Genomic DNA, 56,827 nt, shown 5'->3' with positions numbered 1-56,827 from the left:
CTGGAAGCTGCCCCCGTCCGTCGGCCGGTAGCGGTACGCGACCCTGGGCGCCGCGCCGTTGAGGGTGAGCTTCGCGCTCTGCACGGCCGGCCCGGTGTAGGTGTTGTCGCTGCTGTAGACCTCGCCGGGGCCGAGGGGCTGGAGCACGTCGGCGGTGGCCGGGGAGACGGGCGCGGTGACGGCGGCGCCCCGGGAGTCGGTGAACGCGCCGGTGGCCGGGGCGTACTTCAGGTACGACAGCTCGTGCCGGAACGCCGAGGACGGGAAGCGGCTCCACTGGAAGAGCAGGTGTACGTTCCCGGCCGTGTCGAACTGCAGGTCGTCCGGGTAGACGGCGCGGTCCGCCGCGCCGGCGAAGACCGCGGCCCTGCTCCACCGCGACTGGGCGTCGTGCCACCGGTAGAGCCTGCCGGTGCGGCGGTCCGCCTCGTCGATCCGGGCGATCAGCCACACGTCGCCGTCGGGGGCCGTGGCCACCACCGGATACGTGACTCCGGCGCCCTGGTCGGGCAGGTCGGCGGAGTGGTCGACGGGGGCGGAGCCGGTGGTGTCCGAGCGGAAGTACCGCCAGGGGTTGTTGTGCATCGAGGCGAAGACGTGGAACCTGCCGCTGCCGTCCCGGGCGATCGACGGCTGGTTGTGGCCGGGGTCGTCCGTGAACTCGGCCTGCGCGCCTCCCTGCATGACCGGGATGCGGGTCCACTGCCCCGCCGGGTCGCGGCGGGCGATCGCGACCCTGTGCGTGCCCGCGGAGGAGCCCGGCTCGTCGAAGGCGAAGTACGTGTACTCGCCGGCGCCGCGGTAGGTGGCGACCGGTGTCCACCAGGCGGCCTGGTTGGAGGAGTCCATCGGATACGGCACCAGGACCGGGGCGGTGGGGGATGCGGGGGCGGCCTGCACGCGGGCGGCGGGGCCGAGGAGCGCGGCGGCCGGAGCGAGCGCGGCGGCAGTCAGCAGACGGCGCCGACCCGCAGTGAATGAGAGATCCATATTGCGGGAGAGTCACGCACAAAGTGGGTGCCGTCAAGAGTTGGGGCGGGGAAGCAACCCGAAAACGCCGAGTGAGCGCTGCTTGTCGACATAATGTCCGGCATGCGGGTGCCCACGAGCGCCAGATCCGGTTCGTCGTAGGCCGCTTCGCGGAAGACGCCGAGGACGGTGGCGCTTCCGGACCGCGCGCAGGCCCTTTCCCCGGACGTCGCCCATGATGGCGCGTACGCCCCACGGGGAGTCGATCACCTCGTAGAACACGGTGGCGCGCCGGCTGCCGTTGACGGCGGCCGCCGCGGGCACGGCCACGAGCACGGAGCCGAAGGCGACGTTCGGGCCCTGGAACCAGTCCGCGACGAGTACCGCGGCAATCAGCACCATCGCCGTGGCGGAGTGCTCCAGCAGGCGGGGAACGCGTATCGGTGAGGGGCGCGCCGTAAAGGAATTGCTCAATTCGACGGGCGGGTGCGCATCCTGGGGCATCTGCCGGCGGCCGACGTGACCGGGCCGTCACGGGCCCGCCGGACTCCGGGGAACGGCCGCCTCGCCGGCCGCCTGAGCGATGTCCGCCCGGGCGTGACCCATCAGGTCGGCTGCGGGGCCGGTGAGCGAGCGGCGTAGCCAGTCGGCGATGGCGAGGGCGAGCGTGGTGGCCTGCTCGACGTTGCCGTCCGCGAGGAGTGCCTCGACGCGGTAGCCCATGTCGGACAGGGTTTCCGTGTCGGTCTGGGGCACGAGGACGTCGCGCAGGCCCGCCGGGTAGGGCTCCCGGGTGCGGGCATCGCGCAGGGCATCGACGACTTCGGGAGCGTCGCCGTAGTGGTCCAGGAGGCCGAGGAAGGCGTAGACCCGTGCCGTGAGGCGGGGGCGGCCGGGGAAGGCGTCGAGCCATTTCATCAGGTCGGCTTCGCTGCCGAGGTGTGCGATGACGTCCTGGAGTGCCGCTTTCAGTTTGTAGGGCAGGTCCCAGCCGTGGGGCAGGAGCTCCGCGACTTCCAGGGCGAGTGCGGCCTCGTCGTGCGGGCCGAGTGTGCCTGCGCCGAGTCCGCGTACCTTCGCGGGGTCGAGTACGAGTTCTTCGGGGCGGGTCGCGGCGGCGGCGGAGGAGGAGGGGTGGGTGTCGTGGCGGTGGGTGAGCCGGCCGCCTGCCCTGTGGAGCAGCTTGTCGTGCACGGCGTCTCCTCGCTGCCGGTAGCCGCGGGTCCGGGTGCCAGGGCGGATGCTCCTTTCCATGATGCGGGCGCACCGTGTGATCGGCGACTCGATGTTCTGGCGCAGCGCGGCCCCCGGGCGCCGGGTGGGTGCCCGGGGGCTGCTCGGCGGGAGGGGTTATCCGGCGGGGTGCCAGTCGCCGCTGTCGTCGTCGATGTCGTCCTGGGTCAGTGCGACGATCGGCATCGAGCCGTCGTCGAGCATCCGCAGGGCCACGCCGTAGGGCATCTCGTCGCCGCCCCTGCCCTCGTCGGCGGTCGCGGTCGCCTTGTGCGCGGGGGCCCCGGTGGGCTTCCCGTCGCCGGGGCCGGCGGCCGAGGCTGCGGGGGCGGCGGCCAGCGCGGTGAAGCCGAGCAGCGCTGCCGACGACAGCGCGACGGCGAGAGCACCTGTCCTGGGCATGAATCCTCCTGGATCCGGAGAGCGGCCCTGTGCCGCCCTGGCTGATTCAAGAAGAGCAAGGGTCCGCGTTCGGCCGGATAAGCGTTCCGGCGGGGAATTCGGGTGCCTGTTTATTTCTCTGCAATCCCGCCCGTGAAGCGGTGGTTGAGAGGGGGGAATTCCGGTGCGGGACTTCCCTTCGTGGGGCGGTTTTGGTGCCTGTCGCCTGCTTGGGTACCCTCACCCGGACCCGCGACCACGAGAGAGCGTCATGACCGACATCATCACCAGTGCCGCCAACCCGCTCGCGAAGCGGGTGAAGCTGCTCGCCGGCCGTAAGCACCGGCGGCGGGAGGGGGCGTTCGTCGTCGAGGGGCTGCAGCCGGTGTGGGCCGCCGTCGAGGCGGGGTGGCAGGTCGAGACGCTTCTCGTCGCGCCCGGGCTGCTGACGCATCAGGCGGCCTGGCGCATGGTCGAGGAGCAGGAGCGGGCGGGTGTGGCCGTGGCGCGGCTGGGGGCGGAGTTGTTCCAGCGTCTGGTCGACCGTGACGGGCCCGGCGGCCTCGCCGCTATCGTGCGCAGCCGGGACGGCGGGCTGGGCGGTCTGAGCGCGCGGGGCGGGGCGGTCTTCGTCGCCCTGGACCGCATCGCCAACCCGGGCAATCTCGGCACGATCATCCGCACCGTGGACGCGGTGGGCGGGGCGGGGGTGATCCTGATCGGGGACACGGTGGACCCGTATGCTCCGGCGGCGGTCAAGGCCAGCATGGGGTCGCTGTTCGCCGTCGACGTGGTGCGCACCCCCGACGCCGCGGAGTTCTTCTCCTGGGCCGCGGAGCGGGGTGTCGCGGTGGTGGCCACGTCGGGTTCCGCGGAGGAGGACCACTGGGGTGCCGCGTACGATCCGCCGCTGGCGTTCCTGCTCGGCAGCGAGCGGGAGGGGCTGGCGGAGGACCTGCTGGCCCGGGCGTCGCGGCGGGTGCGCATTCCCATGGTGGGTACGGTCGACTCGCTGAACATCGGGGTGGCCGCGTCGATCATGCTGTACGAGGCGCGCAGGTACGGCGAGAACCGGTGAGCGGCCCGGACACCGGCGGGCCGGTGCGGTACCCGGGCCGGTGCGGTGCCCGCCTACGTGTACTCGGCGATCTGGATGAGGTTGCCGCAGGTGTCGTCCAGGACCGCCGTGGTGACCGGGCCCATGTCCACCGGCTCCTGCGTGCACCGTACGCCGAGTCCGCGCAGGCGGGCGTAGTGCGCGCGTACGTCGTCCACCGCGAAGGACGTCGCCGGGATGCCGTCCTCGGCCAGGGCCGCCTTGTACGCCGCCGTTGCGGGGTGGCCCGGTTCCAGGGCGAGTTCGGTGCCGTCCGGGTCCTGGGGGGAGACCACGGTGACCCAGCGGTGCTCGCCGAGCGGCACATCGTGCTTGGGGACGAAGCCCAGGACGTCGGTGTAGAAGCCCAGAGCCCTGCTCTGGTCGTCCACGCACACGCTGGTGAGGTTGATCCTCATGGGGTCTTCTCCTGGCCGTCGGGGGTCAGCCATCGGTTCACGGTGTGCCCCAGCGGTTCGGTGTCCAGGTCGTGGAACTTGCAGCGGCCCTCGCGGCGGGTCCTGGCCAGACCCGCCGCCTGAAGCACCGCCAGGTGCCGGCTGATCGCCTGGCGGGACAGGCCCAGGCCGTGTCTGGTCGTCAGCCGGCCGCAGATCTCGAACAGCGACTGGCCGTTGCGTTCCGCCAGTTCGTCGAGGATACGCCGCCGGGTGGGGCCCGCCAGCGCCTTGAGCAGCGGCTTGCCTATCAAGCGTTGCGGGGTGCGCCCGCCCCGTCTCAGTCCTCGACGTCCTTTGCCGACGTCGGGCCGAGCTGCGTGGCGTCCGCGTACTCCGGCATCTTCATAGGCCGGTCGAACAGGAAGAACGACTGGTTCGTCCCGACCGTGAACTCCACGTACGCGCCCGTCGTCGCATCGAAGCCGAAGTAGGCGTTGCACGCCGAGCCCGAGTCGTAGGTGCCGTCCATACCCGGCTGCGCCACCACGACCTTGCCGTTCGACGAGGAGTCCACCGCCTCGGTCGGCGTGAGCTTCTTGCAGCGGGGCACGGGCAGGCCCTTCATGACGAAGTACCCGTACTCGCCCTTGCCGTTCTGGATGTAAACGTAGGACAGCTTGCCGCGCTTGCCCCAGGTCTTCACCCACTCGTTGATGGCCTCGCGGGTCGGCGAGTAGGTCATCTTCCCCGCCGGCTGGTTCGCCACCAGGGCGTCGTAGTTGCTCTGCTTGGCGGCGTTCTCCCTGCCCTGGCTGGAGTCGTCCTCGCAGGCGGCGAGGCCGAGGACCGCGATGAGCGCCAGCACGGACGCCATCGCGGTACGGGCGATCGTCTTCATGGGCCGTCCCCTTCCTGGATACCGGCGTCAACGCCGCCGGCCCGCAGGCCGCGGTGCCGGCGGCGTCCGGGCCGGCGGAAGGCCGCGCCGGCGCAGAGCGCTGCGCGATGCCGGCTCTCCGGCCGCGTACGGGCGCCGCCGGGCGGCCCGCCGGCTCCCACTGTGCGGCCCCGAGCCCGGGAGGGGTCCCGCGTGCGCGCCGGCTACGCACCGGGAGCAGCGGCGAAGACGTCCGGCGGGGGACGCGGGCCCGGCGCAGCGCGGCCGATGCTGTGGGGCATGTCCTTACGCGCCCGTATCACCGCGCTGTGCCTGGCCGCCGTCTGCGCGCTGTCCCCCGGCGGCCGCGCCGGCCGCCGCCGAAGCACCCGATCCCGCCCTGGTACGGGTGGACGCAGGGCTGCTGCGCGGCGTGCGCGACGGGCGGCGCCCTGCGGTTCAAGGGGCGTGCCGTACGCGCGGCCGCCGGCCGGCGCACTGCGCCGGCGTGCGCCCCGGCCGCCGCGCCCGTGGTCCGGCGTGCGCGACCACGGGCGCGGCGGGGCCCAGGTGCGCGCAGCCGGCCGGCGGCGGCGAGGACTGCCTGTACACCGAGGTCACCGCGCCGCTGCGGCCGGCACGGCCCGGGCCGCTGCCGGTGATCGTCTGGCTGCACGGCGGCGGCCTGACCACCGGCGCCGGATCCGACTACGACGCCGCCCGGCCGGCCGCCGCCGGCGACGTGATCGTGGTGAGCGTCAACTACCGCCTCGGTGTGAGGGGGTTCGGCTCCCACCCGGCGCTGGACGGCCAAGGCGGCGTCTCGGGCAACCACGGGCTGATGAACCAGACCCGGGCGCTCGGCTGGGTCCGGGCCAACGCCGCGGCGTTGGGCGGCGATCCCGGGCGCGTCACGCCGGCCGGGCAGCCGGCCGGCGCCCGCAGCGTCTGCGCGCACCTGGCCTCACCCGCCTCCCGCGGCCTCTTCCAGCGGGCCGTCGCGCAAAGCGGCGCCTGCACCAACCCGGTCCTGGCGAAGACCGCCGCCGACGCCACAGGCGCGCGGGCGGCCCGTGACGCCGGCTGCGCCGGGGCCGCGGACATCGCGGCCTGCCCGCGCCACACGCCGGCCACCGACCTGCTCAACGCGCTGGCAGACATCACGGCGCCGGTCACCGGGACGACCACCGACGACGCCCGGGGCCCGGTCGCCGGCACACCGTTCCTGCCGCAGCAGCCCGAAACAGCACTGCGGCACGGCTCGGCAGCCGGGATCCCGCCGCTCACCGGCAGCACCCGGGACGAGATACCTTCCCTCGTCCCCGACGCATACGACCTCGCCGGCCGCCCGCTGACCGCCCGGGGCTACGCCGACGTCGTCACCGACACCATCGGCGACGACGCCCCGGCCGTCCTGCGGCACTACCCCGCCACCGGCGACCCGAGCCCGGTACTCGCACTCTCGCGGCCGCTGACCGACCGGGGCGCAAGGATCAGCACCTGCCCGACACCGGCCGCCACCGCCTTCGCCGCCCGGCACGCACCCGTATACGCGCACGAACTGGCCCAGGACAGCGGCACCGCCACCGACGGCTTCCCCTACGGCGCCCACCACCGCTCCGACCTGCCCTACCTGTTCGGCCTGCCGTGGACCGACCCCGGCCCCTGAAGACCCGACCGCCACGATGACCGGCTACTGGACCGCCTTCGCCCACCACGGCGACCCCCACCACACCGGCCTGCCCCGATGCCGCCCGCTACAGGCACAAGGCAGGACCACGGTACTCGGGCTCGCCGACGGCACCATCGCACCCACCCCGTTCACGGCCGACCACCACTGCAGCTTCTGGAAACAGCCGCTAACCTCCACGGCCCGCCCCGGCGCGCCGGAGCGCGGCCCGCACGCTACATCCGTACACGGCCCGCCCAGATACCTCCGTACACGGCCCGCACCCCGCGTCCGTACGCTACGCCGGTGCGGGGCCCGCGTGTTACGCCGGAACGCGGCCGCGTAGATACATCAGTGCGCGGGCCCGCGTCCTATGTCGGTGCGCGGCCCGCGTGTTACGCCGGTGCGGGACCGGGCGCCGGAGCGGGGATCACCGCCACACTGCGCACGACAGCGAAGAACCGCGGCTCGTTCCCGGCCAGACCCGCAGCCGCCAGCGCCCGGTCCGCATCAGCCAGCGGCCCGGCCAGCACCACCGCCGCAGCCGGCCCGGACCCGCCGGGCTCGGCCAGCGCCGCCTGCACGCTGCGCACCAGCCGCCGGTATGCCTGAGCCGCGGTCACCTCGGCGGTGTCGTCCGCCATCATCGCCTCCGTTCACCGGACATGCCGCACGCCCACATTCTGCCGAAAGCCACTGACACCGGCCACCGCGAACTCCCCCACCACCGGCGCCGATTGACCCCCGGGGCAAGAAGGAAGCAGACTGCCTACGAGGTGAGGTACGCGGCGAGCACATCGGCTTCACGACGCAGACGCTCCGCGGCCCCGGCCCGGCCGGCCCTCTCGTAGACCCCGGCCTCGGCGCGGCGCTCGGTGATCTGCACCCGCAGCAGGGCACGTACCTCCCCGGCGGAAAGCACCCGGCGGGCCGCCTCCGCCGAACCGACACCGGCACGGGCCCCGGCGACGTACCCGCTCCCCTGCTCCGCCTCGGCGGCGGGGGCCTCGACCGCTTCAGCGTTGTCGATCGCAGCCAGAGCGGTGCGCAGCGCGGAGACGACTTCACGCCTGCGTGCCTTCATCGCGGCGCGGAGGTCCGCACGCATGAGAAACCGCAGTGCCTGCGCGTCCCCGGCCGTCCCCGGTTCCGCGGGCCCACCCGCCGCCGCCGCAGTCATACACCCAACCTACCCGTCCCGCCCCACACAGCAGCCCCCGCACAGCGGCTGCCCCGACAGACCAGCCCCCGGACGGCCCCGGGCCCACCCCAGGGCCCACCCCGGGGCCCACCCCGGGGCCCACCCCGGGGCCCGCCCCGAGCCAGCCCCGGGCCAGCGCTGGGGCAGCCCCCGGGCCAGCGCTGAGTTCAGCGCTGGCGGGCCGGGCGCACGACGATCTCGTTGACGTCCACCTCCACCGGCTGCGACAGGGCACAGGAGACAGCGGCGGCGATAGCACCAGGGGCGATCGCATGCGCACGGGAGGTACACATGACCTCCGCGGCACCGGCGTCGGCGATGGTGCCGGCGAACTCGGAGGTCACCACGCCGGGCGAAACGGCCGTCACCCGCACCGAAAGGTCGGCCTCCTGCCGCAGACCCTCGGTAACCACCCACGCCGCATGCTTGGTAGCGGAATACACCGCACTGCTCAGCACCACCTCATGCGCACCGACACTGGCAACCGTCACGAAATGCCCGCCGCCCTGCACACCTCACCCCCGCCGCAGTGAACCTCCCGGCCACCGGACAGCGCCGGGTGCCGGGACTGCGGCGCGAAGAGGTCGCCCTGCTCGCAGGAGTCAGCGCCGACTACTACATACGGCTGGAACAGGGCCGGGAACGATCCCCCTCCGCGCAGGTCCTCGACGCACTGGCCGCCGCACCGCGGCTGGACGAAGACGCCAGACTGCACCTGTTCCGGCTGGCCGGACTCGCCCCCCCACCCGCGCCGCCACAGCGCCGGACCGGGCAGAGCCGAGCCTGCTCACGCTCACGGACACCTGGCCCCACAACCCGGCACTCGTCCACAACCACGCCTACGACGTACTCGCCTCCAACACCATCGCCGACGCGCTCCTCCTCGGCCGGACATACTCGCGCAACCCCATGGAGACCGTGTTCACCGACCCCGCCGCCCGCTCCTTCTACCGCGACTGGCACGACGTGACACGCAACTCCATCGCCGCTTCCGCCTCAACCACGGCACCGCCCCCCAAGGACCCACGGATACGGCAGGTCCTCACCGGACCACTCGAAACCAGCCCAAAGCTCACGGAGCTGCGGGTGCGGCACGACGCCCGCAGCAAAGCACTGGAACACAAACGCATCGCACACCCCGCCGTGGACCCGCTGACGCTGACGACGCAGACATTCGGCGCACACGCCACCCCAGGACAGGAACCAGCCGCCTACCACGCGGAACCAGACTCACCCAGCGCCGAAACACCCGCCCTCCTCGGCCCACCCACCCCCACCCCCAGCCCCAGCCCCAGCCCCAACTGACCACCCCGGCACCGGCCGCGCACTCAGCCAGGCAGACGCAGACGATAGTCGTGCGTACGGCGGTACGCACGGAAACCGAACTCCTCACCCAACGCAAGAACCGCGGCATCGCCGTCAGCCGCGACGGTCTCCACCTCGCTGATCCGCGGATACTCGGCACGCAACCGGCGCAGCAACTCCGCCGTCACCCAGCGCCCCAGACCACGCCGACGATGAACCGGCACGACCACCACACGGCAGTGCTGGGCACGCACCGCCGGAGCAGGCGGAATGAACACTTCCGTATAGCCCACCACCGCACCCGTACCGGCATCCAGAGCCCCCACCCTCAACAACCACCCCCAACCAGACCCCACCACGGTGGCAGCAGAACCAAACACCAAACCCGGAACCACCACCGCAAACCCACCAGACTCCTCCGGACCGGCCAGCGCGAATCCAATACGGGCCGGGGCAGGGATGGCGGGGGTGTACCAGGTGGTGAGTCGGTAGCCCGGATGATCGGCGTAGACCAGCTCGGCCAGCCAGGCACGGTGCACTTCGGCCAGCGGCAGCAGCAAATGATGGACGACACGCTCGCGGACGAAGCCGTGACGCAGACAGAAGACGTCCCCCGGCGTGCACGCCGGGACGGCCGCCCGCAGAGCAGCCCAGCCGTCCTCCCTGGCCGCGCCGGCGACGGCGGCCAGCAACAGGGTGCCGGTGCCGCGGCGGCGAGCAGCGGGGTGGACGTAGAGCTGGAGGTCCGCTGCGGTACGGGCCGGGCCGGGCGAGGTGGACGGCCGCACCCCCGCAACAGCCGTCACCTCGCCCTCCGCCCCCGTGGCCGCCCACGCCGGCGGCATCCTGCCGCCGGCGTGGGCGTCCCCCCGCAGTCCGGCGAGGACCTCTTCCCGTACCGGCGCGGGAACGCCGGGCAGGTCCGCCGCCCGCGCGGCGGCGACGACCGCACGCCAGGCGGCCGCGGCCGGCGCGGCGTCGCGTACGACGGCGATCTCCACCGGTGAACTCATGGCTCCAGCCTCGCCGCGCCCCGCCCGGCGAACAACGGCCGATCCCGGAACGTGCCATAACCCGTCGGTTATCGATGGGGGCGGGGGATTCATAACCGACGGGTTATCCGTCGTTGCCGGATCGGCCGTTGTTCGCGGGGCGCGCCGGGCCGAGGCTGATCCACGCAAACGAAAGAGCAGGAGCACACGCAGCCACCGAAGGGGGCGCAAGGTCCATGACCGCCACCGCACGTACGGGCCGGGTCTGGTTCGTCACCACGGCCGGACACGGCACGGGCAGGGCCGTCACCGCGGCCGCGCTGGCGCGCGGCGAACGGGTCGCCGCCGTCGTACCGGACGAGGCAGCCCGGGAGAGGCTGCTGGCGCGCCACGACGAGCACCGGCGCAGGCTGTTCGTCCGGGCCCTCGACGTGACCGACAACTGGTCGGTGAACGCCACCGTATGCGCGGCAGCCGACCGGTTCGGCCGCCTCGACGCGATCGTCAACGACGCCCGCCCGCCGCGCCGCTCCCCCGGCACCGAGGACGCGGCCGCGCCGGTCGGGTGGATACCCCAGGCGGCGGCGCGGGCGCGGATGGAGTCGGCGTTCTTCGGTCCGCTGTGGGTCGCGCAGGCCGTGCTGCCGTTGCTGTACGAGCAGCGCTCCGGCCATCTGCTGCAGCTCTGCGGTTCCGTCGGTCCGCCGGGCGCGCCGGGCGCCGCGCTGGACCGGGCCGGCACCTGCGCGGTGGTGGCGCTGAGCCGGGCGGCGGCGTGCGAGGCGGCGCGCGTCGGCGTCGACATCAGCGTCGTCGGCGGCCGGCCGGACGCCGGTGCGCTGCTGCGGCTCGTCGACGGCGCCGCGGCCCGCCGCCGGGAGGCCACCGGCCCGGTATCCGCCCCCGCGTCCGCCTCCGCCTCCGCCGCAGGTCACGGCGCGGCGGCCTGAGGGTGACGGGGGCGGGGCAGGCGGGATACGCTCCCGGGACGGAGCCGGATACCGGCCACGGCCAGGCGATACAGGGGTGCGGGATGGAGCTGCGGGACATAGAGATATTCCTCGCGCTCGCCGAGGAACTGCACTTCGGCCGTACCGCCGAGCGGCTGCACGTCTCCCAGGCCCGCGTCAGCCAGTCGATCGCCAAGCAAGAACGCCGCATCGGCGCCCCGCTCTTCGAGCGCACCAGCCGCCGGGTGGAACTCACAGCCATCGGGGCACGGCTCCACGACGACCTGAAGGCGGGCTACCAGCGGATCCAGGACGGCATCGACTCCGCCGCCGCAGCGGCCCGCGGCACGACGGGGGTGCTGACGCTGGGGCTGATGTGCGCCCAGGCGTTCGACCAGGCGTCGATCCTCGCGCGCTTCAAGGACCGCTACCCCGGGGTCGAGCTGCGCTTCCGCGAGGTGGTCTTCAGCGACCCGTTCGGGATGCTGCGGGCGGGCGAGGTGGACCTGGAGGTCACCTGGCTCCCGGTGCGCGAGCCGGACCTGACGGCCGGCCCGGTGCTGGCCCGCGAGCCGCACGTGCTAATGGTCGCGGAAGGCCACCCCTTCGCCGCCCGCGGGTCCGTGAGCCTCGAAGACCTCGTCGACTGCTCCTTCCCGCAGCCGGTGAACCCGGTCCCGGCGTACTGGATGGAGGCCCTGATGCCGGCGCGTACGCCGTCGGGGCGGCCCATCCCCGCGGACGGGCCGAAGATCGCCACCTTCCAGGAGGCCCAGGCGGTCGTCGCGGCCGGCGACGCGGTCTGCGTAGTGCAGGGCGAGGCGGCGCGGCACTTCCCGCGCCCGGGCATCGCCTACGTGCCGATCACAGAGCAGCCGATGGGCGTCTGGGGGCTGATCTGGCGTACGGCGCACGAGACACCGCTGGTACGGGCCTTCGTGCAGTCTGCCGTCGACACTCTCGCCGAGGCAGCGCAGGCGGCACCCGGCACGGATGCCCCGGAGGTGCCTCGGGCCCCGGAGCCGGCGCGCGCCGTTCCCCAGCCCGCGGCCGCCCGCGGCTGAGCCCGCGGCGGCGGCTCAGAGCAGGGAGTTCTGCTTCAGCACCGCCACCGCGCCGACCGTACGGTAGCCGCGCCACTCCAGCGCCGCGGCCGGCGAGAACGAACCGAAGTCGACCAGCCAGCCGCCGTCTTCCTGCTGCCCCGCGGCCAGCCGGCGCAGTTCGGCGTCGACGACCTCCGGGGCGTACAGCGTGCGCGCGGGGCGGCCGGGCTCGGGGGCGACGTCGAGCGGCCGGATCGCCTCGCCCTCCGAGCCGCCCGCGACGGGCAGCACCCCGTCGTCGGGGATGAGCGGGCGCAGCCGTTCCAGCAGGGCGGTGGCCTGCGGGCGCGTGTCCGCGGCGGCATCAAGGAAGCGGATCGCGAAGGACAGCTCGATGGCATGCGGCTCATCGCCGATGTTCTCGACGGCGTCCAGGCAGTAGCGCGTGGCCCGCTCCAGCCAGGGGTGGGCGGCGACGGCGGGGTCGTGCGCGGCCAGCCGCAGCGCGGTGCCGGCGGCGAACGCCGTGCTCTGCAGAGCGGAGGCCCCCGGGTCGGCCTGCGTCCAGAACGGCGCGCAGCCGGCGGGGTCCGCCACGGGCAGCGCGAAGGGCAGCCCGCCGTCGGGCAGCGTGACGGACAGCAGCCAGTCGCACAGCCGTGCCGCATGCGGAGTGGTGGCCGGGGCGGCATCCACGAACGCCTCGAAAGCGTGCAGCGCACCGCCGGGCTGGCTCTCCGGCGCCCGCAGGTCCGGCTCCAGACCCCAGCCGTAGCCGCCGTCGGGGTTGCGGTAGCCGTCAACCGCGGCGAGCACGGCGGCGGGATCGGTCCCGCCGAGCAGCAGCTCGAAGCGGCGCCGGTCGAGGAGCCGCGCGTGGGTGGACATGAAGGAAGCGGCGGCAAAGAGGTCTGCGGTCATACGCCCACGATCGCAGCGGCGCGGGCGGCGGTCTTGAACCTTTCGGACGTGTCCGCCCGCCGGGACCGGATCGGGGGACGACCGCCGCGGCACCGACGCCGTCCCCTCCCCCACTCCCCCGGGCGCGCAGCCGGACCGCCGGGCCGGCGACCGTCGCGCCGTCCTTCGGGGAGAGCCGGCCGACTCACGGCACCAACACCACCCCACACCCCCGGCAACCGCCGGCCAGCTACGCACTGAACACGAGGGACTTCCTGGTGGCCGGCGGGTGCGGCTCCGGAGGCGGGAGGGCGGAGACGCCAGGCTTCCGTGGAGAGTCGCAGACTCAAGGCGCTGCCGACGGCAGGATGGTGCACAGCTGTCAGCGGCCGCTGTCGGCCATCGAGTCGGCGGCTTCGACGGAAGGCATGTGAGCTGTGGTGGGTGAGGACGTTGCCCTGGTGTGGCGGCCGGGGGAGGTGATCCTCGGGCTGTACACGGTCCGCGAGAAGATCACCAGCGGCGGGATGGGGGTCGTCTACCGGGTCCTGCACCGCGGGTGGAACGTGGAGCTGGCGGTGAAGGTGCCGCGGCCCGACCTCGTGGCCACGGGAGCCGGGGTGCGGGAGTTCGAGACCGAGGCGGCGACGTGGGTCGGTCTGGGCGCGCATCCGAACACGGTGAAGTGCGTCTACGTGCGCACCCTGGGGAGCGTTCCCCGGGTGTTCGCCGAATGGCTCGACGGGGGCAGCCTCGCCGACGCGGTGCGCGACGGGCGGCTCTACACCGGCGGCCAGCGCGCAGCCCTGCGCCGCATCCTCGATGTCGCCGCCCAGAGCGCGCGAGGGCTCGAGCACGCGCACCAGAACGGCCACATCCACCAGGACATCAAGCCCGCGAACGTGCTGCTGGACCGGGACGGGGTGGCCAAGGTGACCGACTTCGGGCTGGCCGGTGCGCGTGCTGCGGCTGGGGAGAGCACCGCCGTTCCGCCCGGCGCGAGTCTGCTCGCCGGGTACGGGGGGATGACGCCGGCGTACTGCTCGCCCGAGCAGGCGGAGGCGGCCCTGCGGATGCGGGAGTCCGGCGGGTCCCGGCCGAAGCTGACGCGGGCGAGCGACACCTGGTCGTGGGCGCTGACCGTCCTGGAGATGTTCGTCGGACACCCGCCGTGCCCTGTCGGGCAGCTCGGTGCCGAGGTGTTCGCCGCGTTCGTCGACTCCGGCGCCCGCGCCGACGCCTTCGCCGGAGAAGCCGGAGAGGAGACCGCACGGCTCGCCGCCATCCCCGCGATGCCCGCCGGCCTGGTGGCCGTGCTGCGGGACTGCCTGGCTCCGCAACCGGCGGACCGGCCCAAGGACATGGGCCGTATCGCCCACGCCGTAACGGAGGTCTACGCCGAGGCTATCGGCGAGCCCTATCCCAGGCCGGAGCCCCAAACGGCCACGCGGCTGGCCGACGACCTGTCCAACCAGGCCCTGTCGATGCTGGACCTGGGACGCGACGACGAAGCCGGGGAGCTGTGGCAGCGCGCCGCCGAGGCGGATCCGCGTAACCCGCACGTGACGTACAACCGCGGTCTCCATCTGTGGCGTACCGGGGAGCTGACCGACGCCGAAGTGATCGCGGACCTGGAAGGAGTCCGCGCGGCTCACCCCGAGGACTGGGAGCCGGAATACCTGCTGGGCCAGGTGCATCTGGAGCGCGGTGACCCGGAGGCCGCCGAGGAGGTGCTGCGAACCGCCGGCCGGCGGGCACCGGACGTCCCCGAGATCACCGCCGCGCTCCACCGTGCAGGCTCCGTGCGCCGGCCCGCCGCTCCCACGGCTCTGACCGGGCACGACGGGCCGGTGAACGCCGTCGCGTTCAGCGGGGACGGCCGGTTCTGCCTCTCCGCGGGCCAGGACGCGAAGGTCCGCGTGTGGGATCTGACCCGGCGCCGGCTGCGGATAGCCGGCAGGGCGGGGCCACGCCGGGTGCGGACCCTGAAGGTGCCGGGGGCCTCGTACGGCATCTGGGCGATCGCGGTCGACGCGGAGGGTACGTATGCGGTCTTCGGCGGGCACGACGGCCCCGCCGAGATCTGGGATCTGCGCGCCGGACGGCTCCGCCACCGGCTCACCGCGGGGCCGGGAATGGACGACGAGGGGCCCGGGGGACTTCTCGGGGCGCTGATCGGGGGCGCCGCGCCGTACGTCCCCACCGTGGACGTGGCGATGAGCGGGGACGCGCGGCTCGCGCTGACCGTGCACGGCGACGGAGCCATCAGGGTGTGGGACGCCGCCACCGGCCGCTGTCGGCGGCGGCTGGCGGACGGGTACGGGAGCGCGTACGCCCACTTCGCCTCAGTGCACGTCGACCCGGACGGCGGCGTCGCGTTCGGACAGGACTGGGAGACCCGAGTGACGCACACCTGGGACACCCGTACGGGCACGGTGCTGCGCACGTTCGGCGAACCGTCCTTCATGGCCGCGATGAGTCGCGACGGCGGGACCGTCGTCACCCAGGAGGACCACGGGCACGCAACCCGGGTGCGGATCTGGGACCGGGAGTCCGGCCGGGAAGTCCGCGCGCTGAGCCGACCGGGCGGCATGGGGGACCAGTTCGCCGTGAGCGGTGACGGTCGCTACGCGATCTCCTGTGGCGTGAACGCCATGGAGCTCTGGGAGCTGGACACCGGACGGCGCCTGCGGGCCTGGCCGACGCCTGAGCAGGCGATGGTAGCGGCCCTGGGCCCCGACGGCAGCCAGGCCCTCATCGGCGACGACGAGGGCGAAGTCGCCCTGTGGGACATGCCGGTGCCGGGGCCGGCGGCCCCCTGGAGCTATCCACTTCCGCGTGCCGAGGCCGAGCGGCTCCGGGACGACGAGGTGGTGGACCGCGCACTCGACCGGACGACTGAGCTGATGGCCGAGGGCCGCATCGGCGAGGCCGCGGACGAGATCCGCCGGGCCCGCGCGGTTCCCGGCTACCGGCGGCACCGTATGCTCCTCGACCGCTGGCAGGAGGTGGCGCGGGCGGGACGGCGCACCGCGCTGTCCGACGCGTGGGTCCGCGACGCCCCCTCGGTCGTGGGCGGATCCCGCGTCCCGCCCGCGGCGAGCCACGACGGCTCGCTGGTGCTGACCGGCGGTGAGGACGGGCGGGTACGGGTCTGGGACCTCGCCCGGGGCAGCCTGCGCCATGCCCTGGCGGGTCACGGCGGGCGGATCCACAGCCTGGCTCTCCCAGGCGACGGGCCGGTCGCGCTGTCGGGCGGCGAGGACGGCACCGCACGCGTCTGGGACGTCGAGTCGGGTGTCTGCCTGCATGTGCTGCACGGCCATCGGGGCGAGGTAACCGTGGCGGTCAGCGCCGACGGCCGCGTCGGAGTGACGGGCGGAGAGGACAGGGCGGTCCAGGTCTGGAATCCGGAGACGGCCGAACGCCTCGCGCACCTCACCGACCAGCACAGCACGGGTATCAGCCGGCTCCTGCTGAGCGCCGACGGAAGTCGGCTCGTCTCAACCGCTTCTGGCGATGGCTGGGCCCCGCACATCTGGGACGTCCCGAACGGGCACCGCCCGCAGATTCTGCAGCGGGACCTCGGCGGAGGCTGGGGCATCGACGCCCTGGCCCTGGGCAGCCACGGCGATGTGCTGCTGTCGGGCCATCGGGACGGGAGCATACGCGTGTGGGACCTCCGGACCGGGAGCGCGCTCCACACGATGAGCGGCCACGGTGGGTCCGTGCGGAGGGTCGCCGTCTCCGCCGACGGCACGGCCGGCGTCTCGCTGGGCGACGACGGTAGGACGTGGATGTGGGATCTCCGCTCCGGCGAGGGCCGGCGCGCCGCAGGCGCCGAGGACGTGGACGCGTGGTTCGTCGCGATCGGTGACGACGGCCGCTTCGCGGTCACCGAAGGCCGGGACGACCAGGTGCGGGTATGGGACGTGGACAGCGGCGCGTGCCTGCGCGTACTGGGCCGCCACGACGCCTCCGTAGAAGGCCTCGCCATCAGCGGCAACGGCCGCATCGTCACGTCGCTCGACCACAACGGTGTCGGTCGCGTGTGGGAACTGGACTGGGAGTTCGACTTTTCGCAGTAGGCGTCAGGCCGGTGCCGCGCAGTTCGGCGGACATCGCCCCCCGACCGAACTGCGTGAGGGGCGGAGCCGCAGGAGTTTGACGAGCAGCGCGGAGACTTGCTCGCGTTCGGCTGGGGCGGGGCCCGAGAAGGTGTCGTTGAGGCCCGGTCCGGTAACGGCCTGCGGCCCGGATACCGAAAGCGCCGCTCACGCTGCGGCAGCAGCCGCTCCAGACGATCCAGCTCATCCGACACGATCCACAGCGACGCTCCCACGTGATCGAACGCGCAACTCCCGACCTGGACACGGCAACCCGGACCGCTCCACCTCATTGTGTTAAGCGCGGTGGTCCCGGCTCCTGCTTGGCTACTGGTCCCAGGCTGCACCGAGCGCCAGCAGGCGCTCGCGGTACTCGATGACCTCGACCCACTCCGACGGCCAGGCCGCCGCCCCGTGGCGCGCGCCGGCGAACGCCCCGGCCAGCGCGGCAATCGAGTCGGAGTCGCCGCAGGAATAGGCGCCACGGCGCACGACGGCCGGCGGATCGTCGGGGTGCTGGAGGAAGCAGAACAGCGCGGTGGCGAACGCCTCCTCGGCGATCCAGCCCTCGCCGGTGGCCAGGCACGGGTCGGCGTCCGGATCTGCCTCCGGCAGCTCGGCCTCGACCCGGTCCAGGACGGCCAGGCACTCCTGCCAGCCACGGGAGATGAAGGAGATCCGATCCGGATCCTGGGCGTGCTCGGCCAGATCGCCCAGCCAGTCGGCCCGGTACACCGCCCGGTTCGCCTCCGCGTAGGCGCGCAGCAGGGACAGCAGCTCCTGCGGGACCGTGCCCTGGGCCAGCAGGTGGACGGTGTGCGCGGTCACGTCGCTGGCCGCCAGCGCGGTGGGGTGCCCGTGGGTGAGGCCCGACTGCAACTGCGCTGCGCCGGAGCGCTGTTCAGCGCTCAGCCCCGGGATCAGGCCCAGCGGCGCGACCCGCATGTTCGCCCCGCAGCCCTTGGACCCCACCTCGCTGGCCCGCTGCCAGGCTCCGCCCCGCTCCAGCGCCTCGCACGCACGCAGGCAGGTGCCCCCGGGAGCCCGGTTGTTCTCCGGCGAGTGGTACCAACTCACGAAGTGCGCCCGGACCGGCGGTTCCATCCGTGCGGCGGTAAGCGGGCCATCGGCCAGTGCCGCTTGCAGCGCCTCGCCGAGCGCGAGCGTCATCTGCGTGTCGTCCGTGACGTAAGCCGTGCCCGAGGAGACCGGCAGCGGAAGCGAACGCCACGGCCCGAACTTCCCCTCGATCTGGGCGAGGGTGTTGAACTCGGTGGGGAAACCCATGGCATCCCCGATGGCCAGCCCCAGCAGTGCCCCCGTCGCGCGCTTCATCCCGTACCCACCCCATCATCGTTCCGGTCCACCGATCCTAAGAGGCATGGAGTGACACCGAATGACTGACGTTGTAGCCGGGGTTGAGAACGAGACGCCGTCGGAGCCGGGGGCCACTGCGGCGCCGGTGGTGGACGACCAGCTGGTCGGAATGCTGGTGGACCGGGCCCGGGCGGAGGGCCTGCAGCTGACCGGTGAGGGCGGGCTGCTGCAGCAGTTGACCAAGCGGGTCATCGAGTCCGCGTTGGATGGCGAGACGACCGACCATCTCGGCTACGAAAAGCACGACGCGGCTGGCCGGGACGGCGGCAACTCCCGCAACGGCCGCCGGTCCAAGACCGTGACCACCGAGGTCGGCCCGGTGGAGATCAGCGTGCCGAGGGACGTCGAGGGCAGCTTCGAGCCCCAGCTGGTGAAGAAGCGGCAGCGTCGCCTGACCGGGGTTGGCGGGATGGTGCTGTCGCTGTCCGCCAAGGGCCTCACGCACGGCGAAATATCCGCTCACCTGGCCGAGGTCTACGGCGCGAGTGTGTCGAAGTCGACCGTCACCACGATCACCATCCGGTTCTGTCCTCCACGGGGCATGCGTACGTCTCCTCTCGAAGCGTTCGCAACCACCGATAGAACTCAAGCGGTGTATCCGGTGTTGTTCGTGGACGCCATCCACGTGAAGATCCATGACGCGCAGGTCGCCAACCGGCCGATCTACGTCGTCATGGCCGTCACCGTCGACGGCCACCGCGACAAGCGTCAACGCCCGCATCCGCAAGGCCGTCCGGCCCCGCGGGCACTTCCCCAACGAACAAGCCGCCCTGAAGTGCGTCTACTGGCGCCGATGTCGCTGGACCCGACCGGAAAGGGCCGCCGACGCTGGACGATGCGCTGGAAGGCCCCCTTGAACGCCTTCGAGATCGCCTTCGAAGGACGCCTCGCGGCAGCCCGCCGCTGACCATCGCCAACCACAGATCAGCCGTCTACTGGACACACCCTGTGTGGTGGTGCGTGCGGTGGAGTGGACCGCATCGGGTTGGCGCCACCCCGCTGAATGTTCAATGTTATGGGCGCGGGTGCTGTGCAGCCCGTAGATGCCACGAGGGCGGCGGCGGTGGACGTGTCCTCACATCTACCGCCGCCGCCCTCGCTGCGGCCCGTTCGCCGCCGGGGGGCGGCTTACTTCACCAGTCGGGCGAACTTCCTGACCTCCTGGGTGAACAGCTGGGGCTGCTCGAACGCCGCGAAGTGGCCGCCGTAGGGGATCTGGTCGTTGTAGTAGACCAGGTTGCTGTAGGCGCGCTCGGCCCAGATCTTCGGGCTGCGGACCAGTTCGTGGGGGAAGACGCTCAGTCCGACCGGCAGGTCGAGCTTGGTCAGGTCGGAGGCGCCGTAGTTCTCCCAGTACAGGCGGGCGGAGGAGGCGGCGGTGTCGGTGAGCCAGTACAGGGTGATGTTGTCCAGCATGTCGTTCAGTGACAGGACACCCTCGGGCCGGCCGGTGTTGTCGGTCCAGTCGAGCAACTTCTCATAGATCCAGGCGGCTTGTCCTGAGGGAGAGTCGGCGAGGGCGTAGCCGATGGTCTGCGGACGGGTCGACTGTTCCAGGGAGTATCCGGAGAGCTGGCTGAAGAAGGTCTGGATCTGGGCGAGTGCCGTCTGTTCGGCGGGAGTGGTCGTGTCGGTGACCGGCGGGCTGAAGGTGTACTCGGGGAAGTTCAGCTGCACTCCCAGCAGGCCCTTGGGCCGCAGCTTGCCCAGTTGGGTGGTGACGGCGCCGCCCCAGTCGCCGCCCTGGGCGACGTACCGGGTGTAGCCCAGGCGTTCCATGAGGGTGGCCCAGGCCGCCGCGATGCGGGCGTTGGTCCAGCCGGTGGTGTCGGGCCGGTCGGAGAAGCCGAACCCCGGCAGCGAGGGGACGACCACGTGGAAGGCGTCCTGTGGGCTGCCGCCGTGCGCCGTGGGGTCGGTCAGGGGGCCGATCGCCTTCACGAACTCCACGAAGGAGCCCGGCCAGCCGTGGGTGAGGATGAGCGGCGTGGCGTTCGTGTGCCGGGAGCGGACGTGCAGGAAGTGGATGCCCAGGCCGTCGATCTGCGTGCGGTACTGGCCCAGGGCGTTGATCTGCCGTTCGAAGCGGCGCCAGTCGTACTGAGTGCGCCAGTACTGCAGCAGGCCGGTCAGCTTGGCGAGTTGGACACCCTGGGAGTTGTCGGTGACGGTCTCCTGCTCGGGCAGCCGGACATGGGCCAGCCGTTGGCGCAGGTCCGTCAGCAGGGCCTCCGGGACGCGCAGGTCCAGCGGTGTGATCCGGCTGGTGGCCTTCGGCAGGTTCAGCGGGCCGACGGCGCCGGCGGAGGTGGTGGCGGAGGTGGTGGCGGAGGCGAGGTCCGTGCCCAGGGCGGCCGGTACGGCGGTCGCCAGTCCGGCGATGGTGGCGGTTCGCAGCAGGCTGCGCCGGGACGGGCTAAAGGAGGGCTCGTCCGCGACCGGACCGGGGTGATGCGGTGAACGCATGGATGTGCTCCAACTTCGAAGGGGCGCTGGCCGGCGGAGTACGGGCTGCGCGCAGGGAGGTCTGTAGAGGGTGGCGGGGAGCGGGGTACTGTTCTGTCCCTCGGGGCCACGGCGCCCGCGGACCACTGATGCGGGTGGCGGCCGCGCAGGCGTATTCGCCACATCGGCGCAGAAAGCATCCATGCAGAAGGTGCACGCGTGGATCTGCGACGCACGCAGCTTGATGAACTCGAGTTCCTGCAGCGAGAGTCCGCGCTGCAACGCCGCCTCGCGAATCGCCGACGAGAACGCTCCCGCTGCCTGCCACGCCTCGGGCATGACCTTGTCCAAGAACGGGCGCATCATTTCCTTTTCCGCGGAAGACAGGCAGTGCCTGCCTGTCTTCCGCTTTCACCTGCGACTGTGCTGCCGCCGCGCCTCACTTCGTCAGGAAGTCACGCAGGGCCGCGTTCACTTCGTCCGCGTGCGTCCAGAGCAGGCCGTGCGGTGCTCCTTCGATCTCGACGTAGTCGGCCTCGGGGAAGGCCTTGTGGAATCGGCGCGCGGTGGCGTCGATCGGGAGGATGTTGTCCTCCGTGCCGTGGAGGATCAGGGCGGGCTTGCCGCTCGCGCGGACCGCCTCGACGTCGCCGCGGAAGTCCTCGATCCATGCCGGGACCACGGCGTGTGCAGCCACCGGGGCGCTGCCGACAGCGACGTTCCAACTGCCGGTCACGACCTCCTGGCTGATACGCGTGCCGAGGTTCTCACCGAGGTTGTAGAAGTCCTTGTAGAACTGCGTGAACCAGGCGTACCGGTCGCTCTTCGCGGTCGCGGCGATGCTGTCGAAGACCGTCTGCGGCACCCCGTCGGGGTTGTCGTCGCGGGCGACGAGGAACGGCTCGAGTGAGGCGAGGAAGGCGAGTTTCGCGACGCGCTCGTGTCCGTGACGGCTCACGTAGCGGGCGAGTTCTCCGGTGCCCATGGAGAAGCCGACAAGCACGACGTCCGTCAGGTCGAGGGTCTCAAGGACCGTGCTCAGGTCGGCGGCGAAGGTGTCGTAGTCGTAGCCGGTGCTCACCTTCGACGACTGGCCGAATCCGCGACGGTCGTACGTGATGACCCGGTAGCCCTGGGCCAGCAGTTCGCGCGTCTGACGCTCCCAGCTGTGCCCGTTCAGCGGATACCCGTGGATCAGGACGACCGGCTGGCCCGAACCCTGGTCCTCGTAGTACAGCTCGACCGGCGCGCTGTTCTCCGTGCCTACCGTGATGTAACCCACGATCTCTTCCTTTCCTGACATTATTGCTCTTTCAGGCCGACGCTTGTTCCACGGCGTTCACGGCGGTGACCCGGCCTGCGCCGCCGGGAGGGCTCAGCGCCTGCGGAGAGACTCACACGGGCTGACCGGCCGGCGGCCCACACTTTGGTTGATGCGTCATCGACACTAGGCGGTCGATCGTTGAAGCGTCAACTAGCACCGGGTGGGGCGACTTTGCCGGCCCTTGCCAGGCGGACGGACACCCCGTCCCGGCCGCGCCGTGACGCTCCCTCCACGAACACAACACCTCGCCGGCCGACCTCAGAGGACAAGACCGCCTGGGACAGTTCCACCCGCATGCAGGAGAAGCTCACCGGACGCCTTTCCCGCCGCGCCCAGGCCGACTCCGGGATGCCCGCCTCCGACTACACCATGCTGGCCAAACCCACCGAAACCAGCAGCGGAACGATCCGCTCCACGGACCTGACGAACCTGGTGGAGCGGGAGAAGAACCGAATGTCCCACCAAGTCGCGCGGATGACGAAGCGCGGACTGATGACCAAGAAAGACCGCCCCGCCCACGGACGCGGAGCGTTCATCGCCACCACCCCAGCCCGCTACAAGGCAACCGAGGAAGCCACTCCCCCACACGCCGAGCACGCCCGCCGACCATTCATCGACGCCCTCACCTCTGAAGACCTCGGCGCGCTCACCCGGACCTCGAACCGTGTCCTCACACATATAGAAGCAGCCCAACTGACCGATTGAGGTCTGTGCAGAGTGAAGTCCGCAGGTCACGGGTCTGGTGAGGGACGGGCGGGACACTCCGGCTGGTCGCGGGTGGGCGTCCACGATGAAGATCGGCTGACATGCCAGCCCGGAGTTGTTGCCGGGTTCTACCATGCCCGCGTCGGCGAGGCGGTGGCCGCGGAGCGGCGGCGCGTCGCCGCCGGGCTGCAGGGAGCCGTGGCCGAGCGCACCGCGCGGCTCGTCCGCGGCGCCGAGTCGGGGCTCACGGGCCGCGTCGGGCACGCCGCCGCGCTGGCCGAGGTGACGGGCGAGGCGCGGCGGGCGCTGGCGGCGCTGCGCGACCTGCTGGACATGTTCGACGCCGCCGGCGCGAGCGCGCCCGCGGGCCGGTTGGCGGAGGTACGGGGATGAGCGTGCGGGTGCTGGTGGTGGACGACCAGGCGGTGGTACGGGCCGGCTTCGCTGCGGTCATCGGCGCCGAGCCGGACCTGACGGTCGCCGCCGAGGCCGGCGACGGCGCGGAGGCGCTGCGACTGGCCCGTACGACCGCGCCCGACGTGGTGCGCTCATGGACATCCGGATGCGGGGCATGGACGGCCTGGCCGCCGCCCGGGAGCTGACCGCGCTCTCCCCGCCGGGGCGGGTGCTGATCCTGACCACGTTCCGGCGTGACGACTACGTCTTCGAGGCGCTGCGCGCGGGCTACCCGCAGGACCTGGTGGACGCCATCCGCACCGTCGCGGCCGGCGAGGCACTGCTCGCGCCGGCGGTCGTGCGCGGGCTGATCGACGCCTTCGTGTCCGGCGCGGTCGTCCCGCGTGCGGCGCGGGACGACCGGCTGGACGCGCTGACGGAGCGGGAGGCCGAGGTGCTGCGGCAGGTGGCGAAGGGGCTGAGCAACCCGAGATCGCCGCCGTCCTCGGCATCGGCAGGTCGACCGTGAAGACCCATGTGACGGCGGTCCTCGCGAAGCTGGGCCTGCGGGACCGTACGCAGGCCGTCATCTACGCGCACGAGACCGGCCTCACCTGACGACGACGGCCCTACGTCTGCGACTCCGCGAGCAGGCGCAGCGCCATCTCCCTCAGTTCCGGGCTCGCCTCGGCCGCGTCGCCCGAGTCGTACGGGGGCTGCGGGTCGTACTCGACGGCGAGCTGGATGGCGCGCGCCGTCAACTCGTCGGTGAGCAGCGCTGTCAGGTGGACGGACATGTCGATGCCCGCCGAGACGCCCGCGGCGGTGATCACCTTGCCGTCGCGGACGTAGCGTTCGGGCACGTAGGTGACGCCGAAGGTCGCCTCCAGATAGTCCTTCGACGCCCAGTAGGTGGTGGCGCGGGTGCCGAGCAGGCCGGCGGCGCCGAGGACGAGGGAGCCGGTGCACACCGAGGTGGTGAAGCGGGTGCGGCGGTGGGCCCGGCGCAGGAAGTCCAGGATCGCCGGGTTCTCCATGGCGGCGATGGTGCCGCGGTTGCCGGCGCCCGGTACCAGGACCACGTCCAGCTCGCCGGTCTCGGCGAACGACCGGTCGGCGACGACCGCGGTGTGCCCGGTGTCGGTGCGGACGGGGCCGCGGCGCTCGGCGATCATCGTGACGTCGGCGCCGGGCAGCCGGGACAGCACCTCGACCGGGCCCGTCGGGTCGAGCAGGCTGAAGCCGTCGTAGAGCACGACCCCGATCCGCGGGCCGCTCCGCCCTCCCGTGCTCACCTTCGTGCCGGCGTGGGCCGTCCCGGCCGGGAGTCCGGCTGCCAGGCCCGCCGCGGCGAGCGCCATCGCGCCGCCGAGGGCGGCCCTGCGGGTGGTCTTCCTGTCGGTCTCCGTGTGGCTGTTCGTCATGCTCCGGGAGTCTGCCGATCGGGGCGGGGGCGGGCCCGCGGCATGTCCGGCATCCTGCGAATCGTGTCCCCCGTGGCCCCGTAGCGCTCCAGGAACGCCTGCCGCAGCGTCTCGGCGGAGCGGAACCCGCAGCGGCGCGCGATCGCGGCGAGCGTCAGCCCGCTGGAGCGGACGAGGTGGGCGGCGCCCTCGGTACGGGCGGCGCGCACGGCGCGCGCCGGGGTGGTGCCGAGGTGCCGGGCGAACAGCCGGGTGAGGTGGCGGGTGCTGACGCCCGCGCGGGCGGCGAGCGCGCCCGGGCCGAGGTCGTCGGCGAGGTGTCCCGAGACGTACCCGAGGAGGTCGCGGACGAGGCGGTCGCCGCTGGGCGGGGCAGCAAGGAACATGCTGATCTGCGCCTGGTCGGCGGGGCGGTGCAGATACGTCACCAGCTCGCGGGCGACGGCGCGCGCGAGGGTGGGGCCGTGGTCGTCCTCGACGAGCGCGAGCGTCAGGTCCAGCGCGCTGGTCACCCCGGCGGAGGTGTAGACGTGCCCGTCGCGTACGTACAGCGGGGCCGGGTCGACGGCGACGGCCGGGTGGCGGGCGGCGAGTTCGGCGCCGTAGCGCCAGTGGGTGGTCACCCGCCGCTGGTCCACCAGACCCGCGGCGGCCAGTACGAACACCCCGGTGCACACCGCCGCGACCCGGCGGGCGCCGGTGGCGAGCCTGCGTACCTGCTTGACCAACTCCCCGTCCACGGCGGCCCGCTCGTGCCCGATGCCGCCGACGACCATGAGGGTGTCCGGCCGCGCCGGCACCTCGGCGAGGCGCTGCCCGCCGCCGACGCCGATGCCGGCGGAGCTGAGCACGCCGCGTCCGGTGGCGGTGGCGAGCCCGATGGCGTACGGAGGCGCCGCGCCGAAGCGGTTCGCGGCGTCCAGGGCACCGGCGGGGCAGGCGATGTCGAGTATCTGCGCGTCGTCGTACGCGACGAGCACCACCCGGCGTACCGCGTCCGTCACCCGCACCCCGCCTCTCCGGCTCGCGGCGGCACGTGCCGCTCCTGCCTCCGGCCTCCGGCCTCCGGCAGGGTATCCGGCGGCGGCCTAGCCTTGAGGCATGGCCCTGTTCGAGGTGGAGCGTACGGTGCGGGCGCCGGCGGTGGCGGTCTGGGAGCGGCTGACGGACTGGCCGGCCCACGGCGGGCGGGTGCCGCTGACCCGGATCGCCGGCGTGTCCGTGCCCGCGGAGGGCGTCGGGGCGGGGTTCACGGCGCGTACCGGTGTGGGCAGGGTGGGCTTCGACGATCCGATGGAGGTCGTCGAGTGGTCCCCGCCGGGGGCGGGGCGGGCGGTGGGGCGGTGCCGGCTCGTCAAGCGTGGGCGGGTCGTGCTCGGTTGGGCTGAAATCGAGGTGTACGGGCCGGAGGCGGGCGACGGTGCCGCGGGGCCCGTGCGGGTGGTGTGGCGGGAGCAGCTGAGGGTGCGGCGTCTGCCGCGGGCGCTGGATCCGGTGGTGGCGTGGACCGCGCGCAGGGTCTTCGGGCGCGTCCTCGACGGTCTGCTCCGCGACCCCTGACCCGCTACGGGCGTACCGGCAGCCGGGCGGGTGCCGTGGCGCGGTGGTGCAGCAGCAGTGCGGTGACCGCCGTCCAGGCGGCCAGGGCGCAGACGGTGGCGGCGCGGGTGAAGGGGCGCGGGAGGGGGTCGAGGGCGGCGGTGGCGGTGGCGTACATGCCGGCCGGGAAGACGATGCACCACAGCGCCGGCTCGTAGCGCAGCGGCCGGCGGCGGTGGAGGTGGCGCCAGGCGCCCGCGGCGAGGAGTACGGGGAGCAGGGCGGTCGCCCAGAGCCAGAGCGCGGGGAGCAGGACGTGGCCGGGGCCGTGGCGCAACAGGCCGACGCGGTACTGGAGTCGGGCGCCGGCGAGCAGCGAGATGGCGACGGCTCCCATGGTGATCCAGTACGCGGGGCCGAGGCCCGCCGCGCCGGGCGGGTGGTGGCGCAGGCGGTGCGCGACGGCGGCCAGCGTGAGCCCGTACAGGACGAGACCGGCGAGCCAGAGCGCGCACGCGAGCCCGGCCGCGGCCGGGCCGGGCAGGGTGGCGGTGACGGTCAGCGTCAGCGACTGGAGTCCGACGGTCGCCAGGAACCAGGTGCCGTCGGTCCGTGCGAGTGCGGTGCGGCCGTGGCGGCGGAGCATGCGCAGTACGCCGGCGGCGGCGAGCGCCCATCCCGGCGCGGCGACCGCCAGCAGGGCGAGGGCCGCGGGCCGGGCGCCCTCGTCGGCGAGGCGGGTGGCGAGGACGCCGGCCGCCGCGGTGAGGGTGAAGGCGCCGAACGCGCGGGCGGGGTGGGCGAGATCGGCGGCGAGGCGGTCGCGGTGGTGCACGGCCCGCAGCGCCGTCCCGGCGAGCAGGGGTACGAACGCCGCCGCGGCCACCGCCAGCAGGAGCACGGCGGGGCGGTGGGCGCCGGCCGCGTCCAGGGCGCGCGAGACGATGCCGGTGGCCATGACCGGGGCGAAGCAGCCCGGTGCCAGCCCTGCGGTGCGCGCGCGGATCCGGGCCGCCGCCCCGGTCATCGCCGCAGCGCGCGGGCTCGGGCGCGGGCGCGCGGGGCGGGGACGGGCCGCGGCTCCGGCGGCTGGACGGTGCCGCTGCGCGGGGCGCGCGAACGGTAGACGACGTACGGGCGGTTGAGGTACCCCAGCGGCGCGGTGAAGGCGTGCACCAGGCGGCTGAACGGCCAGAGCGCGAAGAGCACCATGCCGAACAGGGTGTGGAGCTGGAAGACCAGCGGCGCGTCGGCCATCGCGCCGGCGTCCGGGTCGAGGGCGAAGAGCGAGCGGAACCACACCGAGACGCCCTCGCGGTAGTCGTAGCGGCCGGCGGGGAGGGTGGTGGCCGTGGCGGTCAGCCCGGCGACGATCACGGTGACGAGGACGGGGTAGACCACGCGGTCGCCGCGGCTGGTGGCGGCGCGTACCGCGGGCCGGGAGACGCGGCGGTAGAGCAGCAGGGCCAGGCCCGCGGTGGCGGCGACGCCGGAAACGCCGCCGAGGAGGAGGGCGTTGGCGTGGTACACGGCCTCGGTGACGTGCACGCGCTCTGTGGCCTCCTCCGGGATCAGCAGCCCGATGGCGTGCCCGGCGACGACGAAGAGCAGCCCGTAGTGGAACAGGGGTCCGCCGATCCGCAGCAGGCGGTGCTCGTGGAGCTGGCTGGAGCGGGTGGTGAAGCCGAAGCGGTCGTAGCGGTAGCGCCAGGCGGTGCCGGCGACCAGCAGGGTGAGGACGAGGTACGGCAGGACGCCCCACAGGGCGGTGTGGACGTGGCTCATCGGGCGGTCTCCTCCGGCCGTACCGGGTGATCGGAAGGACCGGGACCGCTCGGCGCACCCGGCTGACCGGGCAGGCGGGCGGGGAACGGCAGCAGGCCCACGGACTCGGCGGGCGGCCCGCTGCGCGCCAGCCGCAGGGCGGCGGCCCGGTCGGCGGGCGAGGCGCCGGGCAGGGTGCGGCAGACGGCGTCCAGCACGTCGGCGTACGGGCTCCCGTGGTCGGTCAGCGCGAGGCGCAGCAGTTCCAGAGCGGCGCGGTGGTCCTGGAGTGCCTGCCGCCCAGGGGTGGGGCAGCGGGCGGCGAACTCCAGGGCCAGCGGCAGGAAGTCGGGCAGTTCGTCGGCGGGCGGCTGCCAGCCGTGGGCGCGGTAGAGCCGCTGCCAGCGCAGCAGGGAGCCGCCGCGGCGGCGGGTGTCGCCGTCGGTGTAGTACGTCAGGTGCAGGGTGCGGCGGCGGCTGCGGTCGAAGGTGGTGACGTAGCGGTCGGAGAGCGTCAGCACGGGCACGGGGGCGAGGGCGTCGCAGCAGCGGCGGAGCAGACCGGCGGGGCGGCCGGGGGCGCCGGTCAGCGCGGTGCGTACGAGGCGGCGGCGCTCGGGCCAGTCGTCGCCGGGGTGGAGCAGGAGCAGGGAGGCGGCCTGGTGCAGCAGCGCGGGGCGGGCGGCGGCGGTCACGGCTGCTCCTTCGGGCGGGGGAAGAGGCCGTCGGGGCGGCTCCTGCCGTCCCAGTCGAGCAGGTTGACCCGGCCGCGCAGCGGCATCCCGGCGTGCTCGGACTCTTGTGACGCGTGCGGGCCCTGGCGCGGGTCGGGCAGCGGGCGGTGGAAGGCGTCGGCGTCGTACATGCCGGGGCCGCCCTCGCCCTCCAGGCTGCAGCCGGACGGGCCGGGGCCGCCGCCGTCCCGGGTCGTGTAGCCGGTGGGGATGACGTAGCGGTCCTCGTACTTGGCGACGGCCAGCAGCCGGTACATCGCCTCGATGCTTTCGGCGTCCATGCCGACGGCCCCGGCGATGGCCGGGTCCTGCTCCTCGCCGAGGTTGACGCGCCGCATGTGGGAGCGCATCGCAGCCAGCCGGCAGAGCACAGCCTCGACGGGCGCGGTGTCGCCCGCGGTGAACAGTTCGGCGAGGTACGCGGCCGGGATGCGCAGCGCGTCGATGGCGGCGAAGAGCCGGGCGGGGTCCTCGCCGTCGTGGCCGGTGGCGGTCAGCGAGTCCACCACCGGGGAGAGCGGCGGAATGTACCAGACCATCGGCATCGTGCGGTACTCCGGGTGCAGCGGCAGCGCGATCCGGTACGTGCTGATCAGCGCCCGCACCGGGGAGCGGCGGGCGGCGGTGATCCAGTCGTGCGGGATGCCGGAGTCCTCGGCGGCGCGGGCCACTTCGGGGTCGTCGGGGTCGAGGAAGCAGCCGAGCTGGGCCTCGTAGAGGCCCTTCTCGTCCTCGGTCGCGGCGGCCTCGCCGACCTTGTCGGCGTCGTAGAGCATGACGCCGAGGTAGCGCAGCCGGCCGACGCAGGTCTCGGAGCAGACCGTCGGCTGGCCGGCCTCGATGCGCGGGTAGCACAGGGTGCACTTCTCGGCCTTGCCGGTGCGGTGGTTGAAGTAGACCTTCTTGTACGGGCAGCCGGTGACGCACATCCGCCAGCCGCGGCAGCGGTCCTGGTCGACCAGGACGATGCCGTCCTCGATGCGCTTGTACAGCGCCCCCGAGGGGCAGACCGCGACGCACGAGGGGTTCAGGCAGTGCTCGCAGATCCGCGGCAGGTAGAACATGAACGCCTGCTCGTACTCCAGCCGCACCTTCTCGTTCATGCGCTGCAGCACCGGGTCCCCGGCGAGGTGCTCCGGGCCGCCGCCGAGGTCGTCGTCCCAGTTCGGCCCCCAGGTGACGGCGGTGGGGCGGCCGTCGACGAGGGAGCGGGGCGGGGCGGTAGGCACGTCGTCGCCGAGGGGGGCGGTGGTGAGGTTGTCGTAGTCGTACGTCCAGGGCTCGTAGTAGTCGGAAAGCGCGGGCAGTTCGGGGTTGGCGAAGATCCGGGCGAGCCTGCGGGCGCGGCCGCCGCTGCGCGGCACGAGGCGGCCGTTCTTCAGCCGCCAGCCGCCGCGCCAGCGCTCCTGGTCCTGGTAGCCGCGCGGGTAGCCCTGGCCCGGGCGGGTCTCGACGTTGTTGAACCACACGTACTCCGTGCCGCTGCGGTTGGTCCACGTCTGCTTGCAGGTGACGGAGCAGGTGTGGCAGCCGATGCACTTGTCGAGGTTCATGACCATCGCGACCTGTGCCATGACACGCATCAGTAGGTCACCTCCTGGGCGCGGCGGCGGATGACGGTGACCGCGTCGCGCTGGTTGCCGGTGGGCCCGTAGTAGTTGGGGGCGAAGGAGAGCTGGCCGTGGCCGCCGATGAGGTGGGTGGGCTTGATCAGCAGCCGGGTGAGGGCGTTGTGGACGCCGCCGCGGCGGCCGGTGGCCTCGGACTTGGGCACGTTCACGAGGCGTTCCTGCACGTGGTACATGAACACGGTGCCGGGCGGCATGCGGTGGGAGACGACGGCGCGGGCGACGACGACGCCGTTGGCGTTGACCGCCTCGATCCAGTCGTTGTCGGCGGCGCCGATGGCGTCGGCGTCCTGCGGGGCCAGCCAGATGACGGGGCCGCCGCGGGCGAGGGTCTGCATGAGCAGGTTCTCCTGGTACTCGGAGTGGATGGACCACTTCGAGTGCGGGGTGACGTAGCGGACGGTCACCTGGCGCTGTCCGGCGCCGTCGCCGCGGGGCTGCTCGCCGAGCGCGGCGAGGTCCAGCGGCGGGCGGTAGACGGGCAGTTGCTCGCCGAACTCGCGGATCCACTCGTGGTCGAGGTAGAAGTGCTGGCGGCCGGTGAGGGTGTGCCAGGGCTTCTTGTGCTCGGTGTTGACGGTGAACGGGGCGTAGCGCCGGTCGTGCGCTTCCTTGCCGGACCACTCGAAGCTGGTCGAGACCTGCACGGGGCGGGCCTGGGTGTCGGAGAAGACGACGCGCCGCTCGGCGTTGGCGGCGCCCAGCCCGGCGAGCCCGCTGCCGGGCCCGCAGCGCTCGGCGAGGCGGGCGAAGCCCTCGGCGGCGAGGCGGCCGTTGGTGGTGCCGGACAGGGCGAGGATGCCCTCGCAGAACTTGACGTCGGTGTCGAGCAGCGGCCGGCCGCGGGCCGCCCCGGCGGCGGCGGTGCCGCAGCGCTCGGCGAGCCACGCGGCCTCCGGGCCCGCGTGCACGGTCACGCCCTTGACCTGCATGCCGTCCTGTTCCGGCAGCGGGCCGAGGGCGGCGAGCCGGTCGGCGAGCGCGGTGTAGTCGCGGCGGACGAGGGTGTACGCGGGGGTGGTGGGCCCGCCGGCGGGTACCTCGCCGGGGGTGTCGTGCTGCAGCGGGGTGGCGACCAGGTCGTACGCGCTCTCCAGCCGCCCGTGCGCGAGCCTGCTCACCTCGGCGGCGAGGCCGTGGAAGATCTCGAAGTCGGTGCGCGCCTGCCAGGGCGGGCTGATGGCGGGCGAGAAGGCGTGCACGTAGGGGTGCATGTCCGTGCTGGACAGGTCGTGCTTCTCGTACCAGGTGGCGGCGGGCAGCACGAGGTCGGCGAAGAGGGTGGTGGAGGTCATGCGGAAGTCGAGGGCGAGGAGCAGGTCGAGCTTGCCGCGGGGCGCCTCGGCGCGCCAGGTGACGTCGCGCGGGCGGTGCTCGGGCGGGGTCTCGGCGGCGGTGGCGTTGTCGTCGGCGCCCAGGAGGTGGCGCAGGAAGAACTCGTTGCCCTTGGCGGAGGAGCCGATGAGGTTGGCACGCCAGACGGTCAGCACCCGCGGCCAGTTGGCGGGGTCGTCGGGGTCGTCGCAGGCGAACGAGAGCCTGCCGGCGCGCAGTTCCTCCGCGACCCAGGCGGCGGGTTCAGCGCCGGCGTCGTGCGCGCGGCGGCCGAGGTCGAGGGGGTTGGCGGAGAAGGCGGGCGCGGCGGGCATCCAGCCGCGGCGGGCGGACTCGGCGACGAGGTCGGCGGTGTGCCGGCCGGCGAACGTGCCGCGGGCGGTGGGCGAGGACAGCGCGTCGGCGGGGGCGCGGTCGTAGCGCCACTGGCCGGTGTGCAGGTACCAGTACGGGGTGCCGGCCATCTGCCGCGAGGGGCGGACCCAGTCGGCGGCGGTGGCGAGCTGCTGCCAGCCGCCGTACGGGCGGACCTTCTCCTGGCCGACGTAGTGTGCCCAGCCGCCGCCGTTGACGCCCTGGCAGCCCGTGAGCAGGAGCAGGGAGAGGAAGGCGCGGTAGATCGTGTCGGAGTGGAACCAGTGGTTGGTGCCCGCGCCCATCACGATCATGCAGCGGCCGCGGGTCTGCTCGGCGGTACGGGCCCACTCGCGGGCGGCGCGGACGGCGGCGCCGGCGGGCACGGAGGTGATCGCCTCCTGCCAGGCGGGGGTGCAGGGCACGGCGGCGTCGTCGTACGAGGCGGGCCAGCGGCCGTCGAGGCCGGGGCGCCGGACGCCGTAGCGCGCGAGCAACAGGTCGAAGACGGTCGTCACCCGGCGTCCGCCGACCTCGCGGACGGGGACGGCGCGCCGCACGGTGGCGCCCGGCTCGTCGAACCGGCCGAGGACGACGGTGGCGGTGGGGCCCTGCTCCCCGTACAGGGTGAGCTGCGGGTCCGTGTCGCCGAGGTCGAGGTGCCAGCGCCCCTCCCCCGGCTTGGACCAGCGGTCGCCGAGCGTGCCGGGCGGCGCGACGACGCGGCCGGTGGCGGCGTCGAGGAGGACGGGTCGGTGGCGGGCGGCGGGGTCCCCGCCGGCGAGCCCGGCGTCGGCGGCGGTGACGAACCGGCCCGGGGTGTACGCACCGTCGCCGGTCTCCTCCAGCTCGACGAGGAACGGCAGGTCGGTGAACTGCTTGACGTACCCGGTGAAGTAGGGCACCTGCCTGTCGACGAAGCACTCCTTGAGGATCACGTGCCCCATCGCCATGGCCAGCGCACCGTCGGTGCCCGGATGCGGGTGCAGCCACTCGTCGGCGAACTTGGTGGCGTCGGCGTAGTCGGGCGAGACGACGACGACCTTCTGGCCGCGGTAGCGGGCCTCGGCCATCCAGTGGGCGTCGGGGGTGCGGGTGACCGGGACGTTGGAGCCCCAGAGCATCAGGTAGGCGGCGTCCCACCAGTCGCCGGACTCGGGCACGTCGGTCTGGTCGCCGAAGACCTGCGGGGAGGCGATGGGCAGGTCGGCGTACCAGTCGTAGAACGACAGCATGGGGGCGCCGATGAGCGCGTGGAAGCGGGCGCCGACGGCGTGCGAGGCCATCGACATGGCGGGGATCGGGGAGAAGCCGGCGATCCGGTCGGGGCCGTACGCCCGGAGGGTCTGCACGTGCGCCGCGGCGGCGATCTCCAGCGCCTCGTCCCAGCCGATGCGCACCAGGCCGCCCTTGCCGCGGGCGCTCTGGTAGCGGCGCCGCCGCTCGGGATCCCCGGTGATCTCCGCCCAGGCGGCGACCGGGTCGTCGAGGCGGCGTTTGGCGTCGCGGTACATCTGGACGAGAACTCCGCGCGCGTACGGATAACGCACGCGCGTGGGCGAGTACGTGTACCACGAAAATGACGCGCCGCGCGGGCAGCCGCGCGGCTCGTAATCCGGCCGGTCGGGTCCCGTCGACGGATAGTCGGTCGCCTGGGTCTCCCAGGTGATAAGCCCGTCTTTGACATACACCTGCCATGAACAAGAGCCGGTGCAGTTGACGCCGTGGGTCGAGCGGACGACTTTGTCGTGGGCCCAACGGTCGCGGTACGGGGCGTCGTTGACGTCCTGGTCCGCGCGGAAGACGGCGCGGCCGTCCGCCGTCTCCGCCGACCTGCGCAGTAACTGCCCAGCTCGCAGCAGGCGTTCGGCGGCGGCGTCGGCCGCGCGCTCCGCCCTGGCTTTCGTCCGGCTCCGGACCACGTGGCAACCCCTTCCGGGTGACGGGTACGCCGAAAGCGCGGAGGCGGCCGGCGCACCACAACTCCGATCGACCGCAGCGTGCCCCTTTTCCCGGTCCTGCGGGAACCGCATTCCGGCCATTTGGTTGCATCGGGAAACTGTCTTTACCGGGCGTTGGCGGAACGGTGCAATTTCAGCCCTGTCCTGAATTGCGCCTTCCCCGGCGGAATAACGCACACTTTCGGCCAGGAATCCGTTCGCCCGTCCTCTCCGGTCCCGGCGCGCCGTGCGGGCCCGGGCGGCGGCGGCCGCGTTCGGCCCCGGACGCCCGGGCGGCGAGAGGGCCGCCGGGCGGGGCCTTGACGAGAACAAAGTCACAGCCAAGGCCGGCATCGCCTATCCATTAGCCGACCTGGCTAGCATCCGACCATGACTGTCCTGCCCGATGACGGGCTCTCCCTGGCGGCCGAGTTCGCCGACGCGTCGCACGAGGAGTGGCAGCACCTGGTGGCCGGCGTGCTGCGCAAGTCCGGCAAGGAGGTCTCCGGCGCCGAGGCGGAGTCCCTGCTGTCCACCGCGCTCGAGGACGGGCTGCGCACCCCGCCGCTCTACACCGCGCGCGACCGCGCCCCCGACCCGGGCCTGCCCGGCTTCGCGCCCTTCGTCCGCGGCGGGCGGCCCGAGGGGAACGCCGCGGGCGGCTGGGACGTACGCCAGCGGCACGCCGTGCCCGACGCGGGGGCCGTGCTCGGCGACCTGGAGAACGGCGCCACCTCCCTGTGGCTCGCCGTCGGCGACGGCGGCATCCCCGTGGCGGCGCTGGGGGACGTCCTGAGGGACGTCTACCTCGATCTCGCGCCCGTCGTCCTGGACGCCGGCGCGGAGACCGGGCCGGCCGCGCGGGAACTGCTGCGGCTGTACGAGGAGCGCGGCGTCGCCGCCGGCGCCGCCCGGGGCGGCCTGGGCGCCGACCCGCTCGGCCACGAGGCCCGTACCGGACAGCCGGGGGACCCCGAGGCCATGACCGGACTCGCCCGGCTGTGCGCCGACCGCCACCCGGGCCAGCGGGCCGTCACCGTGGACGCCCTGCCGTACCACGAGGCCGGCGGGTCCGCGGCGCAGGAACTGGGCTGCTCGCTGGCCACCGCGGTCGCCTATCTGCGGGAGCTGACCGCGGCCGGGCTGAGCACCGCGCAGGCGTGTGCCCAACTGGAGTTCCGCTACGCGGCCACCGCCGACCAGTTCCTGACGGTCGCCAAGCTGCGGGCGGCGCGCCGGCTGTTCGCGCGGGTCGCGGAGGTCTGCGGGGCGCCCACGGCAGGGGCCCAGCTCCAGCACGCGGTGACTTCGCCGGTGATGGCGACGCGCCGCGACCCGTGGGTGAACATGCTGCGCACCACGGTCGCCACCCTGGCCGCCGGGGTCGGCGGCGCGGACGCGGTGACGGTGCTCCCCTTCGACCACGCGATCGGCCTGCCGGACGCGTTCTCCCGGCGCGTCGCCCGCAACACCTCGGCCGTCCTCGTCGAGGAGTCCCACCTGGCCCGGGTCATCGACCCGGCGGGCGGCTCCTGGTACGTGGAGGGGCTGACCGACGAACTCGCGCACGCCGGCTGGGCGTTCTTCCAGGAGATCGAGCGGGCCGGCGGCCAGGCGGCCGCGCTGCGCTCCGGGATGGTCGGCGAGCGGCTGGCACGGACCTGGGCGGAGCGCGGCAGGAGGCTCGCCACCCGCCGCGAGCCGGTGACCGGGGTCAGCGAGTTCCCCGACCTGGCGGAGAAGCCCGTCGTCCGCGAGCCCGCGCCCGAGCCGCCGTCCGGCGGGCTGCCGCGGGTGCGCAGGGACGAGGCGTTCGAGGCGCTGCGGGCGCGCTCCGACGCGCATCTGGCCGCGACCGGTGCCCGGCCGCGCGTCTTCCTCGCCGCCCTGGGCCCGGCCGCCGTGCACACCCCGCGGCTGACCTTCGCGGCGAACCTGTTCCAGGCCGGCGGCGTCGAGCCCGTCACCGGCGGCACGTTCGCGGACAGCGGGGCGCGCGAGGCGTGCCTGTGCTCCGGCGACGCGGTGTACGCCGAGCAGGGCGCCGACGCCGCGGCGGAGCTGCGGGCCGCGGGGGCGCGGCACGTGTACCTCGCCGGGCGGCCGGGCGCGTACGACGGCGCCGACACCTACGTCCACGCCGACTGCGACGCCGTGGCCGTGCTGACCGACGCACTCGACCGCATGGGAGTGGCCCGATGACCGTCCCCGACTTCTCGGACATCGAGCTGGGCACTCCGGCCCCCGCGACCGGCGCCGACGAGTGGCGCGCCGCGGTCAAGCGCGGCGGCGACGGCGGCGACCTCGGCTGGGAGACGCCCGAGGGCATCGCCGTCCGGCCGCTGTACACCGGGCAGGACCTGGCGGACCTGGACTTCCTGGACACCTACCCGGGCATCGCGCCGTACCTGCGCGGCCCGTACCCGACGATGTACGTCAACCAGCCCTGGACGATCCGGCAGTACGCGGGCTTCTCCACCGCCGAGGAGTCCAACGCCTTCTACCGCCGCAACCTGGCGGCCGGGCAGAAGGGCCTGTCCGTCGCCTTCGACCTGCCCACCCACCGCGGCTACGACAGCGACCACCCGCGGGTGACGGGCGACGTCGGCATGGCGGGGGTGGCGATCGACTCGATCCTCGACATGCGCCAGCTCTTCGACGGCATCCCGCTGGACCGGATGACGGTGTCGATGACGATGAACGGCGCGGTGCTGCCGGTGCTGGCGCTGTACATCGTGGCGGCCGAGGAGCAGGGGGTGCCGCCGGAAAAGCTGGCGGGGACCATCCAGAACGACATCCTCAAGGAGTTCATGGTCCGCAACACCTACATCTACCCGCCGAAGCCGTCGATGCGGATCATCTCCGACATCTTCGCCTTCACCTCGCGGAAGATGCCGCGCTACAACTCGATCTCGATCTCCGGCTACCACATCCAGGAGGCGGGAGCGACGGCCGACCTGGAGCTGGCGTACACCCTCGCCGACGGGGTGGAGTACATCCGGGCGGGCCGGGAAGCGGGCCTGGACGTGGACGCGTTCGCGCCGCGGCTGTCGTTCTTCTGGGCGATCGGCATGAACTTCTTCATGGAGATCGCGAAGCTGCGCGCGGCACGCCTGCTGTGGGCGAAGCTCGTCAAGCGCTTCGATCCGCAGAATCCCAAGTCGCTGTCGCTGCGCACGCACTCGCAGACCTCCGGCTGGTCGCTGACGGCGCAGGACGTCTACAACAACGTGACGCGCACCTGCGTCGAGGCGATGGCGGCCACCCAGGGCCACACGCAGTCGCTGCACACCAACGCCCTGGACGAGGCGCTGGCGCTGCCGACGGACTTCTCCGCCCGGATCGCCCGCAACACGCAGTTGCTGCTCCAGCAGGAGTCCGGCACGACCCGGGTGATCGACCCGTGGGGCGGCAGCGCGTACGTGGAGCGGCTGACGTACGACCTGGCGCGGCGGGCCTGGCAGCACATCGAGGAGGTCGAGCAGGCCGGCGGGATGGCGCAGGCGATCGACGCGGGCATCCCGAAGCTGCGGGTGGAGGAGGCGGCGGCGCGCACCCAGGCCCGTATCGACTCGGGGCGGCAGCCGGTGATCGGCGTGAACAAGTACCGGGTGGCGTCCGACGAGCAGATCGAGGTGCTGAAGGTCGACAACTCCGCGGTGCGGGCGCAGCAGATCGCGAAGCTGGAGCGGCTGCGCGCGGAGCGCGACGAGACCGCGTGCCGGGACGCGCTGGACGACCTGGCGCGGGCGGCCGGCGGCGAGGGCAACCTGCTGGAGCTGGCGGTACGGGCCGCACGCGCCCGGGCGACGGTGGGCGAGATCTCGTACGCCCTGGAGAAGAGCTACGGGCGGCACGCCGGGCAGATCCGTACGATCTCCGGTGTGTACCGGAACGAGGCGGGCGAGTCGCCGTCGGTGGAGCGGACCAGGGCGCGGGTGGGCACGTTCGCGGAGGCCGAGGGCCGGCGGCCGCGCATCCTGGTCGCCAAGATGGGCCAGGACGGGCACGACCGCGGGCAGAAGGTGATCGCCACGGCCTTCGCCGACCTCGGCTTCGACGTGGACGTCGGCCCGCTCTTCCAGACCCCGGCGGAGGTGGCGCGGCAGGCCGTGGAGGCGGACGTGCACATCGTGGGGGTGTCGTCGCTGGCGGCCGGGCACCTGACGCTCGTACCCGCGCTGCGCGAGGCGCTGGCGGCGGAGGGACGCGAGGACATCATGGTCGTGGTGGGCGGGGTGATCCCGCCGCAGGACGCGGCGACGCTGCTGGAGATGGGCGCGACGGCGGTGTTCCCGCCGGGCACGGTGATCCCGGACGCCGCGTACGACCTGGTGACGCAGTTGGCCGCCGGCCTCGGGCACGACGCCGCGTGAGCGGGTGAACCCGTGGCCATCGATCTCGACACGTACGTCAAGGGCGTCCTCGACGGCAAGCGCGCGCTCGTCGCCCGCGCGATCACGCTGGTGGAGTCCACCCGGCCGCAGCACCGGGCGCTGGCGCAGGAGTTGCTGACCGAGCTGCTGCCGCACAGCGGGAAGGCCCGGCGCATCGGGGTCAGCGGGGTGCCGGGGGTGGGCAAGTCGACGTTCGTCGACGCCTTCGGCAGCATGCTGACGGGGCTGGGCCACCGGGTGGCGGTGCTGGCCGTCGACCCGTCGTCCAGCCGCACCGGCGGCTCGATCCTGGGCGACAAGACCCGCATGGAGCGGCTGGCCGTGGATCCGGCGGCGTTCGTGCGCCCCTCCCCCACCGCGGGCACGCTCGGCGGGGTCGCGAAGGCGACGCGCGAGTCGATCGTGGTGATGGAGGCCGCCGGCTACGACGTGGTGCTGGTCGAGACCGTCGGCGTCGGCCAGTCCGAGACCTCCGTCGCGAACATGGTCGACTCCTTCCTGCTGCTGACACTGGCCAGGACCGGGGACCAGTTGCAGGGCATCAAGAAGGGCGTGCTGGAGCTGGCGGACGTCATCGCCGTCAACAAGGCGGACGGGCCGCACGAGCGCGACGCCCGGGCGGCGGCGCGTGAACTGGCGGGCGCGCTGCGGCTGATGCACGGCAAGGGCGCGTTCTGGACGCCGCCGGTGCTGCACTGCAGTGCGCGCGAGGCGACGGGGCTCGACACGGTCTGGGACCGGCTGGAGCGCCACCGCGAACTGCTGGAGGGCACCGGGCGGCTGGCCGGCCGGCGGCGCGATCAGCAGGTGGACTGGACGTGGACGATGGTGCGCGACGAGCTGCTGGGCCGGCTGCGTGCCGACCCGGCGGTCGGCGCGCTGGCGCCGGAGCTGGAACGGCAGGTCAGGGACGGCGAGTTGACGGCGACGCGGGCGGCGGAGCGGATCCTGGACGCGTTCGGCGGCTGAACGGCCGCGATGGCGGCGGTACGGTGCGGCCGGTGGCCGGACGTGACCGAGCACGGTGTCAGCTCACCGGCTGCCCGGTGCGCGAGCCGATCGGCGGGGCCCGGTGTGGTCGCGGGCGCCGCGGAGGGGATCCGGAGGTCATGGCCGCCGCCATGCTCCCGCCGGCCGGGGCGGGCGGGAAACGGGACGACGGGCCCGGCGGACTTCCCGCGTCACACCCGCCGGGGGCGCGCCCGCGGGAAGCTCCGCGGGGCGGGTCAGACCGCCACGCCCTTCGATTTCAGTAACTCGACCGTGCCGGTGACGTTTCCGGCCTCCTGGACTTCCTCGTGGGAGACTTCCGTGTCGAATCGCCGACTCAGTTCCACGGCGACTTCCACGAGTACCAGCGAGTCGAACTCCATGATGTCGAAGGGCGTTTCCGCCGTGCTTCCCTCGGGTGCCCCGAATTCGGTGGTGAGCAGATCCAGAAGTTCTTCCGCGGATTGCCGCGTCGACGACGTCACAGGTTCTCTCCTTTTCCGTATATTCTTGCTTCCCTGCTTTTCCTACGTGTGCGGGGGGCCGCGGCTCCGTGGTCATACCGCGGTGATTCCTGGCCAGGTGAGCGCGACCGATCCCCACGTAAGTCCGCCGCCGAAGGCGGCGAGGACGACACGGTCCCCTTCCTTCAGTTCGCCGGCCGTGACGGCGTCCGTCAGGGCGAGTGGGATGGAGGCGGCGGAGGTGTTTCCCACGCGGTCGATATTGACGACGAGCCGGTCCGCGGGGAAATCCAGCCTGCGCGCCAGGGAGGTGAGGATCCGTATGTTCGCCTGGTGGCCGACGAGCCGGTCCACCTCGCCCGCCTCCCAGCCGGCGCGCCCCAGCAGCGCCGTCACGGAGCCCGCCATCCTGGCGACCGCGTGCGCGAAGACCTTCTCGCCCTGCATCGTCAGACGGTGGGCCCCGGGGTCGCGTACGGGCGCGGCGGCGGCCTCCCTCGAACCGCCGCCGGGCACGTACGCGAGGTCGAAGCCTGAGCCGTCGGAGCCGAGGTCGGTGGCGAGCAGCACCCCCGCCGCGGCGGCGTCCGGCTCGGCGGCGAGCACGGCCGCGCCGGCGCCGTCGCCGAAGATCACCGCCGTCGTGCGGTCGTCCTTGTCCAGCAGGCTCGACATCGTCTCCGCGCCGATCACCAGCACCCGCCGCGCCTGCCCCGCGGCGATCTGCCCCGCCGCGGCCGCCAGCGCGTAGAGGAAGCCGGAGCACGCGGCGCCCATGTCGTACGCCGCCACCGGGCCGAGGCCCAGCCGGGCCGCGACCTGCGGCGCCGTGGCCGGGCACGGGTGGTCGGGAGTGGTGGTGGCGAGGACCAGGGCGTCGACCGCGCCCGGCTCGGCCGCCAGGCCCGCGGACTTCAGCGCGCGTTCGCCCGCCTCGACCGCGAGGTCGCCGGTGGCCTGGCCCGGGGTGGCCCAGCGGCGGGTGCGGATGCCGGTTCTGGTGGTGATCCACTCGTCGGAGGTGTCGAGGGTGCGGCTGAGGTCGTCGTTGGTCACCTGCCGGGGCGGCAGGTGTGCGCCCAGCCCGATGAGCGCGGCGTGCTGCGTCATGTGTGGTTCCCCTTCGGACGGCGCGGCGCGGTATGCCGGCGCGCGGACTGCGTGCTGCGGGGTCAGGGCAGCAGGTGCGCGACGTTGCAGGCGAGACGCATGCCGGCGGAGGTGCTGCTCAGCCGGCCGACGCGCCAGGTGCCGCGCTCGGTCGTCAGCTTCACGGGGCGGCGGAGCGCCACCCGCAGCCGGCCGTCGTCGTGCACCGTCCCGCCGCCGGCGACGGCCGTGTCGTCGAGGGCGATCGAGGTGGTGCGCATCCAGAGCGTGTGGGAGGCGGCCCGCTCGATGCCGTCGTAGCGGTAGAGGAGCACCTGCCCGAGCTGGAGCGCGGTGACGAACAGGTCGATCATCGTGGGTCTGAGTTCGGCTCCGCCGGGTCCGGTGCCGGCGGTGACGGACATGTCGGCGCTCATGGCCTCGTCGCCCTCGGCGACGACGCCGGTGACGAACTGGCTGCGCTCGAAGTGGGACGCGCCGAAGGGGGCGTCGTTCCAGGGACCCGGCCGCATCTCGGCCGTCGCGTACGTCCCTTCCGCCACGCCCGTCCGGTCGCCCGCGGGGTGCTCCACCTCCACCCGCACGGCCATCGCGCCGACCCGGCAGTCCGCGGTCGTACGCCGCAGCCCGGGCTCGGACCCGGTGGTCACGGCGTCCTCGGTGGCGCCGACCGGGAAGTGGCCGAGGCCGTCCTCGACGGGCTCGTTGCCCGCCTTGACGGACAGCGAGCGGACCGCGAACGGCGCCTCGGCGGGCAGGTCGCGGGTGTGGGCGACGAGCAGGCCGGCCAGCCACGCCCCGTAGACCATGGCGTCGATCGTGGACAGGTGCGGGCGCTGCCGGACGGTGCCCTTCCGCGACCAGGTGCCGTCGATGCGCAAGCCCGCGGTCGCGTCGATACGGGCCCGCCCGCCGTCACCCGCGGGCCGGACGGCGATGTCGGTGAGGACGTTGGTGACGCGTTTGAATCCCTCACCGAGGAATCGCTCGCGCCGGTCCCCCAGAATATCGTCCACGGAGCCTGCATACAGCTCCTGTGCTGTTTGCGCGATGAATTGCATGATCGGGCTCTCCCCCGTGCAGACGCGTTTTTCGGTGACCTCCGGCCCGTATCGACGTGGGGGTGCATCGGCACCGCCGCGCCGATCGCGATTCAGGCTGAGAAAACGTTATCGATGGCAGTTCACCATAGTCGGCACCGCGTGGGGGAACCCGTCGTGCCCGCGCTTTAGAGCAATATCTTGCTACCGCCGCCCACCCGCTTTCCCGCCGTACCCGAGTAGTACGGTGAACCGGTCCGAGTACGACCCAGACCCGGCATTCCGGCCGGTTCGTCCGAACCGCCCGGCACCGACAGAACCGAGGACTTCACCGCCATGAAGATCGCCATATCCGGCACCTACTCCGCCGGTAAGACGTCGACCGTGATGGCACTTTCGCACTACACGGGGATTCCGCGAACTCTCGCGCGCACGATCCGGGAGATCATGCCCGAGACGCTGCCGGGCAAGAAGCTGGCGGACGTGACGCCGGCGGAGTTCCTCCAGCTCGTGATGCGCCGGCACACCGGCCGCGCCGTGGCCGAGGCGCAGCTCGGCGACCGCTTCATCTCCGACGGGTCGTCGCTGCAGGAGTGGCTCTACGGCGAGGGCCGCATCCGGTACGGCATGAACCCGAACGCCAGCGCCGGCGACCCGTCGTTCCGCCCGGTCGAGGCCACCCCCGAGATGCGCTTCTTCGCGGAGGTCGTGGAGCAGTACGGCCGGGCGATGCGGCAGCACGTGAAGGCGACGTTCGACGCGTACGTGCACCTGCGCAACGAACTGCCCGTGGCCGCCGACGGCCACCGCCCGATGAACGACAGGTTCCGCGCGACGGTGGACGGGATGCTGCTGGAGACGCTCGACGAGCTGGAGATCCCTTACCACATCGTCAGCGGCACCATGCCCGAGCGGCTGGAGACCATCGCCGGCATCTTCGGCTGGGAGCCGGTGATGGCCGTCGAGGAGGCTGTCGAGCTGGCCCGGCGGGACTACGCGGGGCAGGACTTCCGCTGGGAGACCGAGCGTGTCCCGGCCGCGGGCTGAGACCGTACGCACCGGCCGCGGGCCACGCCGCGCGGGCACCGGAGTCACGCCTGCCCGGCCGGAGCCCGGCGCGCGCGCAGCGCCATCTCGCCGCACCACGCCAGCAGGTTGACCGCCGCGAAGGCGGCGCCGGTCAGCACCACGGCGTCCCAGCCGCCGGCCGCGTACGCCGCCGCCGACGCGCTGGAACCGGCGATGGCGCCGCTGAAGTAGGCCACCATGTACGCGGTGGTGATGCGGCTGCGCGCCTCGGGGCGCTGCCGGAAGTTGACCGCGAGGTTGACGACCTGCATGCCCTGCACGCCGAGGTCGAGCACGACGACCCCGAGCAGCAGCGCCCACAGCCAGGTGCCGCCGTCCAGGCCCATCAGGCCCCAGCTCGCCAGGATCACCGTGAACAGGACCCCGGTGACCGCGTTGTCCCGGCCCCGGTCGACCTGCGGCCCGGTGATCCGCGCCGCGTAGGCGCCGACGACGCCGGCGAGGCCGAACAGGCCGATGACGCCGGCTCCGTAGGAGTACGGCGGGTCGTCGAGCAGGAACGCGATCGAGGTCCACAGCGCGTTGAAGCCGGCGAAGGACATGAACCCGTACAGGCAGCGAAGCCGCAGCACCGGCTCTTCGCGGATGATCGTGAAGATGGAGCGCAGCAGCTTCCCGTACGGCATCTGCGCGGCCGGCGGCGCGTCGGGCAGCGCCCGCCTGAGCACCAGCGCGAGCGCGACCATCAGCGCGGCGGCCACCGCGAACACGGTGCGCCAGCCGCCCAGTTCGGCGATGAGCCCGCCGCCGGTGCGGGCCAGCAGCACACCCATGAGCACGCCGCTCATCACCGAGCCGGTGACCCGGCCGCGCTCCTGCGGGGCGGCGAGCCCCGCGGCGAACGGCACCAGGATCGGCGCGACGACGGCGGTCAGCGACATCACCGCGGAGGCGGCGATGAGCATGGAGACGGAGAACGCCGCCGCGGACAGCGCCTGCATCGCGGCGACGACCAGGAGCAGATTCACCACCAGGCGCTTCTTGTTGACGATGTCGCCCAGCGGCAGCAGCAGCGCGAGCCCGGCGGCGTAGCCGACGGTGCTGGCGATCACGATCAGCGACGCGGTGTCGCTGCTGACGTCGAAGGTGTCCGCGATGGCGGTCAGCAGCGGCTGGCAGTAGTAGATGTTGGCGACGGCGAAGCCCGCGGCGACCGCGAAGAGCGTGACCATCGCCTTGGAAAGGCCCGGTGCGCCGGGGCCGGGGGCGGGGTCCGGCGACGTGCTGCGCGGCGGCGCCACGCCGTCGGATGACTGTGCCGAACTCACGCTTGTTTGCCTCCCGTTGACGAATCCGGCGCTGACGTGCCACCGGAACCCGCACTACGCTAGGAAGCGCCGTACGAACCATGCGGTACCTACGGACCAGGGGGAGTTCGTCGTGCGTTTCGACCGGCCAGGGGATGTGTTCCTCGCCGACTGCCCGGCCCGGCTGACGCTTGAGGTGATCTCGGACAAGTGGAGCATGGTGACGCTGTACGCGCTCGGCTCCCGGCCGTGGCGCCACGGTGAACTGCGCGAACTCATCGGCGGCGTCAGCTCCAAGGTGCTGACGCAGACGCTGCGGCGGCTGGAGCGGTACGGGATGGTGCGCCGGCACGAGTACGCCGAGGTGCCCCGCCGGGTGGAGTACGAGCTGACGGAGCTGGGGCGCACCCTGCTGCCCGCGATCGCGGCGCTGACCACCTGGGCGGAGCAGCACGGCGCGGCGGTGATCGAGGCGCTCGACGGCCACGGCGCCCTCGACGGGGCCGGCGGTCCCGAGCCGGCCCGCAGGTCCGACGAAGCGCCGGCCCGCGCCTCCGCCTCCGCGTAGCCCGGCCCCCTGCCGAGCAGCCGGGCTTCTCCCCCGCCGCCCCGGTCGCGGCGGGGCGCCGTCTGCCGCCGTTCGCTGCACGACTCTTGAGCTGTCCGGCCCGTCGATCTAGGATTTTCGAAGAGTGCGATTGAAACGATTCAATCGAGAACGATTGGGCCGGACACGCCATCCTCAACCAAGGGACGTGCGATGAGCCACGAGCGCGAGACGAACAACGGAAGTGCATGGAACCGGCGGGCCTTTCTGCGCACCTCCGCCGCCGCCGGCGCGACAGCCGGCGTCGTCGGCCTCGGCCAGGGCGCCGTCCCCGCCGCCGCGGCCGGCCGGGGCGGCGGGGACGGCGGCGAGGAGGGGCTGCGCGTCGAGCGCACCACCGTCGAGTACGCGCCCTCCCTCCTCGGCACCGACGTCGCCGCACCCCGGCTGAGCTGGGAGCTGTCCGCGCCGGGCAGCGGCGCGCGGCAGAGCGCGTACCAGGTCCGGGTGGCGCCGGACCCCGAGGGCGACGGTCCCCTGGTGTGGGACTCCGGGCGGGTCGCCTCGGCGCGGACCGTCGGCGTCGCCTACGGCGGTCCCGCGCTGAAGACCCGTACCCGCTACCACTGGCAGGTGCGGGTCTGGGACGGCCGGGACCGGCCGTCCGCCTGGAGCAGATGGAGCTGGTGGGAGACCGCGCTGGCGGACGGCGACTGGCTCGGCCACTGGATCGGCGCCGACGCCGCGCCCGCGCCGCCCGGCTTCGCCGGGGCGTCGTGGATCTGGGCGCCCGGCGCCACCCCGCAGAACGCCCCCGCGGGACCGGTCTGGTTCCGCGCCGCGCTCGAACTGCCCGCCGGTGCCGAGGTCTCGGCGGCGCGGATCGTGGCCACCGCCGACGACGACTTCACCCTCTTCCTCGACGGCACCCAGGTGCTGCACGCCCCGCAGCAGACCGACGGCTGGCGCGCCGGCCGGCAGGCCGACGTCACCGACGCGGTCCGCGCCGCTGACGGCCGGGTGGTCGTCGCCGTACGGGCCACCAACCGCGGCGGCGCCTCGGTCAACCCGGGCGGTCTGCTCGTACGCCTCATGGTGCACCGCGGCGACGACGTCACCGAGCTGGTCACCGGGCCAGGCTGGCGGTGCGCCGGAGAGGAGCAGGACGGCTGGCAGGAGCCCGGCTTCGACGACGGCGCGTGGGCGGCGGCGACGGTGCTCGCGCCGTACGGCCAGGGCCCCTGGGGCAGCGGCGCGGCGGTGCCCGCCGAGGTGCGGCCCGCGCCGCTGCTGCGCCGCGAGTTCACCGTCGGCCGGCCGGTGCGGCGCGCCCGGCTGTACCTCAGCGGACTCGCCTACTACGACGCCGAGATCAACGGCCGCCGCGTCGGCCGCCAGGTCCTCGACCCGGGCTTCACCGACTACGACGAGACCGTGCTGTACGCCGTCCACGACGTCACCGACCTCGTCACGCCCGGCGCCAACGCCATCGGCGTCACCCTGGGCCGCGGGTTCTTCGGCATGACGACGCCCAACGTCTGGAACTGGCACCAGCCGCCGTGGCACGGCGAGCCCCGCCTGCTCGCCCAGTTGGAGATCGAGCACCCGGGCGGCGCCCGTACCACGGTGGCCACCGACGGCAGTTGGCGCATCACCGAGGGCCCCACCCGCTCCGACTGCCTCTACGCCGGCGAGACCTACGACGCCCGCAAACACCCGGCGGGCTGGACCCGGCCTGGCTTCGACGACACCGCCTGGGCGCGCCCCGCCCGCCAGGACCCGCCCAAGGGGGCGCTGCGCGCCCAGCCCCACGACGCGATCCGGGTCATCGACACCGTCCGGCCGGCCGCCGTCACCGCCCACGGCGACACCTGGATCGTCGACATGGGCCGCACCCTGGCCGGCTGGTCGCGGCTGTCGGTACGGGCTCCTGCGGGCACCGTCGTGCGGCTCGTGCACGGCGAGAAGCTGAAGGCCGACGGCAGCGTGCACGCCGAGACCGGACATGTGCCGGGCCGCTTCCAGACCGACGAGTACGTCTGCGCGGGCGGCGGGTCCGCGGAGGTGTGGGAGCCCAAGTTCTCGTACAAGGGCTTCCGTTACGTGCAGATCAGCGGGCTGCCCGCCAAGCCGGAGCCCGGCGACGTCCTCGCCCGGGTGGTGCACACGCCGGTCGACGACACCGGCACGTTCGGCTGCTCGGAGCCCTTCTACGAGCAGTTGGAGCGCGCCATGCGCCGCACCGTGCAGAACAACCTGCACGGCATCCCCACCGACACCCCGATGTACGAGAAGAACGGCTGGACCGGCGACGCGCAGGTGGGCGCGCCCGTGATGATGTACGCGCTGGGCATGCACCGGATGCTCGGCAAATGGCTGGACGACATCCGCGACAGCCAGAACGCGGCGGGCCAGTTGCCGGTGATCGTGCCCAGCGGCGGCTGGGGCTACGGCGACCTCGGCCCCTCGCCGGAGTGGACGACGGTCTACCCGTTCCTGATCCGGGAGATGTACCGCGTGTACGGCGACGAGCGCGTCGTACGCGACCATCTGCCTGCGCTGACACGGTACTTGGACTGGGAGCTGGACCGGCTGGTGGACGGCCTGGCGGTCACCGCGCTCGGCGACTACCTGCCGCCGGGCTACGGCGGCAACCCGCCCGAGGACACCCGGCTGACCGCCACCTCGTATCTGCACCGGGCGCTCACCGACACCGCGGCGATGGCGGACCTGGCGGGCGAGTCCGGTATCCGGGACCGCTACCTGGCCGCCGCCGACGGCCTCAAGGAGGCGCTGAACGCGGCGTTCCTGGCGCCGGAGGGCCATTACCGCACGGCGAAGGACCCGGGCTACCGGCAGACGAACAACTGCATTCCGCTGGCCTTCGGCCTGGTGCCGGCCGGGGCGCGGGCGAGCGTCACCGCGTCGCTGCTCGCCGACATCGAGAAGCGCGGCAACCACCTCAACACCGGCGCGCTGGGCACCAGCGTGCTGCTGCGCGCACTGACCGCCGAGGGCCACGCCGACGTCGCGCACGCCATCGCGACGCAGCGCACGTACCCCAGTTGGGGCTACTGGTTCGACAACGGCGCCGACACCATGTGGGAGATGTGGCAGGTCGACTCGCGCTCGCGGGACCACTACTTCCAGGGCACGGTGGTGCAGTGGCTGTACGAGAACGTGGCCGGGCTGCGGCCGGGCGATGCCGGCTACCGCACGTTCGCCGTACGCCCGGACGCGCGCACCGGGGTCGACTGGGCGCGTACGGAGCTGCACACGGTGCGCGGTCCGGCGGCCGTGTCGTGGTCGCGGATCGACCGGACGGTGCGGCTGGCGGTGCGGGTCCCGGTGGGGTCGACGGCGGAGGTGCACGTGCCGAGCGGGTCGCGCGCGGACGTACGGGAGCCGGAGGGCGCGGAGTTCGTACGGACCGAGCCCGGCTTCGCGGTGTACCGGGTGCCGCACGGCTCGTGGACGTTCACCGGGAAGCCGTGAGCGCGGTGGCGCCCGCGGCGTGAGCGCGATTGAAACCATTCAGTAGGGTCGGGGCGGCGGCATGCGACGGACCGCCGCCCCGGCAACACCCGCCCCCGCGGGGGTCGTTGACACCTCAGGTGCGGCTCCTTACCGTGTCAGGCGATTACAACGATGTAATAGCGCGCGCAGCTCGCCTCGCCGGGCGGCCGGCCCCGCGGCCGGCCGCCCGGAGTCCGCTACCGGAAGGAGCTTCCGTGTCCCCGCGCCCCTTCAGAGCCGTCACCGCCGCCGCGGCGGTACTCGCCGCCCTCGCCGCCTTCGCGGCCCCCGGCTCGTCCGCGGCCGCCGAACCCGCCGCCGAGCCCGCCCCCGGACCGCCGGTGCTCGACGTCAACTTCCCCGACCCCGACATCGTCAAGGCCGGCGACACGTACCACGCCTACGCCACCAACGGCGCCGGCAAGAACATCCAGCACGCCACCTCCACCGACCTCGCCTCCTGGTCGCTGGACGGCGACGACGTACTGCCCCGGCTCGGCGACTGGGCCGTGCCGGAGCGGGGTCTGGTCTGGGCCCCCGAAGTCTTCGACAACGGCGCCGGGTTCACCATGCACTACACCGCGCGCGACCGCGCCAGCGACAAGCAGTGCATCGGCGTCGCCCTGGCCGCCACCCCCGAGGGTCCCTTCGAGCCCGCCGGCCGCGGCCCGCTGGTCTGCCCCGAACGCCAGGGCGGCGCCATCGACGCCTCCAGCTACACCGAGGGCGGCCAGCGCTACATGCTCTGGAAGAACGACGGCAACTGCTGCAGCACGGACACCTGGCTGTACGTCCAGCCCATGAACGACGACGGCACCGCCGTCAAGGGCAAGCCCACGCCGCTCATCCGCCAGGACCGCGCCTGGGAGGGCAACGTCATCGAGGCGCCGACGCTCCTCAAGCGCGACGGCAAGTACGTGCTGCTGTACTCCGCCTCCTTCTACGACGGCAACCGCTACAAGACGGGCTATGCCGTCGCCGACCGCCTCACCGGCCCGTACACCAAGGTGGCCGACCCGCTGCTGAGCACCGACACCTTCGGCGGCGCCGTCCGCGGCCCCGGCGGCCAGGACGTCGTCACCGGCCCGGACGGGCGCGACCGGATCCTCTTCCACGGCTGGAGCGCGGACCGCTCGCGGCGCGCGATGTACGCGACCGGCATCGGCTGGGCGGGCGGCCGTCCCGTGGTGGAGGGCAGCAAGGTCCTGTACCAGGCGGAGAACGCCGTCGTGAACAACGCGCGGATCCGCGACTCCGCCGGCGCGCACGACGGCGGCGCCGTCGGGCACATCGACTACGCCAGCAGCTACGTGGAGTTCTCCGTCTTCGCCCCCGCCGCGGGCCACCGCACCCTCTCCGTCCGCTACGCCAACGGCTCCCTGGCCGACTCCGCCCCCGTGACGTCGTCGCACCTGCTGACGGTCGGCGGCAAGGCGGCCGGGAGGGTGGACTACCCGTTCACCGGCTGGGAGAAGTGGGCCACGGTGGACCAGCGGGTGCGGCTCGACGCGGGCTGGAACACGGTCCGCCTCGGCCGCGGCACGTACTACGCCGAGCTCGACAGCATCGAGATCACCTGAGTCACGGCGCCGGCCGCCCATGACCGACACTGGTCCGATGGAAGATCAGGTGCGCACGGTCATGACGCTGGTCGACGACGTGCTGGGCCCCGAGGTCGCCGGCGCCTACCTGCACGGCTCCGCCGTCCTCGGCGGGCTGCGCCCCGCCAGCGACGTGGACGTCCTCGTCGTCGCCCGCCGCTCGCTGACCGACGGCGAGCGGCGGGCGCTCCTCGACGGACTGCTGCGGGTGTCCGGCTTCACCGGGGGGCTGCGCCCGGTGGAGCTGACGGTGGTCGTGGAGTCCGAGGTCCGGCCGTGGCGCTACCCGCCGACCGGCGACTTCCTGTACGGGGAGTGGCTGCGCGAGGAGTTCGAGACGGGCGGGCCGCCGCGGCCGGAGCCCATGCCGGACCTGGCGATCGTGCTCACGATGACGCTGGCCGGCGACCACGCGCTCGCGGGACCGCCGCCCGCGCGGGTGCTGGATCCGGTGCCGTACGAGGACGTGGCCCGCGCCGCGACGGCCGGCATCCCGGAGCTGCTGGCCGAGGCGGACGACGACACCCGCAACGTGCTGCTCACCCTGGCGCGGATCTGGAGCACGCTGGCCACCGGGGAGATCCGCCCCAAGGACGCCGCCGCCGCGTGGGCGCTGGACCGGCTGTCGCCGGAGCACCGGCCGGTGCTGGAGCACGCGCGGGAGCTGTACCTCGGCAGCCGGTACGCGGAGGAGAGCTGGAGCGAGGAGCTGAGGGCGGCGGTGCGTCCGCACACGGAGTACGTGGTCGCCGAGATCGGGAAGCTGTCCGGCACCTGACCGCCCGCGGACGCTCAGCTCCGGCGACTGCTGCCCGGGGTGGTGCCGTAGGCGCGGCGGTAGACGTCGATGAAGGCGCTCGCCGAGGACCAGCCGCAGCGGTGCGCGACCGTCGTCACCGGTACGTCGTCGGCGAGCAGCCGCAGCGCGTGGTAGAGGCGCACCTGCGTGCGCCATTGCGGGAACGTCATCCCCGTCTCGCGGCGGAAGAGGCGGCTGAGGGTCCGCTCCCCCGCGCCCGCGGCCCGGCCCAGGACGGCCAGCGTGCGCTGGTCGGCTGGGTCGGCGTAGAGCGCGTCGCAGACGGCGGCGAGCCGCGAGTCCGCGGGTGCGGGCAGCGGCACCGGCCGCCCCGAGGCGCCGGCTGCGGCGGCGGCGCGCAGTTGGTCCAGCAGGACGGTGTGCAGCCGCTGCCGCTCGGGGGTCTCGTCGTGCGGTGCGCGGGTGCAGGCGAGAATCAGCTCGCGCAGCAGCGGGCTGACGGCCAGGACGCCGGGCGCGCCGAGCCCGAGGGGGTCGGTGGCGGCGGGCACGCCGATGAGGTGCAGGTCGAGGTGGCCGTACGCGCGGTGGGCGTGGACGCAGCCCGCGGGCACCCACAGCGCCCGGGTGCCGGGCGCGAACCAGGTGCCCGCGTCGGTGGTGACGGCGAGCACGCCGGCGCCGGCGTAGACGAGTTGGTGGTCGTCGTGCCGGTGCGCGTCGATGCGCGCGCCCGCGGCCAGCGTCGTGGCCCGGGTGGGCGCCTCGGGGGTGTGGCGGATATCCGGCATCGATTGGCACTTTATCGGAAGTTCGCCAGGGGTGACTCGGTGACGATCGGGGGATGCCCGAGCCTCGCGCCGCCCGCTTCCGGCCGCTGACCCTGCTGTCCGTGGGGCACGCCTGCGTCGATGTGTACCAGGGGGCGGTGGCGGCGCTGGTGCCGTTCTTCGTCGCCGAGCGGGCGTACTCGTACGCCGCGGCCTCCGGTGTGGTGCTTGCGGCGTCGCTGCTGTCGTCGGTGGTGCAGCCGCTGTTCGGGGTGCTGACCGACCGGCGGCCGCTGCCGTGGCTGCTGCCGGTGAGCACGCTGGCGGCCGGTGCGGGGGTGGCGCTGGCCGGGGTCTCCGGCTCGTACGCCGTGACGCTCGCGGTCGTCGCGCTGTCGGGCATCGGGGTGGCCGCGTACCACCCGGAGGCCGCGCGGGTGGCGCGGCGGGCGAGCGCAGGCAGTCACACGGCGATGGGCTGGTTCTCCCTCGGCGGCAACCTCGGGTTCGCCACCGCTCCCCCGCTGGTGGCCGCCGTCGCCGCGGCCGGCGGGCTGCGGGCCTCGCCGCTGCTGGTGCTGCCTGCGCTGGCGGGGGCGGCGCTGTGCGCGGCGGCGCTGCGTGGGCTGCGGCCGTACGCGCCGGAGCAGCCGGCGGACGGCGCGGGCCCGGCGGGCGTACCCGGGGGCCGGGACGACTGGGCCTCGTTCGCGCGGCTGACCGGGGCGGTGGTGTGCCGGTCGGTGGTGTTCGTGGGGCTGAGCGCGTTCGTCTCGCTGTACGTACCCGGGCGCACGGCGGGCGGTACGGCGGCGGGCACGGCGGCGCTGTTCGTGCTCTATCTGGGCGGCGCGGTGGGCACGGTGGCGGGCGGGCGGCTGGCCTCGCGGTTCGGGCGGCTGCCGGTGGTGCGGTGGTCGTACGCGCTGTCCTGCCCCGCGGTCGCCGGGGTGGTGTTCGTGCCGGGGCCCGCGGTCTACGTCTTCGTGGCCCTCACCTCCGCCGGGCTGTACGTGCCCTTCTCCCTGCACATCACGCTCGGCCAGGACTACCTGCCCCGGCACGTCGGCACCGCGGGCGGCGTCACGCTGGGTCTCGCCGTGAGCGCGGGCGGGCTGGCGAGCCCGGTCATCGGCGTACTCGCGGACGCGACGTCGCTGACCGCGGCGCTCAGCCCGCTGATCGCCCTGCCGGCGGTGGGGCTGCTGCTCCTGGGGCCGCTGCGCGAGCCGGGGGCACCGCGCTGAACTGCCGCCGTCCGCCGGGCAGTCGGGCGGTGCGCGTACGTCCGGAGCGGCGGCCGGGCGACTGACACGGGCCGGACCGCTCCCCCGGCCCGCGGCAGTTAGGTTAGCCTAACCTTCATGTTGATACGCGACAGCCGTTTCCGGCCACGCCCCGACGTCGCCCACCCCACCCGCCGCGGCCTGCTCGCCGCCGGCGGGGCGCTCGGCCTCGGCGCCGTACTCGCCGCCTGCGGCGGCGACTCCGGCTCCGGCGGATCGGACTCCGGTGGCGCGGGCGGCACTTGGCGCTTCAAGGACGACCGCGGGGAGGTCGCGAAGGCCGACCGCACCCCCGAGCGCATCGTCGGCTACGTCGCGTCGGCCGCCGCGCTGCACGACTTCGGCATCGAGTGCACCGGCGTCTTCGGCCCCACCACGACGCCCGACGGAGAGCGCGACCTCCAGGCCGGCGGCCTCGACGTGGGCGGACTGACCGTCCTCGGCAACACCTACGGCCAGTTCAGCGTCGAGAAGTACGCCTCGCTCCAGCCTGAGCTGCTGGTCACCAACATGCAGGAGCCGCCGGTGCTCTGGTACGTGCCGGAGGAGAGCACCGAGGAGATCACCTCCCTCGCCCCCGCCGTCGGCATCCGCACCTCCGGCACCTCCCTCAAGACCGCCATCGAGCGCTACGCGGAGCTGGCCGCGGCGCTCGGCGCCGACCTGGAGGCCGAGAAGGTCGTACGCGCCAAGTCCCGCTTCGAGCAGGCGTCGCAGACGCTGGCCAAGACCGCCGAGGACCGACGCGGTCTCAAGGTCCTCGCCGTCTCCGGCAGCGCCGAGATGCTCTACGCCGCCGTCGCCCGGGACTTCGGCGACCTGCGCTACTACGAGCAGCTCGGCGTCGAGTTCGTCACCCTGGACAACCCCGGCGAGCGCGGCTTCTGGGAGGAGTCGAGCTGGGAGACCGCCGACCGGTACCGCGCCGACGTCGTCATGGTCGACCGGCGCACCGGCAACCTCCAGCCGGACCAGCTCGCGGAGTCCAAACCGACCTGGCGCCGGCTGCCCGCCGTCGCCGCCGGGCAGGTGATCCCGTGGCAGAGCGAGGCGCACCACAGCTACGCCGGCCACGCGCCGCTCATGGAGGCGCTGGCCGACGCCCTGCGCGACGCGAAGCAGGTGGTCCGGTGAGCACCGCGACCGTCGCCCCGTTCCGCTTCTTCGACATCGTCGTGGCCGGCGTCGAGCGCCTGTCGCCGACCATGATCCGGGTCGCGTTCGCAGGACCGGCACTGGCCTCGATGGAGTCCGCGGGCCGCGACCAGCGCATCAAGCTGTTCTTCCCGCACCCCGGCCAGGACGCGCCGGTCATGCCGGACGACGACGGCAGCAACTGGTACCCGGCCTGGCAGGCGCTCGACCCGGCGGTGCGCGGCATCATGCGCACGTACACGACGCGCGGCCTCACCCGCGACCCCGACCGGCTCGTGGTCGACTTCGCCGTGCACGGCGAGACCGGCCCGGGATCCCGCTGGGCGCTGCACGCCGCCCCAGGCGACCGGCTCAGCGTGCTGGCCCCCATCGTCGCGGAGAACGTGGCGTACGACTTCCGCCCGCCGGCCGGCACCGACTGGCTGCTGGTCACCGCCGACGAGACCGCGCTGCCCGCCGTCGCCGGCATCTTCGCGGCGCTGCCCGCGGACCTGCCCGTACGCGCCTGGATCGAGGTCGCCGACGCCGGCGACCGCCTGGAGCCGGCGACCGCGGCGGACGCGGAGGTCACCTGGCTCGTACGCGGCGAGGACGCGCCGGTGGAGGAGGCCGTACGGGCCGCGGAGCTGCCCGGGGGCGCGCCGTACGCCTGGGTCGCCGGGGAGTCGGCGACGGTCAGGGCGGTGCGCCGCCATCTGGTGCGCGAACGGGGCTTCGACCGCCGGGCGGTGACGTTCTCCGGCTACTGGCGCCGCGGCACCACCGAGGACCAGTTGCTGGCCGCGGCGGAGTCCGCCTGACGGCGGCGGGCCGCCGGGGCGTAATCGGGTGGCGGCGCGCGGGGCGCTGAGGAAGGGTGCGTCCATGACCTCCGTGGTGCTGAACATCGCGATCGACTGTGCCGACGCCTACGGGCTGTCGCTCTTCTGGAGCAGGGTTACCGGCAGCCCGGTCCATCCGGAGGACGGACCGGGCGCGCCGGAGACGCAGGTGCTCCTGCCCGAGGGGCCGGTGCTGCACTTCAACCAGGTGCCGGAGCGGAAGAGCGGCAAGAACCGGATCCATCTGTGCCTGCGCCCGGAGACCGGGCGCGAGGAGGAGGTCGAGCGGCTGCTCGGCCTCGGCGCGTCCTTCGTCGCCGACCACCGCAACCCGGACGGCACCGGGTGGGCCGTCCTCGCCGACCCCGAGGGCAACGAGTTCTGCGTGCTGCGCAGCGCCGCCGAGCGCGCGGCGACGCAGCCCTGATCCGCCGCCGTACGCCTCAGCCGTCGGCGTCCTCCGCGCCGATCGGGCGCAGCTGCCGCAGCAGCACGGCGGCCAGCACCGCGAGGCCCGCGCAGACCAGGGCGGCGGCCACGGCGACGGCGGTCATCCCGGAGCCGAAGGCGGCGTGGGCGGCGTCGAGCAGTTCGCCGCGGAGGCGCTCCGGCAGCGCCGCGGCCGCCGCGTCGGCGTCGGCGAGGGACTCCCCCGCCCGCTCCGGCGCCCCCGCGGGGCCGTCGAACCCGGCGGTGTAGACGGCGGCGCCGAGGCTGCCGAAGACGGCGATGCCCAGCGAGACGCCCATCTCGCCGCTGCTCTCCGCGGTGGCCGAGGCGGAGCCGGCCTTCTCCGGGGGCGCGCTGCCCACGATGAGGTTCAGCCCCAGCGCGCCGACCGGCGCGGCGCCGAGGAAGCCCAGCGTGAACCCGATCACCAGCGGTACGAGGTCGTCGCTGACGGCCGCGTACAGGAACCCGGCCGCGGAGACCGCCAGGCCCGCGCCGACCACGACCGCCGGCCGCACCGTCCGCGCCACCACCGGCGCCAGCAGGGAGCCCGCGACCAGCGCCAGCGCCGGCGGCGCCATCCAGAAGCCGGCCTTCAGCGGCGAGAAGCCCTCGATCATCTGCAGGTGCTGGCTGAAGAAGAAGTAGCTGCCGCCCTGCACGAGCATCGTGAACAGCAGCACCACCAGCGCCGCGGAGAACGACCGGTTGCGGAACAGCCGCAGGTCGAGCAGCGGTTCGGCCAGCCGGAGCTGGCGGCGGGCGAAGGCGGAGCCGAAGGCGAGCCCGGCGGCGATGGCCAGGGCCGCCCGTGCGTCCGGGTCGTCGGCCAGCTCCTTCAGCCCGTACACGAGCGGGATGACCGTCAGCAGCGACAGCCCGACGCTCGCCGGGTCGAGCCGCCCGCCGCCCTCGCCGCCCTCGCCGCCGGACTCCGGCAGCAGCGGCCTGGCCGTGAGCACCAGCAGCAGCGCCACCGGCAGGCCGAGCAGGAAGACCGAGCCCCACCAGAAATTCTCCAGCATCACCCCGCCGACCACCGGGCCGAGCGCCGCGCCGCCCATGAAGCAGGCGGTGAACACGCCGATGGCCAGGGCACGCTGGCGCGCGTCGGTGAACATGGTGCCGACCAGGGCCAGCGCCGAGGGCGCGAGCGCGGAGGCCGAGATGCCGAGCAGGATGCGGGCGGCGATGAGCATCTCCGCGCTCACGGCGTACGCGGCGAGCACCGACGCGGCGCCGAAGGCCGCCGCGCCGATGGTGAGCAGCCGGCGGCGGCCGATCCGGTCGCCGAGGGTGCCCATGGTGAGGAGGAAGCCGGCCATCATGAACCCGTAGACGTCCATGATCCACAGGACTTGGGTGGGGGACGGCTCCAGATCCGCGGTCAGATGCGGCAGCGCGAGGTAGAGCACGCTGTTGTCGACCGAGGCGAGCAGCATGGGCAGGGCGAGGACGCTCAGGCCGAGCCATGCCCGGGGCCCGGCCTTCGT

General features: G+C 73.5%; 48 protein-coding genes and 5 pseudogenes (2 of these 53 cut by a window edge). 24 read left to right on the top strand and 29 right to left on the bottom strand.

From position 1 onward, the window contains the following. From OG946_RS35910 to OG946_RS35895, 4 genes are all read right to left on the bottom strand, one after another. Positions 1-990, bottom strand: partial view of a BNR-4 repeat-containing protein gene (locus OG946_RS35910; RefSeq protein ID WP_326794083.1) — the 5' portion only. It extends 306 nt beyond the left edge of the window; 990 of the gene's 1,296 nt are visible here — the first part of the coding sequence; it begins with the start codon at positions 988-990; its stop codon lies beyond the left edge, outside the window. 33 nt (positions 991-1,023) lie between these two features. Then, on the bottom strand, positions 1,024-1,371 hold the full coding sequence (locus OG946_RS35905; RefSeq protein ID WP_326800473.1) for a hypothetical protein: 348 nt from the start codon (positions 1,369-1,371) through the stop codon (positions 1,024-1,026). Positions 1,372-1,500: 129 nt separating this feature from the next. After that, entirely contained in the window at positions 1,501-2,163 is a 663-nt protein-coding gene (locus tag OG946_RS35900) for a hypothetical protein (protein ID WP_326794084.1), read from the bottom strand. A gap of 156 nt (positions 2,164-2,319) precedes the next feature. After that, positions 2,320-2,604, bottom strand: a complete 285-nt coding sequence (locus OG946_RS35895) for a hypothetical protein (RefSeq protein WP_326794085.1) — start codon at positions 2,602-2,604, stop codon at positions 2,320-2,322. Between the two features lie 250 nt (positions 2,605-2,854). Between OG946_RS35895 and OG946_RS35890 the strand changes: the two genes are divergently transcribed. Then, a complete protein-coding gene (locus OG946_RS35890) occupies positions 2,855-3,661 on the top strand; it encodes a TrmH family RNA methyltransferase (protein WP_326794086.1) in 807 nt (268 codons plus the stop codon). Positions 3,662-3,714: 53 nt separating this feature from the next. On the opposite strand, the gene OG946_RS35885 is transcribed toward OG946_RS35890, so the two are convergent. Genes OG946_RS35885 through OG946_RS35875 form a run of 3 tightly spaced genes read right to left on the bottom strand, consistent with a single transcriptional unit; the run spans position 3,715 to position 4,978 of the window. Beyond that, positions 3,715-4,098, bottom strand: a complete 384-nt coding sequence (locus tag OG946_RS35885; RefSeq protein ID WP_326794087.1) for a VOC family protein — start codon at positions 4,096-4,098, stop codon at positions 3,715-3,717. Continuing rightward, entirely contained in the window at positions 4,095-4,388 is a 294-nt protein-coding gene (locus tag OG946_RS35880) for an ArsR/SmtB family transcription factor (RefSeq protein WP_326800098.1), read from the bottom strand. The genes OG946_RS35885 and OG946_RS35880 overlap by 4 nt, the downstream gene beginning before the upstream one ends. A gap of 29 nt (positions 4,389-4,417) precedes the next feature. Beyond that, positions 4,418-4,978, bottom strand: coding sequence for a hypothetical protein (locus OG946_RS35875; RefSeq protein WP_326794088.1), 561 nt, complete (start codon positions 4,976-4,978; stop codon positions 4,418-4,420). Between the two features lie 487 nt (positions 4,979-5,465). On the opposite strand from OG946_RS35875, the gene OG946_RS35870 reads away from it, so the two are divergent. Next, positions 5,466-6,626, top strand: a complete 1,161-nt coding sequence (locus OG946_RS35870; RefSeq protein WP_326794089.1) for a carboxylesterase family protein — start codon at positions 5,466-5,468, stop codon at positions 6,624-6,626. 395 nt (positions 6,627-7,021) lie between these two features. On the opposite strand, the gene OG946_RS35865 is transcribed toward OG946_RS35870, so the two are convergent. From OG946_RS35865 to OG946_RS35855, 3 genes and pseudogenes are all read right to left on the bottom strand, one after another. After that, positions 7,022-7,270, bottom strand: coding sequence for a hypothetical protein (locus tag OG946_RS35865; RefSeq protein ID WP_326794090.1), 249 nt, complete (start codon positions 7,268-7,270; stop codon positions 7,022-7,024). 125 nt (positions 7,271-7,395) lie between these two features. Continuing rightward, positions 7,396-7,806, bottom strand: a complete 411-nt coding sequence (locus OG946_RS35860; protein ID WP_326794091.1) for a hypothetical protein — start codon at positions 7,804-7,806, stop codon at positions 7,396-7,398. A gap of 188 nt (positions 7,807-7,994) precedes the next feature. Continuing rightward, a pseudogene (locus OG946_RS35855) lies at positions 7,995-8,342 on the bottom strand (SDR family oxidoreductase); the annotation flags it as partial. A gap of 14 nt (positions 8,343-8,356) precedes the next feature. Here OG946_RS35855 and OG946_RS35850 point away from each other — a divergent pair. Both OG946_RS35850 and OG946_RS35845 read left to right on the top strand, forming a co-directional pair. Continuing rightward, positions 8,357-8,485, top strand: a pseudogene (locus OG946_RS35850) (transcriptional regulator); the annotation flags it as partial. Then, complete coding sequence (locus OG946_RS35845; RefSeq protein ID WP_326800472.1) at positions 8,473-9,132, top strand: MmyB family transcriptional regulator; 660 nt, start codon at positions 8,473-8,475, stop codon at positions 9,130-9,132. The pseudogene OG946_RS35850 and the gene OG946_RS35845, both read left to right, overlap by 13 nt. Before the next feature lie 23 nt (positions 9,133-9,155). Here OG946_RS35845 and OG946_RS35840 read toward each other — a convergent pair whose 3' ends face one another. Continuing rightward, the gene (locus OG946_RS35840; RefSeq protein ID WP_326800097.1) at positions 9,156-10,145 is read right to left on the bottom strand and encodes a GNAT family N-acetyltransferase; all 990 of its coding nucleotides are present in this window, start codon (positions 10,143-10,145) and stop codon (positions 9,156-9,158) included. Positions 10,146-10,360: 215 nt separating this feature from the next. Here OG946_RS35840 and OG946_RS35835 point away from each other — a divergent pair, with 215 nt between their 5' ends. After that, complete coding sequence (locus tag OG946_RS35835; RefSeq protein WP_326800096.1) at positions 10,361-11,074, top strand: SDR family NAD(P)-dependent oxidoreductase; 714 nt, start codon at positions 10,361-10,363, stop codon at positions 11,072-11,074. 83 nt (positions 11,075-11,157) lie between these two features. Further along, positions 11,158-12,138 (top strand): LysR family transcriptional regulator, encoded by a 981-nt coding sequence (locus tag OG946_RS35830; RefSeq protein ID WP_326800095.1) that lies wholly within the window; start codon positions 11,158-11,160, stop codon positions 12,136-12,138. 15 nt (positions 12,139-12,153) lie between these two features. Here the strand turns inward: OG946_RS35830 and OG946_RS35825 are convergent, their stop codons facing one another. Then, the gene (locus OG946_RS35825; protein ID WP_326800094.1) at positions 12,154-13,041 is read right to left on the bottom strand and encodes a hypothetical protein; all 888 of its coding nucleotides are present in this window, start codon (positions 13,039-13,041) and stop codon (positions 12,154-12,156) included. Positions 13,042-13,460: 419 nt separating this feature from the next. Between OG946_RS35825 and OG946_RS35820 the strand changes: the two genes are divergently transcribed. Next, complete coding sequence (locus tag OG946_RS35820) at positions 13,461-17,108, top strand: WD40 repeat domain-containing serine/threonine protein kinase (protein WP_326800093.1); 3,648 nt, start codon at positions 13,461-13,463, stop codon at positions 17,106-17,108. A gap of 143 nt (positions 17,109-17,251) precedes the next feature. On the opposite strand, the pseudogene OG946_RS35815 reads toward OG946_RS35820, so the two are convergent. Both OG946_RS35815 and OG946_RS35810 read right to left on the bottom strand, forming a co-directional pair. Further along, positions 17,252-17,399 (bottom strand): annotated as a pseudogene (locus OG946_RS35815) (IS5/IS1182 family transposase); the annotation flags it as partial. 54 nt (positions 17,400-17,453) lie between these two features. Beyond that, positions 17,454-18,461, bottom strand: a complete 1,008-nt coding sequence (locus OG946_RS35810) for an ADP-ribosylglycohydrolase family protein (RefSeq protein WP_326800092.1) — start codon at positions 18,459-18,461, stop codon at positions 17,454-17,456. 151 nt (positions 18,462-18,612) lie between these two features. Between OG946_RS35810 and OG946_RS35805 the strand changes: the two are divergent. Continuing rightward, positions 18,613-19,410: pseudogene (locus OG946_RS35805) on the top strand (transposase). Positions 19,411-19,631: 221 nt separating this feature from the next. Here OG946_RS35805 and OG946_RS35800 read toward each other — a convergent pair. Both OG946_RS35800 and OG946_RS35795 read right to left on the bottom strand, forming a co-directional pair. After that, entirely contained in the window at positions 19,632-20,969 is a 1,338-nt protein-coding gene (locus OG946_RS35800; RefSeq protein ID WP_326800091.1) for an epoxide hydrolase family protein, read from the bottom strand. Between the two features lie 418 nt (positions 20,970-21,387). Then, positions 21,388-22,230 carry an alpha/beta fold hydrolase gene (locus OG946_RS35795; protein WP_326800090.1) on the bottom strand — a complete coding sequence of 281 codons (843 nt, stop codon included), beginning with the start codon at positions 22,228-22,230 and terminating at the stop codon, positions 21,388-21,390. Between the two features lie 336 nt (positions 22,231-22,566). Here OG946_RS35795 and OG946_RS35790 point away from each other — a divergent pair, with 336 nt between their 5' ends. The 3 genes and pseudogenes from OG946_RS35790 to OG946_RS35780 all read left to right on the top strand — a co-directional run bounded on the left by OG946_RS35790 (position 22,567) and on the right by OG946_RS35780 (position 23,991). Beyond that, positions 22,567-22,977: a MarR family transcriptional regulator gene (locus tag OG946_RS35790; protein ID WP_326800089.1), complete on the top strand. Its 411-nt coding sequence runs from the start codon at positions 22,567-22,569 to the stop codon at positions 22,975-22,977. A 198-nt stretch (positions 22,978-23,175) separates the two neighbouring features. Beyond that, positions 23,176-23,370, top strand: a complete 195-nt coding sequence (locus tag OG946_RS35785; protein WP_326800088.1) for a hypothetical protein — start codon at positions 23,176-23,178, stop codon at positions 23,368-23,370. Continuing rightward, positions 23,367-23,991 (top strand): annotated as a pseudogene (locus tag OG946_RS35780) (response regulator). The gene OG946_RS35785 and the pseudogene OG946_RS35780 overlap by 4 nt, the downstream one beginning before the upstream one ends. Before the next feature lie 11 nt (positions 23,992-24,002). Here OG946_RS35780 and OG946_RS35775 read toward each other — a convergent pair. Together OG946_RS35775 and OG946_RS35770 are read right to left on the bottom strand one after the other, a co-directional pair. Continuing rightward, complete coding sequence (locus OG946_RS35775; RefSeq protein WP_326800087.1) at positions 24,003-24,797, bottom strand: DJ-1/PfpI family protein; 795 nt, start codon at positions 24,795-24,797, stop codon at positions 24,003-24,005. After that, on the bottom strand, positions 24,794-25,780 hold the full coding sequence (locus tag OG946_RS35770) for a GlxA family transcriptional regulator (protein ID WP_442814662.1): 987 nt from the start codon (positions 25,778-25,780) through the stop codon (positions 24,794-24,796). The genes OG946_RS35775 and OG946_RS35770 overlap by 4 nt, the downstream gene beginning before the upstream one ends. Positions 25,781-25,898: 118 nt before the next feature. Between OG946_RS35770 and OG946_RS35765 the strand changes: the two genes are divergently transcribed. Continuing rightward, the gene (locus OG946_RS35765) at positions 25,899-26,357 is read left to right on the top strand and encodes an SRPBCC family protein (RefSeq protein ID WP_326800085.1); all 459 of its coding nucleotides are present in this window, start codon (positions 25,899-25,901) and stop codon (positions 26,355-26,357) included. Between the two features lie 4 nt (positions 26,358-26,361). On the opposite strand, the gene OG946_RS35760 is transcribed toward OG946_RS35765, so the two are convergent. The 5 genes from OG946_RS35760 to OG946_RS35740 are packed head-to-tail and all read right to left on the bottom strand — an operon-like array spanning position 26,362 to position 34,073. Continuing rightward, entirely contained in the window at positions 26,362-27,363 is a 1,002-nt protein-coding gene (locus OG946_RS35760; RefSeq protein WP_326800084.1) for a tellurite resistance/C4-dicarboxylate transporter family protein, read from the bottom strand. Then, positions 27,360-28,121 carry a respiratory nitrate reductase subunit gamma gene (gene narI, locus OG946_RS35755; RefSeq protein ID WP_326800083.1) on the bottom strand — a complete coding sequence of 254 codons (762 nt, stop codon included), beginning with the start codon at positions 28,119-28,121 and terminating at the stop codon, positions 27,360-27,362. Before narI ends, OG946_RS35760 begins: the two co-directional genes overlap by 4 nt. Then, positions 28,118-28,795 (bottom strand): nitrate reductase molybdenum cofactor assembly chaperone, encoded by a 678-nt coding sequence (narJ, locus tag OG946_RS35750; protein ID WP_326800082.1) that lies wholly within the window; start codon positions 28,793-28,795, stop codon positions 28,118-28,120. Before narJ ends, narI begins: the two co-directional genes overlap by 4 nt. Further along, the gene (narH, locus tag OG946_RS35745) at positions 28,792-30,417 is read right to left on the bottom strand and encodes a nitrate reductase subunit beta (protein ID WP_326800081.1); all 1,626 of its coding nucleotides are present in this window, start codon (positions 30,415-30,417) and stop codon (positions 28,792-28,794) included. The genes narJ and narH overlap by 4 nt, the downstream gene beginning before the upstream one ends. Then, entirely contained in the window at positions 30,417-34,073 is a 3,657-nt protein-coding gene (locus tag OG946_RS35740) for a nitrate reductase subunit alpha (RefSeq protein WP_326800080.1), read from the bottom strand. Before OG946_RS35740 ends, narH begins: the two co-directional genes overlap by 1 nt. A 408-nt stretch (positions 34,074-34,481) precedes the next feature. On the opposite strand from OG946_RS35740, the gene OG946_RS35735 reads away from it, so the two are divergent. The 3 genes from OG946_RS35735 to meaB are packed head-to-tail and all read left to right on the top strand — an operon-like array spanning position 34,482 to position 39,457. Next, the gene (locus OG946_RS35735) at positions 34,482-36,293 is read left to right on the top strand and encodes a methylmalonyl-CoA mutase family protein (protein ID WP_326800079.1); all 1,812 of its coding nucleotides are present in this window, start codon (positions 34,482-34,484) and stop codon (positions 36,291-36,293) included. After that, complete coding sequence (scpA, locus tag OG946_RS35730; RefSeq protein ID WP_326800078.1) at positions 36,290-38,467, top strand: methylmalonyl-CoA mutase; 2,178 nt, start codon at positions 36,290-36,292, stop codon at positions 38,465-38,467. Before OG946_RS35735 ends, scpA begins: the two co-directional genes overlap by 4 nt. 12 nt (positions 38,468-38,479) lie before the next feature. Then, on the top strand, positions 38,480-39,457 hold the full coding sequence (meaB, locus tag OG946_RS35725; RefSeq protein ID WP_326800077.1) for a methylmalonyl Co-A mutase-associated GTPase MeaB: 978 nt from the start codon (positions 38,480-38,482) through the stop codon (positions 39,455-39,457). Positions 39,458-39,714: 257 nt separating this feature from the next. Here the strand turns inward: meaB and OG946_RS35720 are convergent, their stop codons facing one another. From OG946_RS35720 to OG946_RS35710, 3 genes are all read right to left on the bottom strand, one after another. After that, positions 39,715-39,963, bottom strand: a complete 249-nt coding sequence (locus OG946_RS35720) for an acyl carrier protein (protein WP_101419940.1) — start codon at positions 39,961-39,963, stop codon at positions 39,715-39,717. 72 nt (positions 39,964-40,035) lie between these two features. Next, positions 40,036-41,052 (bottom strand): beta-ketoacyl-ACP synthase III, encoded by a 1,017-nt coding sequence (locus tag OG946_RS35715; protein ID WP_326800076.1) that lies wholly within the window; start codon positions 41,050-41,052, stop codon positions 40,036-40,038. A gap of 62 nt (positions 41,053-41,114) precedes the next feature. Next, the gene (locus tag OG946_RS35710; protein ID WP_326800075.1) at positions 41,115-42,068 is read right to left on the bottom strand and encodes an AvrD family protein; all 954 of its coding nucleotides are present in this window, start codon (positions 42,066-42,068) and stop codon (positions 41,115-41,117) included. Positions 42,069-42,428: 360 nt separating this feature from the next. On the opposite strand from OG946_RS35710, the gene OG946_RS35705 reads away from it, so the two are divergent. Then, positions 42,429-43,139: an AAA family ATPase gene (locus OG946_RS35705; protein ID WP_326800074.1), complete on the top strand. Its 711-nt coding sequence runs from the start codon at positions 42,429-42,431 to the stop codon at positions 43,137-43,139. Positions 43,140-43,183: 44 nt separating this feature from the next. Here OG946_RS35705 and OG946_RS35700 read toward each other — a convergent pair whose 3' ends face one another. Beyond that, positions 43,184-44,449 carry an MFS transporter gene (locus tag OG946_RS35700; RefSeq protein ID WP_326800073.1) on the bottom strand — a complete coding sequence of 422 codons (1,266 nt, stop codon included), beginning with the start codon at positions 44,447-44,449 and terminating at the stop codon, positions 43,184-43,186. A gap of 112 nt (positions 44,450-44,561) precedes the next feature. Between OG946_RS35700 and OG946_RS35695 the strand changes: the two genes are divergently transcribed. The 4 genes from OG946_RS35695 to OG946_RS35680 all read left to right on the top strand — a co-directional run bounded on the left by OG946_RS35695 (position 44,562) and on the right by OG946_RS35680 (position 50,870). Next, positions 44,562-44,996, top strand: coding sequence for a winged helix-turn-helix transcriptional regulator (locus tag OG946_RS35695; RefSeq protein ID WP_326800072.1), 435 nt, complete (start codon positions 44,562-44,564; stop codon positions 44,994-44,996). Between the two features lie 192 nt (positions 44,997-45,188). Beyond that, positions 45,189-48,470 carry a family 78 glycoside hydrolase catalytic domain gene (locus OG946_RS35690; RefSeq protein ID WP_326800071.1) on the top strand — a complete coding sequence of 1,094 codons (3,282 nt, stop codon included), beginning with the start codon at positions 45,189-45,191 and terminating at the stop codon, positions 48,468-48,470. Positions 48,471-48,706: 236 nt separating this feature from the next. Beyond that, positions 48,707-50,071 (top strand): family 43 glycosylhydrolase, encoded by a 1,365-nt coding sequence (locus OG946_RS35685; protein WP_326800070.1) that lies wholly within the window; start codon positions 48,707-48,709, stop codon positions 50,069-50,071. 37 nt (positions 50,072-50,108) lie between these two features. Continuing rightward, positions 50,109-50,870, top strand: a complete 762-nt coding sequence (locus OG946_RS35680; RefSeq protein WP_326800069.1) for an aminoglycoside adenylyltransferase family protein — start codon at positions 50,109-50,111, stop codon at positions 50,868-50,870. A 14-nt stretch (positions 50,871-50,884) separates the two neighbouring features. Here the strand turns inward: OG946_RS35680 and OG946_RS35675 are convergent, their stop codons facing one another. Next, on the bottom strand, positions 50,885-51,643 hold the full coding sequence (locus tag OG946_RS35675; protein ID WP_326800068.1) for an AraC family transcriptional regulator: 759 nt from the start codon (positions 51,641-51,643) through the stop codon (positions 50,885-50,887). A gap of 53 nt (positions 51,644-51,696) precedes the next feature. Here OG946_RS35675 and OG946_RS35670 point away from each other — a divergent pair, with 53 nt between their 5' ends. The 4 genes from OG946_RS35670 to OG946_RS35655 all read left to right on the top strand — a co-directional run bounded on the left by OG946_RS35670 (position 51,697) and on the right by OG946_RS35655 (position 55,311). Further along, the gene (locus OG946_RS35670) at positions 51,697-52,869 is read left to right on the top strand and encodes an MFS transporter (protein WP_326800067.1); all 1,173 of its coding nucleotides are present in this window, start codon (positions 51,697-51,699) and stop codon (positions 52,867-52,869) included. Between the two features lie 117 nt (positions 52,870-52,986). Further along, the gene (locus OG946_RS35665) at positions 52,987-54,042 is read left to right on the top strand and encodes an ABC transporter substrate-binding protein (protein WP_326800066.1); all 1,056 of its coding nucleotides are present in this window, start codon (positions 52,987-52,989) and stop codon (positions 54,040-54,042) included. After that, positions 54,039-54,863: a siderophore-interacting protein gene (locus tag OG946_RS35660; protein ID WP_326800065.1), complete on the top strand. Its 825-nt coding sequence runs from the start codon at positions 54,039-54,041 to the stop codon at positions 54,861-54,863. Before OG946_RS35665 ends, OG946_RS35660 begins: the two co-directional genes overlap by 4 nt. A gap of 64 nt (positions 54,864-54,927) precedes the next feature. Further along, entirely contained in the window at positions 54,928-55,311 is a 384-nt protein-coding gene (locus tag OG946_RS35655) for a VOC family protein (protein WP_326800064.1), read from the top strand. 16 nt (positions 55,312-55,327) lie between these two features. Here the strand turns inward: OG946_RS35655 and OG946_RS35650 are convergent, their stop codons facing one another. Then, positions 55,328-56,827 carry the 3' portion of an MFS transporter gene (locus tag OG946_RS35650; protein WP_326800063.1) on the bottom strand. 18 nt of this gene lie beyond the right edge of the window, so 1,500 of the gene's 1,518 nt are visible here — the last part of the coding sequence; its start codon lies off the right edge, out of view; the stop codon is at positions 55,328-55,330.

Source organism: Streptomyces sp. NBC_01808 (assembly GCF_035917395.1).
Lineage (GTDB): Bacteria > Actinomycetota > Actinomycetes > Streptomycetales > Streptomycetaceae > Streptomyces.
This window is presented reverse-complemented; position numbering and strand designations above follow the sequence as displayed.

Coding starts and splice junctions, on each gene's coding strand:
- OG946_RS35905 (WP_326800473.1), bottom strand. CDS start 1,371: ATGGTGCTGATTGCCGCGGTACTCGTCGCGGACTGGTTCCAGGGCCCG.
- OG946_RS35895 (WP_326794085.1), bottom strand. CDS start 2,604: ATGCCCAGGACAGGTGCTCTCGCCGTCGCGCTGTCGTCGGCAGCGCTG.
- OG946_RS35890 (WP_326794086.1), top strand. CDS start 2,855: ATGACCGACATCATCACCAGTGCCGCCAACCCGCTCGCGAAGCGGGTG.
- OG946_RS35885 (WP_326794087.1), bottom strand. CDS start 4,098: ATGAGGATCAACCTCACCAGCGTGTGCGTGGACGACCAGAGCAGGGCT.
- OG946_RS35875 (WP_326794088.1), bottom strand. CDS start 4,978: ATGAAGACGATCGCCCGTACCGCGATGGCGTCCGTGCTGGCGCTCATC.
- OG946_RS35865 (WP_326794090.1), bottom strand. CDS start 7,270: ATGGCGGACGACACCGCCGAGGTGACCGCGGCTCAGGCATACCGGCGG.
- OG946_RS35860 (WP_326794091.1), bottom strand. CDS start 7,806: ATGACTGCGGCGGCGGCGGGTGGGCCCGCGGAACCGGGGACGGCCGGG.
- OG946_RS35840 (WP_326800097.1), bottom strand. CDS start 10,145: ATGAGTTCACCGGTGGAGATCGCCGTCGTACGCGACGCCGCGCCGGCC.
- OG946_RS35835 (WP_326800096.1), top strand. CDS start 10,361: ATGACCGCCACCGCACGTACGGGCCGGGTCTGGTTCGTCACCACGGCC.
- OG946_RS35830 (WP_326800095.1), top strand. CDS start 11,158: ATGGAGCTGCGGGACATAGAGATATTCCTCGCGCTCGCCGAGGAACTG.
- OG946_RS35825 (WP_326800094.1), bottom strand. CDS start 13,041: ATGACCGCAGACCTCTTTGCCGCCGCTTCCTTCATGTCCACCCACGCG.
- OG946_RS35810 (WP_326800092.1), bottom strand. CDS start 18,461: ATGAAGCGCGCGACGGGGGCACTGCTGGGGCTGGCCATCGGGGATGCC.
- OG946_RS35800 (WP_326800091.1), bottom strand. CDS start 20,969: ATGCGTTCACCGCATCACCCCGGTCCGGTCGCGGACGAGCCCTCCTTT.
- OG946_RS35790 (WP_326800089.1), top strand. CDS start 22,567: ATGCAGGAGAAGCTCACCGGACGCCTTTCCCGCCGCGCCCAGGCCGAC.
- OG946_RS35775 (WP_326800087.1), bottom strand. CDS start 24,797: ATGACGAACAGCCACACGGAGACCGACAGGAAGACCACCCGCAGGGCC.
- OG946_RS35765 (WP_326800085.1), top strand. CDS start 25,899: ATGGCCCTGTTCGAGGTGGAGCGTACGGTGCGGGCGCCGGCGGTGGCG.
- OG946_RS35760 (WP_326800084.1), bottom strand. CDS start 27,363: ATGACCGGGGCGGCGGCCCGGATCCGCGCGCGCACCGCAGGGCTGGCA.
- narI (WP_326800083.1), bottom strand. CDS start 28,121: ATGAGCCACGTCCACACCGCCCTGTGGGGCGTCCTGCCGTACCTCGTC.
- narH (WP_326800081.1), bottom strand. CDS start 30,417: ATGCGTGTCATGGCACAGGTCGCGATGGTCATGAACCTCGACAAGTGC.
- OG946_RS35735 (WP_326800079.1), top strand. CDS start 34,482: ATGACTGTCCTGCCCGATGACGGGCTCTCCCTGGCGGCCGAGTTCGCC.
- scpA (WP_326800078.1), top strand. CDS start 36,290: ATGACCGTCCCCGACTTCTCGGACATCGAGCTGGGCACTCCGGCCCCC.
- OG946_RS35715 (WP_326800076.1), bottom strand. CDS start 41,052: ATGACGCAGCACGCCGCGCTCATCGGGCTGGGCGCACACCTGCCGCCC.
- OG946_RS35705 (WP_326800074.1), top strand. CDS start 42,429: ATGAAGATCGCCATATCCGGCACCTACTCCGCCGGTAAGACGTCGACC.
- OG946_RS35690 (WP_326800071.1), top strand. CDS start 45,189: ATGAGCCACGAGCGCGAGACGAACAACGGAAGTGCATGGAACCGGCGG.
- OG946_RS35680 (WP_326800069.1), top strand. CDS start 50,109: ATGGAAGATCAGGTGCGCACGGTCATGACGCTGGTCGACGACGTGCTG.
- OG946_RS35675 (WP_326800068.1), bottom strand. CDS start 51,643: ATGCCGGATATCCGCCACACCCCCGAGGCGCCCACCCGGGCCACGACG.
- OG946_RS35670 (WP_326800067.1), top strand. CDS start 51,697: ATGCCCGAGCCTCGCGCCGCCCGCTTCCGGCCGCTGACCCTGCTGTCC.
- OG946_RS35665 (WP_326800066.1), top strand. CDS start 52,987: ATGTTGATACGCGACAGCCGTTTCCGGCCACGCCCCGACGTCGCCCAC.
- OG946_RS35655 (WP_326800064.1), top strand. CDS start 54,928: ATGACCTCCGTGGTGCTGAACATCGCGATCGACTGTGCCGACGCCTAC.